Source organism: Kitasatospora sp. NBC_01246, from assembly GCF_036226505.1.
Classification (GTDB): Bacteria; Actinomycetota; Actinomycetes; order Streptomycetales; family Streptomycetaceae; genus Kitasatospora.
In genome coordinates, this window is sequence record NZ_CP108484.1 from 8669816 (window position 1) to 8727486 (window position 57671).

Annotated in this window: 49 protein-coding genes and 3 pseudogenes (1 of these 52 cut by a window edge); 20 read left to right on the forward strand and 32 right to left on the reverse strand. The window is 72.1% G+C overall.

Translation table 11 applies throughout. The features are described from left to right. Positions 1-51 precede the first annotated feature (51 nt). Together OG618_RS36450 and OG618_RS36455 are read left to right on the forward strand one after the other, a co-directional pair. Positions 52-354: a hypothetical protein gene (locus OG618_RS36450; RefSeq protein ID WP_329491907.1), complete on the forward strand. Its 303-nt coding sequence runs from the start codon at positions 52-54 to the stop codon at positions 352-354. Between the two features lie 98 nt (positions 355-452). After that, positions 453-737 carry a hypothetical protein gene (locus tag OG618_RS36455; protein WP_329491908.1) on the forward strand — a complete coding sequence of 95 codons (285 nt, stop codon included), beginning with the start codon at positions 453-455 and terminating at the stop codon, positions 735-737. On the opposite strand, the gene OG618_RS36460 is transcribed toward OG618_RS36455, so the two are convergent. After that, entirely contained in the window at positions 695-1084 is a 390-nt protein-coding gene (locus tag OG618_RS36460) for a nuclear transport factor 2 family protein (RefSeq protein ID WP_329491909.1), read from the reverse strand. The two genes, OG618_RS36455 and OG618_RS36460, sit on opposite strands and share 43 nt — an antisense overlap. A gap of 116 nt (positions 1085-1200) precedes the next feature. Continuing rightward, a complete protein-coding gene (locus tag OG618_RS36465) occupies positions 1201-2460 on the reverse strand; it encodes an MFS transporter (protein ID WP_329491910.1) in 1260 nt (419 codons plus the stop codon). A gap of 99 nt (positions 2461-2559) precedes the next feature. Here OG618_RS36465 and OG618_RS36470 point away from each other — a divergent pair, with 99 nt between their 5' ends. Further along, complete coding sequence (locus OG618_RS36470; RefSeq protein ID WP_329491912.1) at positions 2560-3147, forward strand: TetR family transcriptional regulator; 588 nt, start codon at positions 2560-2562, stop codon at positions 3145-3147. Positions 3148-3357: 210 nt separating this feature from the next. Here the strand turns inward: OG618_RS36470 and OG618_RS36475 are convergent, their stop codons facing one another. After that, on the reverse strand, positions 3358-4602 hold the full coding sequence (locus tag OG618_RS36475) for a serine/threonine-protein kinase (RefSeq protein WP_329491914.1): 1245 nt from the start codon (positions 4600-4602) through the stop codon (positions 3358-3360). 539 nt (positions 4603-5141) lie between these two features. Here OG618_RS36475 and OG618_RS36480 point away from each other — a divergent pair. Further along, entirely contained in the window at positions 5142-11318 is a 6177-nt protein-coding gene (locus OG618_RS36480; protein WP_329491915.1) for a DNRLRE domain-containing protein, read from the forward strand. Next, complete coding sequence (locus tag OG618_RS36485; protein WP_329491916.1) at positions 11315-11554, forward strand: hypothetical protein; 240 nt, start codon at positions 11315-11317, stop codon at positions 11552-11554. The genes OG618_RS36480 and OG618_RS36485 overlap by 4 nt, the downstream gene beginning before the upstream one ends. Before the next feature lie 136 nt (positions 11555-11690). On the opposite strand, the gene OG618_RS36490 is transcribed toward OG618_RS36485, so the two are convergent. Together OG618_RS36490 and map are read right to left on the reverse strand one after the other, a co-directional pair. Next, positions 11691-12005 carry a DUF3459 domain-containing protein gene (locus OG618_RS36490; protein ID WP_329491917.1) on the reverse strand — a complete coding sequence of 105 codons (315 nt, stop codon included), beginning with the start codon at positions 12003-12005 and terminating at the stop codon, positions 11691-11693. Positions 12006-12104: 99 nt separating this feature from the next. Continuing rightward, positions 12105-12887 (reverse strand): type I methionyl aminopeptidase, encoded by a 783-nt coding sequence (gene map, locus OG618_RS36495; RefSeq protein WP_329491918.1) that lies wholly within the window; start codon positions 12885-12887, stop codon positions 12105-12107. Positions 12888-12951: 64 nt separating this feature from the next. Here map and OG618_RS36500 point away from each other — a divergent pair, with 64 nt between their 5' ends. Beyond that, positions 12952-13257, forward strand: a complete 306-nt coding sequence (locus tag OG618_RS36500) for a helix-turn-helix domain-containing protein (protein WP_329491919.1) — start codon at positions 12952-12954, stop codon at positions 13255-13257. 228 nt (positions 13258-13485) lie between these two features. Here the strand turns inward: OG618_RS36500 and OG618_RS36505 are convergent, their stop codons facing one another. Further along, positions 13486-14181 carry a GntR family transcriptional regulator gene (locus OG618_RS36505; protein ID WP_329491920.1) on the reverse strand — a complete coding sequence of 232 codons (696 nt, stop codon included), beginning with the start codon at positions 14179-14181 and terminating at the stop codon, positions 13486-13488. 98 nt (positions 14182-14279) lie between these two features. Between OG618_RS36505 and OG618_RS36510 the strand changes: the two genes are divergently transcribed. Together OG618_RS36510 and OG618_RS36515 are read left to right on the forward strand one after the other, a co-directional pair. After that, positions 14280-14813, forward strand: a complete 534-nt coding sequence (locus OG618_RS36510; RefSeq protein ID WP_329491921.1) for a YbhB/YbcL family Raf kinase inhibitor-like protein — start codon at positions 14280-14282, stop codon at positions 14811-14813. A gap of 33 nt (positions 14814-14846) precedes the next feature. Continuing rightward, positions 14847-15728, forward strand: coding sequence for an SCO6745 family protein (locus OG618_RS36515; RefSeq protein ID WP_329491922.1), 882 nt, complete (start codon positions 14847-14849; stop codon positions 15726-15728). A 609-nt stretch (positions 15729-16337) separates the two neighbouring features. Here the strand turns inward: OG618_RS36515 and OG618_RS36520 are convergent. Then, positions 16338-16859: a hypothetical protein gene (locus OG618_RS36520; RefSeq protein ID WP_329491923.1), complete on the reverse strand. Its 522-nt coding sequence runs from the start codon at positions 16857-16859 to the stop codon at positions 16338-16340. Between the two features lie 444 nt (positions 16860-17303). On the opposite strand from OG618_RS36520, the gene OG618_RS36525 reads away from it, so the two are divergent. Next, on the forward strand, positions 17304-19844 hold the full coding sequence (locus tag OG618_RS36525; protein WP_329491924.1) for a DUF7617 domain-containing protein: 2541 nt from the start codon (positions 17304-17306) through the stop codon (positions 19842-19844). 1131 nt (positions 19845-20975) lie between these two features. Here the strand turns inward: OG618_RS36525 and OG618_RS36530 are convergent. Beyond that, positions 20976-21611 (reverse strand): TetR/AcrR family transcriptional regulator, encoded by a 636-nt coding sequence (locus OG618_RS36530; protein WP_329491925.1) that lies wholly within the window; start codon positions 21609-21611, stop codon positions 20976-20978. A gap of 98 nt (positions 21612-21709) precedes the next feature. On the opposite strand from OG618_RS36530, the gene OG618_RS36535 reads away from it, so the two are divergent. Then, on the forward strand, positions 21710-22684 hold the full coding sequence (locus OG618_RS36535; RefSeq protein WP_329491926.1) for a zinc-binding dehydrogenase: 975 nt from the start codon (positions 21710-21712) through the stop codon (positions 22682-22684). Between the two features lie 26 nt (positions 22685-22710). On the opposite strand, the gene OG618_RS36540 is transcribed toward OG618_RS36535, so the two are convergent. Next, a complete protein-coding gene (locus tag OG618_RS36540) occupies positions 22711-23019 on the reverse strand; it encodes a DUF7868 domain-containing protein (RefSeq protein WP_442906916.1) in 309 nt (102 codons plus the stop codon). A gap of 412 nt (positions 23020-23431) precedes the next feature. Then, entirely contained in the window at positions 23432-24238 is an 807-nt protein-coding gene (locus OG618_RS36545) for a class I SAM-dependent methyltransferase (protein WP_329491928.1), read from the reverse strand. A 269-nt stretch (positions 24239-24507) separates the two neighbouring features. Here OG618_RS36545 and OG618_RS36550 point away from each other — a divergent pair, with 269 nt between their 5' ends. From OG618_RS36550 to OG618_RS36560, 3 genes are all read left to right on the forward strand, one after another. Beyond that, a complete protein-coding gene (locus OG618_RS36550; RefSeq protein WP_329491929.1) occupies positions 24508-24942 on the forward strand; it encodes a hypothetical protein in 435 nt (144 codons plus the stop codon). Between the two features lie 855 nt (positions 24943-25797). Then, positions 25798-26133 (forward strand): hypothetical protein, encoded by a 336-nt coding sequence (locus OG618_RS36555; protein WP_329491930.1) that lies wholly within the window; start codon positions 25798-25800, stop codon positions 26131-26133. A 926-nt stretch (positions 26134-27059) separates the two neighbouring features. Beyond that, complete coding sequence (locus OG618_RS36560) at positions 27060-27200, forward strand: hypothetical protein (RefSeq protein ID WP_329491931.1); 141 nt, start codon at positions 27060-27062, stop codon at positions 27198-27200. Positions 27201-27256: 56 nt separating this feature from the next. On the opposite strand, the gene OG618_RS36565 is transcribed toward OG618_RS36560, so the two are convergent. Further along, on the reverse strand, positions 27257-28498 hold the full coding sequence (locus tag OG618_RS36565; RefSeq protein ID WP_329491932.1) for an NAD(P)/FAD-dependent oxidoreductase: 1242 nt from the start codon (positions 28496-28498) through the stop codon (positions 27257-27259). 825 nt (positions 28499-29323) lie between these two features. Here OG618_RS36565 and OG618_RS36570 point away from each other — a divergent pair. After that, the gene (locus OG618_RS36570) at positions 29324-29533 is read left to right on the forward strand and encodes a hypothetical protein (protein WP_329491933.1); all 210 of its coding nucleotides are present in this window, start codon (positions 29324-29326) and stop codon (positions 29531-29533) included. Between the two features lie 297 nt (positions 29534-29830). On the opposite strand, the gene OG618_RS36575 is transcribed toward OG618_RS36570, so the two are convergent. Then, positions 29831-31057, reverse strand: a complete 1227-nt coding sequence (locus OG618_RS36575) for an MFS transporter (RefSeq protein ID WP_329492406.1) — start codon at positions 31055-31057, stop codon at positions 29831-29833. A gap of 176 nt (positions 31058-31233) precedes the next feature. Here OG618_RS36575 and OG618_RS36580 point away from each other — a divergent pair, with 176 nt between their 5' ends. Both OG618_RS36580 and OG618_RS36585 read left to right on the forward strand, forming a co-directional pair. Then, positions 31234-31680, forward strand: coding sequence for a winged helix-turn-helix transcriptional regulator (locus tag OG618_RS36580; RefSeq protein WP_329491934.1), 447 nt, complete (start codon positions 31234-31236; stop codon positions 31678-31680). 576 nt (positions 31681-32256) lie between these two features. Continuing rightward, a pseudogene (locus OG618_RS36585) lies at positions 32257-33063 on the forward strand (IS481 family transposase); the annotation flags it as partial. 105 nt (positions 33064-33168) lie between these two features. On the opposite strand, the pseudogene OG618_RS36590 reads toward OG618_RS36585, so the two are convergent. The 12 genes and pseudogenes from OG618_RS36590 to OG618_RS36645 form a co-directional block, all read right to left on the reverse strand. Then, positions 33169-33489 (reverse strand): annotated as a pseudogene (locus tag OG618_RS36590) (transposase); the annotation flags it as partial. 42 nt (positions 33490-33531) lie between these two features. After that, on the reverse strand, positions 33532-35097 hold the full coding sequence (locus tag OG618_RS36595; RefSeq protein ID WP_329491935.1) for a carbamoyltransferase C-terminal domain-containing protein: 1566 nt from the start codon (positions 35095-35097) through the stop codon (positions 33532-33534). A 74-nt stretch (positions 35098-35171) separates the two neighbouring features. Continuing rightward, the gene (hisN, locus tag OG618_RS36600) at positions 35172-35999 is read right to left on the reverse strand and encodes a histidinol-phosphatase (protein ID WP_442906917.1); all 828 of its coding nucleotides are present in this window, start codon (positions 35997-35999) and stop codon (positions 35172-35174) included. A gap of 4 nt (positions 36000-36003) precedes the next feature. Next, positions 36004-36693, reverse strand: coding sequence for a methyltransferase (locus OG618_RS36605; RefSeq protein ID WP_329491937.1), 690 nt, complete (start codon positions 36691-36693; stop codon positions 36004-36006). A gap of 31 nt (positions 36694-36724) precedes the next feature. Beyond that, on the reverse strand, positions 36725-38014 hold the full coding sequence (locus OG618_RS36610; protein ID WP_329491938.1) for a DegT/DnrJ/EryC1/StrS aminotransferase family protein: 1290 nt from the start codon (positions 38012-38014) through the stop codon (positions 36725-36727). A gap of 29 nt (positions 38015-38043) precedes the next feature. Further along, the gene (locus OG618_RS36615; RefSeq protein WP_329491939.1) at positions 38044-39060 is read right to left on the reverse strand and encodes a Gfo/Idh/MocA family protein; all 1017 of its coding nucleotides are present in this window, start codon (positions 39058-39060) and stop codon (positions 38044-38046) included. Positions 39061-39157: 97 nt separating this feature from the next. Continuing rightward, entirely contained in the window at positions 39158-39628 is a 471-nt protein-coding gene (locus OG618_RS36620) for an NUDIX hydrolase (protein WP_329491940.1), read from the reverse strand. 515 nt (positions 39629-40143) lie between these two features. Then, positions 40144-40986 carry an SAM-dependent methyltransferase gene (locus tag OG618_RS36625; RefSeq protein ID WP_329491941.1) on the reverse strand — a complete coding sequence of 281 codons (843 nt, stop codon included), beginning with the start codon at positions 40984-40986 and terminating at the stop codon, positions 40144-40146. Between the two features lie 335 nt (positions 40987-41321). Beyond that, positions 41322-41748, reverse strand: a pseudogene (locus OG618_RS36630) (IS5 family transposase); the annotation flags it as partial. After that, positions 41679-41996, reverse strand: a complete 318-nt coding sequence (locus OG618_RS36635) for a hypothetical protein (protein ID WP_329491942.1) — start codon at positions 41994-41996, stop codon at positions 41679-41681. The pseudogene OG618_RS36630 and the gene OG618_RS36635, both read right to left, overlap by 70 nt. A gap of 458 nt (positions 41997-42454) precedes the next feature. Further along, a complete protein-coding gene (locus OG618_RS36640; protein WP_329491943.1) occupies positions 42455-43624 on the reverse strand; it encodes a methyltransferase domain-containing protein in 1170 nt (389 codons plus the stop codon). Between the two features lie 2 nt (positions 43625-43626). Then, complete coding sequence (locus tag OG618_RS36645) at positions 43627-43752, reverse strand: hypothetical protein (protein WP_329491944.1); 126 nt, start codon at positions 43750-43752, stop codon at positions 43627-43629. 416 nt (positions 43753-44168) lie between these two features. Between OG618_RS36645 and OG618_RS38150 the strand changes: the two genes are divergently transcribed. Beyond that, positions 44169-45238, forward strand: a protein-coding gene (locus tag OG618_RS38150) for an IS630 family transposase (protein ID WP_442906918.1) whose coding sequence is annotated in 2 segments (ribosomal slippage) — positions 44169-44615 and positions 44618-45238 — 1068 coding nt in all. Because the reading frame shifts where the segments join, the coding sequence is not laid out codon by codon here. Between the two features lie 675 nt (positions 45239-45913). On the opposite strand, the gene OG618_RS36660 is transcribed toward OG618_RS38150, so the two are convergent. The 4 genes from OG618_RS36660 to OG618_RS36675 are packed head-to-tail and all read right to left on the reverse strand — an operon-like array spanning position 45914 to position 49538. Next, entirely contained in the window at positions 45914-46918 is a 1005-nt protein-coding gene (locus OG618_RS36660) for an ATP-binding protein (RefSeq protein ID WP_442906919.1), read from the reverse strand. After that, positions 46915-48471, reverse strand: a complete 1557-nt coding sequence (locus OG618_RS36665) for a Mu transposase C-terminal domain-containing protein (RefSeq protein WP_329491947.1) — start codon at positions 48469-48471, stop codon at positions 46915-46917. The genes OG618_RS36660 and OG618_RS36665 overlap by 4 nt, the downstream gene beginning before the upstream one ends. A 54-nt stretch (positions 48472-48525) precedes the next feature. Continuing rightward, positions 48526-48789: a hypothetical protein gene (locus OG618_RS36670; RefSeq protein WP_329491948.1), complete on the reverse strand. Its 264-nt coding sequence runs from the start codon at positions 48787-48789 to the stop codon at positions 48526-48528. Further along, entirely contained in the window at positions 48786-49538 is a 753-nt protein-coding gene (locus OG618_RS36675) for a TnsA-like heteromeric transposase endonuclease subunit (RefSeq protein WP_329491949.1), read from the reverse strand. Before OG618_RS36675 ends, OG618_RS36670 begins: the two co-directional genes overlap by 4 nt. A 294-nt stretch (positions 49539-49832) precedes the next feature. On the opposite strand from OG618_RS36675, the gene OG618_RS36680 reads away from it, so the two are divergent. Further along, positions 49833-50306 (forward strand): hypothetical protein, encoded by a 474-nt coding sequence (locus tag OG618_RS36680; protein ID WP_329491951.1) that lies wholly within the window; start codon positions 49833-49835, stop codon positions 50304-50306. Positions 50307-50373: 67 nt separating this feature from the next. Here OG618_RS36680 and OG618_RS38155 read toward each other — a convergent pair whose 3' ends face one another. The 3 genes from OG618_RS38155 to OG618_RS36695 form a co-directional block, all read right to left on the reverse strand. After that, entirely contained in the window at positions 50374-50685 is a 312-nt protein-coding gene (locus tag OG618_RS38155; protein ID WP_442906920.1) for a Ku protein, read from the reverse strand. 393 nt (positions 50686-51078) lie between these two features. Continuing rightward, the gene (locus OG618_RS36690) at positions 51079-52038 is read right to left on the reverse strand and encodes a rhomboid family intramembrane serine protease (RefSeq protein ID WP_329491952.1); all 960 of its coding nucleotides are present in this window, start codon (positions 52036-52038) and stop codon (positions 51079-51081) included. Positions 52039-52578: 540 nt separating this feature from the next. Next, the gene (locus OG618_RS36695) at positions 52579-52734 is read right to left on the reverse strand and encodes a hypothetical protein (RefSeq protein WP_329491953.1); all 156 of its coding nucleotides are present in this window, start codon (positions 52732-52734) and stop codon (positions 52579-52581) included. 132 nt (positions 52735-52866) lie between these two features. Here OG618_RS36695 and OG618_RS36700 point away from each other — a divergent pair, with 132 nt between their 5' ends. Then, the gene (locus tag OG618_RS36700) at positions 52867-53358 is read left to right on the forward strand and encodes an alpha/beta hydrolase (protein ID WP_329491954.1); all 492 of its coding nucleotides are present in this window, start codon (positions 52867-52869) and stop codon (positions 53356-53358) included. 402 nt (positions 53359-53760) lie between these two features. Beyond that, positions 53761-54936, forward strand: a complete 1176-nt coding sequence (locus tag OG618_RS36705) for a serine hydrolase domain-containing protein (protein ID WP_329491955.1) — start codon at positions 53761-53763, stop codon at positions 54934-54936. Here the strand turns inward: OG618_RS36705 and OG618_RS36710 are convergent. After that, positions 54924-57671, reverse strand: partial view of an AfsR/SARP family transcriptional regulator gene (locus OG618_RS36710; protein WP_329492409.1) — the 3' portion only. It continues 648 nt past the right edge of the window; 2748 of the gene's 3396 nt are visible here — the last part of the coding sequence; its start codon lies off the right edge, out of view; it ends in the stop codon at positions 54924-54926. The genes OG618_RS36705 and OG618_RS36710 overlap by 13 nt on opposite strands.

Genomic DNA, 57671 nt, shown 5'->3' on the forward strand with positions numbered 1-57671 from the left:
CCGGGTACCGGACGACGAGGCCCGGCTGTTCGAACAGGTCGCCGAGGCGGGTTGGCGCACGCCCACCTGGAGGTGCTGCGGCCCGGGCTCCGCGCGATCCCGGCCCGTGGCGCGGCACGGTTCCACGGCGGCGAGGAGGCGCTGGTGGAGCGGCTCTACGACGCGGTCGAGAGCACCGGCTTCGAGTGCCGCATCGGGGTGGCCGACGGCCTGGTCGCCGCCCAGCTCGCCGCCCGGGTGCAGCTCGTGGTGCCCCCGGGTGGCAGCGCGGCGTTCCTGGCCCGGTTCCCCGTGGGCGAGGTCGCGCCGCCGCGGCTGGCTGACCCGCTGGTGCGGCTCGGTCTGGGAGCGTAGGGCGCTTCGCGGAGCTGCCCGCCGCCGCGGTCTCGGACCGGTTCGGCGCGGTGGGAGCGGCGGCGCACCGGCTCGCGCGCGGCCCCGAGGCGCGGCCGGTGGTCGCCCGTCCGGCCGGGGCCGGTCTGGTCGCCGAGGTCCGCTTCGAGAGCCCGCACACCGTGGCGCAACCGATGGTGTTCGCGGCGCTGGGGCTGGCCGAGCGGATGCACGCGGGCCAGGCCTCTGCCGGCCTGGGCTGCGAGCGGGTCGCGGTGGAGGTGGAGCGCGCCGACTCCGGACTTCCGGCGCGGGGCGGGGCCACGGTGCTCCCGGCCCGCGCCGGTCTGGCTCGCGGGGTTCAGCCGGCCAGCTGGGCCTGGAAGACGGCGCGGTTGAAGTAGGCCCTGGCGTCCCGGATGAGGCCGGCCTCGTCCAGTTCGTAGATGTTGATGCCGGACCAGTTGACCGGCCTGCCGTCCAGGGTGACGGCGGCCCCCCGCCAGGAGACCGCGACGTGGCTGCCGAGGGTGTGGGCCTCGGTGGGGGTCAGCCCGAGGAAGGGTCGGAAGGCGGGCAGGACGGAGGCGATGAAGTCGCGGATCGCGGCGCGTCCGATGATCGGCGGGGTGCCGACGGGGTCGTGGAAGACCCCGTCCTCGGCGAACGCCTTCGCCCAGGTGTCGGCATCGCCCTCCTGGGAGGCGCGGAAGAACTGCAGGATGGCCGGAGGCATGGCCGGGAACGTCATGATGGTCCTTCGCGTCGGATGCTTGACTCGTTGCGTCTGTGTCTGCTTCTGCTTCTGCTTCTGCGTGGCCGGGCGCGGCAGCGGTGGCGGTGCCCGCGCCGGGGTACGGCGGCCGTTCACCGCTGTGGGCCCGTGGGCGTGGCGACGGGCTCCGCGACGGGCGACTTCTCAAGCGGCCGGCGGCGCTCGGCGAGCCGGGCCGTGAGGGCGAGGGCCGCGGCGAGGGCGATGAGTGCGCACACCCCGGGCCAGTCCAGCAGGGCGTAGGCGCGGATGCCGAGCCAGGAGCCGGCGCAGCCGCCGAGGAACGAACACGTCATGTAGGCGGTGTTGAGCCGGCTGCGGGCCTCGGGGTGCAGCGAGAAGATGCGGGCCTGATTGGCGATCTGGCTGGTCTGCACGGCCACGTCGAGCAGCAGGAGCCCCAGGGCGACGGCCGCCAGCCCCGCCGCGCCGCCCGCGACACCGGCGGTCAGTGCCAGGGCGGCGGCGAGGACGCCGCCGGTGCACCAGGCGGTCACGCGGTCGGCTCCACGCCGGTCCACCCAGCGCCCGGCGGCCGGGGCGCAGGCCATGCCGGCCGCGCCGATCAGCGCCAGAAGGCCGACGGCCTGGGCGTCCATGCGGTAGTGCGGGCCGGTGAGCAGCAGGGCGAGTGCCGTCCAGGCGGCACTGAAGGCGCCGAAGAGGGCGGCCTGGTGGAGCGCGGAGCGGCGCAGGTGCGGCTCGGTGCGCAGCATCCGCACGGTTTCCGCCAGAAGAGCCGGATACCGGTCGCGGGTGGCGGGCGCGGTCGTGGGCAGGGCCAGGCCGAGAGCGAGGGCGAGCAGCCCGGTGAGCACGGCGGCGGCCAGGTACGGGGCGCGCCAGCCGAGGTGTTCGCCGATCACGCCGCCGAAGGTGCGCGCGAGCAGGATTCCGCCGATCAGGCCACCCTGGAGGGTGCCGATTACCGACCCGCGCCGGTCCGGGGCGACCAGGCCCGCGGCCATCGGCAGCAGGAGCTGCGGGACGACGGTGGTCAGGCCGACCGCGGCGCCGGCGACCATCAGCGGTGCGGCGGCCGGGGCGAGGCCCGCGGCCAGCAGCGCGCCGGCGGTCACCGCGAGCAGGACGGTGATCAGCGGGCGGCGCGGGAGCCGGTCGCCGAGCGGGACGAGCAGGAAGATCCCGGCGGCGTAGCCGAACTGCGTCACCGTGGCCACGCCGGCGGCGGCGGACGGCGTGATGCCCAGCCCGCCGGCGACGAGCGGGGTGAGGGCCTGCGGGAAGTAGACGTTCGCCACGCTGACACCGCAGGCCAGCGCCATGACCAGTGGCAGCCGCCGCCCCGGCCCCGCGGGAGCGGGCGGGACGGGCGCATTGGTTCGGGACATCGCGACTCCAACCGAACGAACTAGATGGTTCGAAACTGGAAATGAGACTCGCAGACCGGTGCCGGATCGTCAAACGAACTGGTTCGTTACTCTCGCTCCATGGCATACGACTCCACGGCGACCAAAGAGCGCATCCTCGCGGCAGCGACCGCCGAGTTCGCCGCCCATGGCGTCGCCGGCGCCCGCGTGGACCGCATCGCCGCCCAGGCCGAGGCCAACAAGCGGGCGATCTACGACTACTTCGGCGACAAGGGCAGGCTCTTCGCAGCCGTCCTCGAACGCCTCATGGCGGACCTCGCCGAGGCCGTCCCGCCCGGTGACGAGGAGCTGCCCGCCTACGCGGAGCGCCTCTTCGACTACCACCGCGCCCACCCCGAGGCTCTGCGTCTGCTGATGTGGGAAGCCCTCGAACTCGGGGACCAGCCCGTTCCCGGCGAACAGGACCGCACCAGGCACTACCAGGACAAGATCGACGCGGCCCGGGCCACGGACGGCGACGCCGATCCCCGCACCCGCCTGTTCTTCACCCTCGGCCTGGTCGGCTGGACCCTGGCCATGCCTCAGCTCCGTCGCATGATCCTCGGCGCGGACCACAGTCTTGACGACCTCCGCCCCGCCATCGCCCGTGCCATCCGGGGCCTGCCCACCGACGACGGCCTCGGCCGGCCGCATCCCGGCAGGCCGTAGAACCGGGAGGCGCCTCGGTCGAGGAGGCCGGGGAACCCCGGCGGTCGACGACGCGGGGAGGCCGTCCGTCCCGGGATCCGCGTTCGACGTCGGCAGCCACCTGGTCCGCCTTCTCTCCGGGCGAGGTGACGGTGTTCGCGCAGGCAGGTCCGGGTGCGGGGAGCGGGTGGTCGAGGTGCCGGCCCCTCCGGGCGCCGGCCGGGACGGTCGCTACTTGGGCTTCTTCCCGTGGGGACCGTCGTTCTTCCGGCCCTGCTGCTTCTGCTTGTCCTCGCTCCGGTGGCCGGCGGAGGACCGGGCGGGTGCGGCGGTGGGCGCGGGGGCGGCCGGCTGGGCGACGGGACCGACGGTCGGCGCGGAGGCGGGGGCCGGGGGCGGCGTGTTCGGGGCGACCTCGGTGGCTACGGGTGCCGGTGCGGGTGCGGGTGCGGTGGACGGGGGTGCCGAAGGCACCGCGGCGGGGGCCGGGAGCGCCCTCGGCGGGTCGTTGACGAAGGCCGTACTGCCTCCCGCACCCGCCAGCGCCAGCACGGAGGCCGCCAGCAGGAGGACGGGCCGGGGAGCGGCGACGTGCGGCCTCCTCGACGGTCGCGGTACGACCGCGGTCCCGGCCGCGACCGGTTCCGTCGCGGGCGGCGGTGCGGCGAGCAGCCGGGCGCAGGTCGCCGCCGACGGGCGGTGGTCGGGGTCCATGTCGGTCATCCGGCGCAGGACGGTTGCCAGGTCCGCGGGCAGGTGGGGCGGGACGGCGGGCGGGCGGTGGAGCCGGGCGGCGGCGGCTTCGATGGGGGCGCCGGTGTACTCGCGGTGCCCGGTCAGGCATTCGATCAGGAGCAGGCCCAGGGCGTATATGTCGGCGGACGCCAGGGCTCCCCGGCCGCGGATCTGCTCCGGTGCCAGGTAGGCCGGGGTCCCGACGATCAGCCCGGTGCAGGTGAGTGCCTCGTCGCCGGACGAGGCCTGCCGGTCGAGGAGCCGGGCGGCGCCGAGGTCCGCCAGCCGCGGGCGGCCGGCGGCGTCGACGAGCACGTTGGACGGTTTGACGTCCCGGTGGACCACCCCGTGGGCGTGGACGAAGGCGAGGGTCTGCGCCAGGTCCCGCCCCAGGTGTCGGACGTCGGCGGCCGGCAACGGGCCGGACCGCAGGACCGCTGCCAGGGTGGGACCTTCCACCAGCTCCAACGCCAGGTAGGGCTGCTCCGCCACGGAGCCGTAGTCGTACACCTCGATCAGCCCGGGGTGGCTCAGGCGGGCCAGCATCCGCGCTTCGGTGGTGAACCGCCGGACGGTGTCGGCCGTCGCGTCCGGGCGGGGGATCTTGAGGGCGACGGCCCGGTTGAGCCGTTCGTCCACGGCCCGCAGCACGTCCGCGCCGCCGCCGCGCCCCAGGACCGAGTCCACCCGGTACCGGCCCGCGAACAGTGCCCCGGTGCTCCTGCTGGCCGTCACGGTCATGTCGCTCTCCGATGCTGGATCCTCGCGCCTGCGGGACGCGCCCTTGGCCGCCTACCCGGGGATCCCGGGTGGACACGGGTCGGATCGACAGCGGTCGCCGGGCCGGGTGGGCGCGGCACGAGGCGGGGTGGCGAGCACGACTGCCCGGGGCGCCAGACCCTTGGCACGGTGCGAGTGGTTGCTCCGATCGCGGAAGGGCGCGCGTTCCTGGGCGGCATCGGCCTCCGCCCGGCGATGTCGTCCCCCCGGGAAACGCGCGGAGCGCGCTCTCCCGGGGGAGGGGGCTCCTGAACTCGGGTGGCAGCGGCTGAGAGAGGCAGGTCAAGCCATGATCACGGCTGCGTGAACCTTGGCCGAACAACGACCGGGCAGGGCGGACGACTGGTCGGTCTTTGATGATCCTTTGCCGTCGTTTGATGCATCTATGACATTTTGGATCACTCCTATGCTCCGGACGTCGCCGTCACACGACGGTGGGTCAAGGGGTGGAAATGAGCAGGTACGTACCTGTGCGCCGCAGACGGAACCCGGCTGCGGGAATGCGCGTGTTGAGCGGGTCCCTGGCGCTCGCGGTGGCCGTGTCGCTGCTGGCGGGGTCCGAGGTGGCGTTCGCCGCGCCGGCGGGCGGTCCGGCGGCGGGCAAGGGCACGAAGCCGGGAGCCACCTCCGCCGCCGACGTCCCGGCGGCGCGGATCGCCGCCCGGCTGTCGGGGCAGCGGGTGGAGGCGCTCTCCGAGCGCACGGAGACGTCGACGACCTGGGTGAACAAGGACGGCTCACTCACCTCCGAGCTCTTCGCGGGCCCGGTCCGCTACCAGCGCGACGGCCAGTGGGTGGACGTCGACCTGGCTCTGCAGGCGGCCGCGGACGGTTCGGTGGCGCCCAAGGCCCACCCGAACGGCCTGCGGCTCGCGGGCGCCGGCGGCACCCGGGTGAAGTCGCTGGTCCAGGCGCAGGCGGCGCCGGAGGAGGCGCGGCCGCTGGTGAGCCTCGGCGAGGGTGACCAGCAGGTCGAGCTCCAGTGGAAGGGCGGGCTGCCCAAGCCCGTCCTGGATGGGACGAAGGCCACCTACCGGGACGCGATCGCCGACGGCGCGGCCGACCTGGTGGTCGAGGCCACCCGGACCGGCTTCGAGCAGTACACGGTGCTCAAGCAGCGCCCGGCCGCCGCGGGCTTCTCGTACACGATGCCGTTGAAGGCCGAGGGGCTGCGGGCCGAGGCCCAGCCGGACGGCAGCGTGCTGTTCAGCGACCGGAAGAGCGGCGAGAAGCGGGCCGTGCTGCCCGCACCCGTGATGTGGGACGCCACGGCCGCCGCGCAGGGCTCCGGCGAGCACGCGCGGCAGGCGAAGGTCGGGCTGAAGGTCGTTCAGCACGGCGACGGCGTCGACCTGGTGTTCACCCCCGACGCCTCGTTCCTCGCGGATCCGAAGACGCAGTACCCGGTGACCGTCGACCCGTCCACCACCGCCCTCGGGAACGTCTTCGACACCCGGGTGCAGCAGGGCGAGACCGTCGACTGGTCCGCCGACACCGAGATCTACTGGGGCAACTCCGGCACCAAGAACGCGGACGGGTCCTCCCGGCAGGCGCGGTCGTTCATCAACTGGAACACCGCCCCGATCGCCGACGCGCTGATCACCAGCGCCAACCTGTCGCTGTACAACTTCCACTCCGGCAACAGCGACTGCCAGCCCTACGCGTGGGACGTCTGGGACACCGGTCTCGCCTCGACCTCCTCGCGGTGGACGGCGCAGCCCTCCTGGAACGCCAAGAAGGCCACCGGCACCGAGACCAAGGGCCGGGACGCCTGCGGCGGCGACGGCTGGATCACCGCCGACGTCACCAACCTGGTGCAGACCTGGACCTCGGCGAAGAACACCACCTCGGGCATGGGCCTGCGCGCTCCCGACGAGACCAACACCAAGTACTGGAAGGAGGTGAACTCCGCCAACGCGGCCACCAACGTGCCGAAGCTGACGGTGACGTACAACTACCGTCCGCGGACCGGCACCGACCAGCAGGCCGGCTCCCCGTTCTACAAGGACACCGCCGGTACCTGGTGGGTCAACTCCACCACCCCCACGCTGCGGGACACCTTCGTCGACCCGAACAACGACAAGGTCGACGGCACCTTCCAGATCTTCGACGCCGCCACCGACACCCAGGTCGGCAACGTCCTGGTCTCGCCGTTCGTGCCGAGCGGCCGGCCCGCGTCCGTCAAGGTCCCCGCCGGGGTGCTGACCAACGGCAGGACGTACAAGTTCCGCACCTCCCCGTACGACGGGCTGCACTACAACACGGGCTGGTCGGCGTGGGCCACCTTCACGGTCGACACCTCCGCCCCGTCCGCGCCCGGCGCGGTCTCCTCCGCCGACTACCCGGCGGGGCAGTGGGTCAAGGGCCCCGGCCAGGCCGGCTCCTTCACCGCGACCCCGCCGGCCGGTGACCAGAACGCCCTGGAGTGGACGCTCGACGGCACGAACTGGACCAAGGTCGCGACCAACGGCTCCACCGCGCCGGTGACCTTCACCGCCACCCCGGCCAGGGGCGGCACCCATACCCTCCAGGTGCGGGCGGTCGACCGGGCGGAGAACCGCTCCGAGGCCCTCTCCTACACCTTCCAGGTCGGCGCGGGCGGTGTCACGTCGCCGAACGACGGCACCCGTACGGCGGCCCGCGTCCCGCTCCTGGCCGAGGCCGACGCCGCCCGGTACGACCACGTGGCCTACTCCTGGCGGCGCTCCGACGCCGATGCATGGACCACGATCCCGGCGGGCGACGTCACCAGTGGCGGCGCCGCACTGGCGGCCTGGCCGGTCGCCCTCGGCGCCGGCCGGAGCCCGGCACTGACCTGGAACGCCACCTCCACGGTCACCCCCGACGGCACCGTCCAGCTCCGCGCGGACTTCACCGGGCCGGGCGCGGCCGCCGTCTCCTCCGAACCGGTCAAGGTGGTCGTCGACCGCAAGGCCGACGGCGCGGCGACCGAGAACGTCGGACCGGGCGCGCTGAACCTGCTCACGGGCGATCTGCGGGTCCCCGCCACCGACGTGTCGCTGTTCGGCATGACCATCGGCCGCACGCACTCCTCCCGCGACCCGAAGGCCGCCGCCGCGCAGGAGGGTCAGGCTGCCATCTTCGGCCCCAACTGGGTGTCGGGCGTGTCGTCGAGCCTCTCCGCCTCTGAGTACACGGAGATCCGCAGGACCTCCGCCACCTCGCTCAGCGTGATGGCGGCGGACGGCTCGGCCATCGCGTTCACCTCCGACGCGGCCGGCAGCGGCTGGGTGCCGGAGCCGGGCAGCGAGGACCTGGCCCTGAGCGGCGCCTTCGGCGGCGACTTCACCCTGTCCGGCACCGAGGGCACCGTCACGACCTTCTCCAAGGTCGCCCCGGCAGCCTCCACCTGGACCGTCACCTCCACCCTGCTGGGCGGCCTCGCCAACACCGCCACCAGCGTCGTGTCGGAGACGACCGTCGTCGGCGGCAGGACGCTGGCCCGGCCGAAGCTGATCATCGCGCCCACCTCCGCGGTCACCCCGGCGGCGTGCGCGGCGAACCCGGCCGCCAAGGGCTGCCGCGTACTGCAGTTCGTCTACGCCGCCGCCACCACCGCCACCGGGATCAACACCGGCGCCGAGTTCGGCGACTTCGCCGGCCAGGTCAGCGCCGTCCGGCTCTGGAGCACCGCACCCGGGGCCACCGCGGCCACCGCCACCGACGTCGCCGCCTACCGCTACGACTCCGCCGGGCGGCTGCGCCAGGCCTGGGACCCGCGGCTGGGCCAGGGCAGTCAGAGCCAGTACACCTACTACACCCAGGGCGCCGACGACGGCCTGCTCTCCTCCGTCCAGCTGGGCGGCACCCGTGCCACCTCGCTGGCCTACGGCACCGTCGGCTCCAACCCGGCCGCGGGGCCGGGCATGCTGACCAAGGTCTGGCACGACACCCTCGCCCCCGGCACCACCGGCACGGTGAACGGCACCGCCACCAGCACCGTCGTCTACGGCGTCCCGCTCTCCGGGCCGAAGGCACCGGAGGACCTCTCGGTGACGGCGGCCGCGGCCTGGGGCCAGACGGACCTGCCGACCGACGCCACCGCGGTGTTCCCGCCGGACCGGGTCCCCGCCTCCAACGACGCCGCCGACCTGACCGCGGCCGACTACACCCGGGCCACCGTCGACTACCTCAACGCCTCCGGCCGCCAGGTCAACCAGGCGACCCCGGGCCACCACCTCACCACCACGGAGTACGACAACCGCGGCCACCAGGTCCGCAGCCTGACCGCGGCCAACCGTGAGCTCGCCCTCGGCGCCACCGACCCGGCCAGGGCCCAGCTCGCCGACCTCGGCATCGACACGCTGCCCTCCGCTGACCGTGCCCAGCTCCTGTCGAGCACCAGCGTCTACAGCGCGGACGGGCAGCAGGAGACCGACGTCCTGGACCCGCTGCACCGGGTGACCCTGGCCGCCGACGCCACCGCCGGCGCCACCGTCCTGGCCCGGGCCGGAAGCCAGCTGCCCGCCCGTCAGCACACCGTGAAGACGTACGACGAAGGCCGACCGACCGACGGCACCGCCAAGATCAAGAACCAGATCACCCTCACCACCACCGGCGCCCGGCTCCGCGCCTGGCCCGACCAACTGCTGGACACCCGGCAGGACCGGACCGGCTTCGACTGGACGATCGGCGTGCCGACCACGCAGGTCAAGGACAGCGGCGGCCTGGCCCTGACCACCACCACCGCCTACGACGGCCAGGGCCGCGTCGTCTCGACCCGGCTGCCGGGCTCCACCGGCTCCGACGCGGCGGCGACCTGGACGTCCTACTACACCGCGGACGGCGCCGGCACCTGCGGCAACCGCCCCGAGTGGGCCGACCTCGTGTGCCAGAGCGGTCCTGCCGGCGGCATCACCGGCGGCGGCTCCAACCCGGCCCAGCTGCCGACCAGGACCACCCAGTACGGGCGGTTCGGCGAGGTCACCCGGACGACCGAGACCGCCAACGGCGTCACCCGTACCACTGACACCGCCACCGACGCCGCCGGCCGCCCCACCACCGTCACGGTCACCGACGGCCTCGGGACCCCGGCACCCGCCGCCACCACCACCTACCACCCGGGCACCGGCGCCGTCACCCAGCAGACCTCCGCCACCGGTGGCACGATCACCAAGGGCTACGACGAGCTGGGCCGCCTGATCTCCTACACGGACGCCGACGGCGCCGTCACCACCACCGAGTACGACGCCCTCAACCGGCCCACCAAGGTCACCGACAGCTCCCCGTCCACCACCACCTACACCTACGACACCGCCGTCGACCCGCGCGGCCAGGCGACCTCGGTGACGGACTCCGTCGCCGGCACCTTCACCGCCCGCTACGACGCGGACGGCGCGGCTCTCACCCAGGGCCTGCCCGGCGGCTACACCCTGACCGACGTCAAGGACCCGACCGGTACCACCACCGGCCGCACCTACACCCGGGACAGCGACGGCCTGGTGCTGGTCTCCGACGGCATCGGCCAGACCGTCCACGGCCAGCGGGCCACCCACACCGGGACCCCCGGCGTCACCGCCGCCCAGACCTACGGCTACGACCGGGCCGGCCGCCTCCTCCAGGTCCAGGACACCTCCACCGACGCGGTCTGCACCACCCGCACCTACACCTTCGACAACCACACCGACCGCACCGCGTCGGCCACCGCCGTGGCCGCCCGCGGCCAGGCCTGCACCACCAACGGGGGCACCAGCCAGACCAGCGCCTACGACAGCGCCGACCGCCTGGTGAACCCCGGGTACGCCTACGACGCGTTCGGCCGCACCACCGCCCTGCCCGGCAGCACCCTGGCCTACTACAACACCGACATGGTCCAGCAGCAGACCACCGGAGCCGCCCGACAGAGCTGGACCCTCGACTCGGCCCAGCGCCTGCGAGGCTGGACCACCGAGACCAACGCCGCCGGCACCTGGACCCGGACCGGGGCCAGGACCAACCACTACGGGTCCGACACCGACAGCCCGCGCTGGATCACCGAGGACACCGCGGGCAGCGTCACCCGCAACGTCACCGGCGCCGCCGGGGGCCTCGCCGCCACCACCACCAGGACGGGCGGCGCGGTCCTGCAACTCGCCAACCTGCACGGGGACATCACCGTGCAGCTCCCGCTCGACCCGGCCGTCGCGCCGACCGTCCTCGACTACGACGAGTACGGCCAGCCGCGCGCCGGCCAGAGCGGCGCCCGCTACGCCTGGCTCGGCGACAAGCAGCGCTCGGACGAGACCCCGAGCGCCCTCACCCTGATGGGGGTGCGCCTCTACAACCCGGCCACCGGCCGCTTCCTCTCCCCGGACCCCGTCCAGGGGGCGAGCGCCAACGCCTACGACTACTGCAACGCCGACCCGGTCAACTGCACCGACCTCAACGGCCGGATGCCCGGCTGGCTCAAGGCGGCGCTCAAGGCCGCCGTGGCCCGCGGCGTCCAACTGGCCGTCACCGCGGCCGTGGCCGCCTGGGTGCCCTTCCTCGCGCCGTGGGCCCTGCACATCGGCAACTGCGCGGGCGGTGCCTGCGCCGGCGTCCTGTTCGGCAGCGGCGGCTGGAAGCAGCGCATCGTCTGGGCCGTGGCAGGATGCCTCGCGGGCTTCGTCTTCGACCGCGGGGTCTCCCAGCGCATCATCGACAAGGTGATCGGCGTCGTCAGGAGGTTCATTTGACCGCGACGGAGGAACCGGGCCGGCGCCGGCGCGGTCCGCTGCGCCTCGCCGTCACCAACGGGGCCTGGCTGGCCCCGTCCTTCCTCCTCGCCCATCTGCTCGCCGGCCGCCTCACCGCCGATGCCACCACCCGCACCTGGAGCACCCTGCTGCTCGCACCGGTGATCGGCCTCGCCCTGGGCGGCGCGGCGGCGGGCGTGCGCCGCCTCCGGCGCTCGCGTCCGACGCGTCGCTGACCCGGCACCCACCCGGCCGGGCACCCGCTCGGCCCCGTACGGGCCGGTCCACCGCACCAGCGGTGGGCCGGCCCGTACGTCGTCCACCTCCGAGTGCCCTCCCGGTGGAGGCCCCGCCCGCCCCGCCCGCCCCCGGTCAGTCGGCCAGCCACCAGTCGGTGCTGTCGGCTGCCAGCAGCACCTCGCCGGGGTGCTCGGTGACCGGTGGTTCGGCCGAGGAGAGCAGGAGGGCGCCGAGTCCGCCGTCGGTGACGCGGACGGGCGCGCCGGTGGTGTTGACGGCGCAGACCACGGCGCCCTGGTCGCTGTCGCGCCGGAACGCGAGCACCCCGGGTGCCAGGTCCAGCCATTGGACGGACCGGCCGGCGCCGAGCGCGGGATGGGTCCGGCGCAGGCGCGGCGCGCTGCGGTACAGCTCCAGGACAGTACTCCCCGAGACCGCCGACCCCATGCCTGAACAGCGGAAACGCAGCACTCAGGGCCGGAAGGACAACAGCCACTTACCCCAGCATCCCGACGCGGAGATCCTGCTGTCCTTCCCGGCGCCCTCTTATGATCGAGCCTGCGTGGGCAGGGTGAGAACTTCGGCTCCGTTGTCGGTGATGGCGATGGTGTGCTCGCTGTGCGCGGTCCGACAGCCTGTCGCGCTGCGCAGCGTCCAACCGTCGGCGTCTGTGACGAGCGTGGCAGTGTCGGCCATGACCCAGGGCTCCAGGGCGAGCAGCAGTCCGGGGCGCAGCTTGTATCCGCGGCCGGGCCGTCCGGTGTTCGCGACGTGTGGGTCCTGGTGCATGGTCGAGCCGATGCCGTGGCCGCCGAACTCGGTGTTGATCGGGTAGCCCGCCTTGCTGAGGACCGTGCCGATGGCGTGGGAGAGGTCGCCGATGCGCGCCCCAGGCTTGGCGGCGGCGATGCCGGCGGCGAGTGCACGTTCGGTCGTCTCGATCATGGCAACGCTCTCCGCCGGCCTGGCCTTGCCCACCAGGAAGCTGATCGCGGCGTCCGCGGCCACCCCGCCCCTGGCCACTGCGAGGTCGAGAGTCAGCAGATCCCCGTCTGCCAGCGTGTAGTTGTGAGGCCGCCCGTGGAGCACCCCGTCGTTGACGGCCGTGCAGATGTAGTGCCCGAACGGGCCGCGCCCGAAGGAAGGCGCGTAGTCGACGTAGCAGGACTGCGCTCCTGCCTCGGTGATCATCTCCTTGGCCCACTGGTCGATGTCCAGCAGGTTCGTCCCGACCGTGCTGCGCTGCTTCAGCGTGTGCAGGATGTTTCCGACCAGGGCGCCGGTGTCTCTCGCCCGCTCGAGCTGCGCGGAGTTCAGGATCTGGATCATGGGGGCCTCTCATGGACGTCCAATAACTATACCGGTCTAACTGTACCGGTATTAGAATGGGGCCATGGTCCGGTTGCCGCTCGCCCCCGCCGAGGTAGAACGCGGACAGCGCCTTGGTACCCTGCTCCGCCGAGCCCGGGGCCGCCGCTCAATGCTGGACGTGGCGCTCGCTTCGCATCTCTCGCCGGAAACTCTGCGGAAGATCGAATCCGGCCGTGTGGCCACCCCCGCCTTCCCGACCGTCGCAGCGATCGCCGACACCCTCGGCCTGTCTCTTGACGCCGTCTGGGCCGAGATCAACCAGACGGAGCGAACCGTCGAGGATCAGTCGGTCCTGCCTGTCACACGGCATCCATCGCTGGTTTCGTAACACCCACTCCACATCAAGTACGCATTGGCCGGCGAACTTGTCGTGGACTCGTCAAGATCACCGGCGCAGGGCTACCGGCGAACGGCGATGTGCACGAGACCGGCCAGTGCGATCGCCACTGTGGCGCGGGGCCCAGGCCCTCGAAGCAGCTCCGACCCACGTGAACCCCTACGGCCGGTTCGAGCTGGACTTGAATTCCCACCTCGACCTCGCTGTCGTGGCGTAAGCCTAGGTTGCCTGGCCTGAACCGTCGGTCAGAGCAGCCGCGGTCAAAGTGAGGTGCTGGACCAGGACCGCGGCTGCGGTGTCGGCGTCACGGGCCAGCACCGCCTCCTCCAGCCGGCGGTGTTCCTTGGCGCCGTCCCGGTCGGGATTGCGGTGCGCCGACCAACGGCGGGCCAGCTCACTCTGGGTCCACAGCCGGTCGAAGGTCTCCAACAGCGCGCGGTTGCCACACCCCTCCAGCAATGTGCGGTGGAAGGCTCTGTGGGCTTCGGCCCAAGCGCCGGTGTAGTACTCGCTCTCCTCCGGCGCGAATGCCGGAGTGCGCACCAGGCGATGGTGGGCGGCCCGCACGCGGGCCTCCCAGTCGACGTCGCCGCGCTCGATGGACATGCGCAGTACGACCGGTTCGACGGTCCGACGGGCTTCCGCGATCTCCTGCCAGCGGCGGTCGGAGAAGGACGGGACGGCGAAACCGCGGTTGGGCAGCCGGTCGGCGAGCCCCTCGCCGACCACCCGCACGAGCGCCTCGCGCACCACGGCCAGGCTCACGCCCTGCTCCTTGGCAAGATCCTGCGGCTTGAGAGGGGCGCCAGGGGAGTGGTCCCCACGCATGATCGCGTCCCGCAGGTGTGCGTAGACCTGCTCGGAAAGCATCTGTTTCCCCGGCGGCGGGGTCGAGGAGTGCGCCGTCTGATTCATGAGCCCATCCTAGACGATCCCTTAGATAATCGATTATTTGTGTTATGGTCGATTCAGTAGCCGATGAGGACGCCCTCGTCCGGAAAGGAACGACCGCTGTGTCTGCCAACGACCCCTTCGCCCGCCTCCCTGAGGCGGCCTCGTTCACCGTCACCAGCACCACCGTCACCGACGGCGCCGCGTGGCCGCCCGCGCAGTACTCCTCCGGCCTGCCGGGCGGGAAGGACATGTCCCCGCAGCTGTCCTGGAGTGGCGCCCCGGACGGCACCAAGAGCTATGCCGTCACCGTCTACGACCCCGACGCCCCCACGGGGTCCGGGTTCTGGCACTGGGCGGTCGCCGACATCCCTGCCACCGTCACCGAGCTGCCCGAGGGCGCCGGTGGCGACACCGGCTCACAGATGCCCGAGGGCGCCTACCAGTTGCCCAACGACACCCGCGTGGCCCGCTACATCGGTGCCGCCCCGCCGGCCGGACACGGCCCGCACCGTTACTTCGTCGTCGTGCACGCCCTCGACATCCCCTCGACAGGCGTCCCGGCCGATGCCACACCGGCCGTCCTCGGCTTCACCATGGCCGGTCACACCCTTGGACGCGCGGTGTTGACCGCCACCGCTGAAACACGCGCCTGACAGCGCCACCCGACTCCTGGAGACACCACCGCCATGCACCTCGATGCCCTTCCCGACTCCGCCCGTACCGGCGACGGCCCGATGGACCTGAACGCCGTCCGTGATGTCAGCCGCGCCATCAGCGCCGCTCACCTGTTCATATATCTCGTCCCCGAGACCGCCGAGGAGGCGGCCGAGCTCGGCGTGACCGACCGCGGACCGACGTATCTGGCCTTCCGGTCGGCCGCGATGGGCGCAGTTCCGTGGCAGGTCACGCTCGCGGCCTTCTACAACTTCAGCCCGCGGGCAGCGCGGGCCATGGCGGGCGTATGGGACGCCGCGCCGCCCGAGCGGTGGCAGGCCGCCCGCTTCCTGGCCGCCGGCCGGGCGATGCTGCGCGTCGGCGTACATCTCATCGACGACCACCTTGCCGAGGCGCGCTCGCTGATCGACCCGGTCGTCGCCGGTGCCGATTACGCCGGTAAAGTGCTGGCCGCCGCGAACGCCTCGGTCGTGCTTCCTCCCGATCCTCTCGTCGCACTCTGGCAGCAGATCACGGTGGCGCGCGAGTGGCGCGGCGACGCCCATCTCGTCGTACTCGCCGACAACGGCCTCGGGCCGTGCGACTGTCTCGTTCTGCACACCGCGACCGGCCGCCTCCCGACGGCTCTGGCGCGAGCGACCCGCCGGTGGGACGACGAGGAGTGGAGCGCGGCGACGGCACGCCTCGTCGCGCGCGGCTGGCTCGACTCCCACGGCGTGGTCACCGACGCCGGCAGTGCGGCGCGCGAGCGCATCGAAGTGGAGACGGACCGGCACTGCGCCGCGCTATGGGCACCGATCGGCAACGCAGGCGCCCGCCGCTTCGCCTCGCTCATCTCGCCGATCACCCAGGCATTTACCGCAGCAGGGACGTTTCAGGCCGTGCGCGGATAGTCTGATCTCGCATAAACGGTCCTGTCCCAGAGCAAGATCAAACAAAGTCGTACGGAGACCGTAGTGACGAGTTTGACGAAGAACGATGCTTGACGGGAGACGTTCCGTACGAGGCGGTGTTCGACGAGCCGGGGGAGCAGCGTCCGGCCGACGACGTGGTCTGGGAGCGGGTGCGCTGGTGCGTGGCGACGCGCGAGGCGGCGCTCCTGGAGGAGATGCACGTCGACGATTCCTCCCGCTGGCACCGGCTCGGTGACGACACGTTCGATGCGCTGCGCGCCGGGTTGGCCCCGCGGGCCCGGCTGGCGCTCTGGCCGGACCTCTCCACCGATGTCCCCGCAGTTGTGGCCGGCCTCCCGGACGGGGCCTGGTCGAATTCGTCTGGGAGGACCGGGACGGCCGGATCGCCAGCACGGTCGCCGACGAGACCCGGTTCACGGCACTGGCCGCCCAGCTCTGCGGTGCCCGTGCCTGCCGTCCTGCCGATGGCCGTCGATGGGCGTCGATGGGCGCGGTCCCCTGTTCACGGCTGTGCTGCCCGACGGGGACGGCGTCCTGCGCGCCCGGTGGCGCCCGGTGGCGACCCCGAGCGACCGGGACTGGGGTGTTCTAGCTTGCCGGCTGCAGGGTCCAGTGGTGCGGCTCGATGGGGGCCGGCCTCACCACGAGCCGGCCGGTCACGCCGGGATCGTCGACCAGCTTCCCCCACGAGGCGGACCGGTCGCCGGGGGTGTGCTCGATGTCGGCCCACACCGTGCTGCCGGGGCCGGCGGAGCCGTAGAAGACGGTCCATTCGGCGTACCGGTCGCAGGTGTCGCTGATCCCCACCTTGTGGTCGTCCGTCAACCTCAGGCAGCCGCGCGGGGCCGAGTTCGGCACGGAGACGTTCATCGTTCCGTTGGGCCGTTGCTGTACCTGCCAGTTCGCCGAGGTGTACGTGCTGTCCGTGCAGTCGCCCAGTGACACTGTGCCGACAGGTCCGTGCAGCTTGGGCCAGACCAGGCACTTGCCGTCCGTGAGGGCCGCGAACCGGTAGACCCCGTCGATGAGGGGTGCGGCGTGGGCGGGCTGCGTGAGCGCCGAAGTGGCCGCGATGGCGGCGGCCATGAGGGCGATGACTCGTGAACGCATGGGAGGAACTCCTCGAACAGCCGTGGTCGGACCGATCGCACGGCACTGGCACGGTTTGCACACAATCCGCCGGAGACGGCGACGGCACCGATCATGGAACACCGGCCTGCCCGGGGCGCAGTCGGCGGTCGTCTCCGTCACTCGCCTGGCTGAGTCACGTCACCCGACGGTGTGGCGGCTCGGGCTGCGGGTGTCGTACGCCAGCGGCCCAAGGGCGGGCGGGCATCGAAGTGATGTTCGGGGACGATCGGCCCTCGGAGGTCGTGCGGACGATCGAGGGGAAAGATGTCGAGTCATATTCGTTCACTATGTGACCAATATGAAAAGTAGCTCCGGTCCATACTTACCGAACCTTTACCCTGATCGACGGACCGGACTGACGACCTGTCAGTCCGACTGCCGATCAGAGGTGGAGAACCAGTGCTGAGAAGCCCGCGTCCGCCCATGCCGATCACCGCCCGAAGCCGTCGCACCGGCCGCCGTCCGCTCGGCGCCGCCACGGCCGTCGCCGTCACCTCCGCGCTCCTGCTGCTGGGCCTGGGGGGCGTCGCCCCCGGGGCCGGCGCCAGCCCGGCCGACACCGCCGTCGGGGCGTCCGCGCTGGTGAAGACCGTGCAGAACGCCACCCACCCGGGCGCCGCCACCGCCGAGCACGGCGACACCCTGAACTGGGCCGTCACCTACCGCGGCGGCACCTCCGGCGGCGCCGCCGCCCCCGCCGTCGTCACCGACCCGATCGCGGGCGCGGGCGACTCCCAGACGTACGTACCCGGTTCGCTGAAGGTCCCGCCCGGGTGGACGCCGTCCTGGTCGACCGACGGAAGCACGTTCGGCGCCACCGACACCGGCCCCGCGACCACCGCCGTCCGGGCCGAGAACCCGGTGCTGCGCGGCGTCGGCACCGGCGTCTCCCCGCTGCTGCTCGCCCCCGTCCAGCCGACCGCGCAGTCCACCGGCGGCGACGGGTTCACCCCGATCCTGCACCGGACGGCGTCCGGCGAGATCCAGTCCTGGAACATCTACCACCACGCCGCGCGTAGCGCCCCGCAGGTGGTCTGCCTCAGCCTGACGGCCGGTCAGCCCTGCACCGGCGGCCCCTGGCCGCGGCCGCTGAACACCACCGTCGGCCCGCTCGGCAGCGGCGCCACCGGTGACATCGGCAGCCCGCTCACCCCGCAGTACGTGTTCGACCCCGCGCACCCGAACCAGGTGCTGTACCCCGCCGTCACCGCCGCCGCGGTCGGCGTCGGCTGCCTGGACCTCGACGCGCAGGCGAACTGCGGCTTCACCGCCCTCACGCCCACCGGCGGCTCGCCCAGCAGCGTCAACAACCTCGCGGGCCTGGTGCGTTCCGGCGACAACCTGTACGGCGTCGCCAGCAACGGCCGGGTGCTCTGCCTGGCGCTCGCCACCCGCACCCCGTGCGCCGGCCAACCGTACGCGCCCGTCGCCCCCGGCAACCGTGACCTGCCGAGCACGCCCACCGCGCTCTACTTCGGCGCGCTCACGGCGATCGGCGACAAGGTCTTCGTCTCCAGCTCGCCGCAGGCCGGCACCTCCACCGTCCCCGGGCCGCCCGCGCTCGGCTGCTTCGACACCGCCGCCCTCACCGCCTGTGCGGGCTGGGACACCCAGCACCCGGCCGGGCCGAACGCCAACTACTACACCTACAACGCCTACACCGCGTACGACACCGCCGGGCACCCCGACGGCGTCTGCACCAGCACCGTCGGCGGCGCGAACGTCCTGACCACCTGCTACGGCCTGGACGGCTCCGTGCACGCCGCGCCGAGCAGTCTCGGCGCGCTGGCCGGCAACGTGCTGACCTTCAACCCCGAGACCGTCACCACCGGTACCGGCACCCGCAGCTACTTCCCGATCTGGGGCGGCGGGGTGGCCGGCGCGACCGTCTGCCACGACTGGGCCACCGGCGGCCCCTGTGCGGGCTTCCCGCTCCCGGCCGGGCACCCGAGCGCCCACGGCGGCGACACCCGCGACTACGGCTACAGCTACGACTCCACGACCCGTTGCCTGATCGGCCTCGGCGACGCCGGCGTGCTGTTCTCGCTCGACCCGACGACCGGCGCCAGCCCCTGTGTGCACAGCGGCGCCTCGGTCACCCTCGAACCCGGCGACTTCTACTGCGACGGCGCGAGCGGCCACGTCCAGGGCTACGACAAGGTCCGGCTGACCGACATCGACCTCTCGCACATCACCCTGTCGGCGTCCCGGGTCCTGGTCACCGACCCCGACGGCACGCCCGTCGCGACCCCGGCGCTCGGCGCGGACGGCACGGTCGACCTGTCCGGCATCTCCGTCACCGCGCACCCGGCCCTCACCGTCACCGCGCAGCTGGTGCTGACCACCTCCGCGGACTTCACCAACGGCAACCACCCCTCCCTGGTCGTCGAGTACCGGGGTGACGGGCCGCAGGTCTGCTTCCGCACCACCGTCGCGGCCGCCTGCACCGCCACCGCCGTCACCAACACCGCGAACGGTAGCGACGCGAACGGCGCCCTCACCTCCAACACCGTCACCACCGCGGTCGCGCCCGGCACCGGCTGCCAGCCCCGGGTCACCGTGGAGAAGGAGATCTGCGGCTCCGCCAACTCCCACGACTGTCTGCCCGGCGGCCCCGGGCCCTGGGCCAAGACCAGTCCCGTGGGCCTGCTGGGCCTGTTCGGCACCGCGCACTGGCGGATCACCGTCAGCAACGCCGGACCGGTCGACGCCGCGTCCGTCACCGTCAACGACGCCAGCACGCCCGCCTGCCGGCAGGCCGCCGGCACCTTCGCCCTCGCGGCCGGCGCCAGCCGCGCCGTCTACTGCGACTCTTTGCTGCTGGCGCTCCCGCTGAAGAACACCGCCTCCGCGAGCTTCGTCGCCGCGAACGCGCCGGCCGGCACCACCCCCACCACCACCGCCCCGTCCGCGGCGGTGGCCTGCTCCCTGCTCTGCATCCTGGCGGTGCCCGGCAAGGACTGACCCGCCCCCGATCGGTACGCCCGACGCCCCGCCCCCGACCAGGTGGATTCAACAACTCGTCGCAACACGGCAGGGGTTGGGATTGTCTTCAGGTAGCTCGAAGAAGCGCTTGGCTGGGGTGTCCCAGCCAAGCGTCTTCCTGAGCCTGGGGTTGAGTAGACGCTAGGGGGCGGTATGTCCACTTCTGGATGATCTGGTGCCGCCCGTTCGTGGGCGCGGAGTCGTTCGGGCTGACGTGCACGTCGTGTGCATGATGGGGGCGGGGGAAACGGACGCCGTACTCAACGGATTCGTCCGACGGGCGGTGGGCCTTGGCCGAGCCGCTGCCCACGGCCTGGAAGCAGGAGCGGGTGTCGCGCTCGGCGACCCGGGAGCCGACCGACGCCGATCGCGCCCTGGCCGCCGCCGTCGACCCGCGCATGACGACGCCCGCGAGGGCTCCCGAGCCGGCCGCGAGAGCGGTCTTCCTCTTCGCCGACGTGCCGATCTACTCACAGCTGGCAGCCTCATGGTGGGTGAGTGGCCGGCCCGTGCCACTGCACTGCCTCGGGCAGGGCCTGGCGGATCGCCTCGCCGTAGGAGCGGGAGCCGTCGCGGCGGACGTATTCGGCCCCGGGGTGCTCGCGCAGCCACGCGACCTTCGCCTGCCTCGATCACCGTGCCGCGCCGTGCGTCGACCCGGACCATGAGCAATCTCGGCGTACTTCTACCAGCCCCGTCACCCGCGACCATCCGGTCCCGCCCCGCCCGCACTGGTATGACGCTTCCTCGGTCGAGCCGACGGTGGGCACCAAGCCCCGCCCGGCTCCCGGTGCCCACTCTCGGGTTGGGCTGCATGCCTGCTCGCTCGCTCGGCCCTGCGCGGAGCCGGCATCGCCCTCGGTCGCTCGGTCGGGTCCCGGTGCGCAGGCCGTGCTCACCGCTCTTCCCCGCCGCAGTAGTCCGACCGGTCCAGTAGCAGCCGCCGCTCTCGCGTCCCTTCGTCAGGTCCCCGGGGGAGGGTGACTCCGACGGGAGAACTCTGCCCTGGGTCCCGGTTGCCAGCACTTCTGGCTCCCTAACGGGACGTTTCGGCCAACTCCCGACGGGGCGGTGGCTGCACCGGCGCGGCGCTGGTGTCATGGCGGCTCTTCACGATCGAGGTCGGGGTCGCGGTCCGGAGCTTCCCGTTCGCGCGGCGCTACTGGCGCGGGTGCCTGGCTCGGCGTCGGCGACGCGGAGGCCGTCGATCATGAAAGCCGCGAGACGTCGTGCCGCTGCGTCGCGCGTGGAGGCGGGCGCGGCGGTCAGTCCGCGGCCGGCGAGGAGAATGACGACGAAGTCATCGAGCACGAAGTCCAAACGCAGCCGGCCCGCAGCTTGCGCGCGGCGGATGAGGGTCGAGACGGCGCGGCCCAACTCCTCGCGGTGTGACTCGAAGTCGACGATATCGGGGTGTGCCGACATGAACGCGTCCGTGAAGCCCTGGTTGCGCGCGTTGAGGAGCAGGGCGCGCTCGATGACGTCGCAGAGCCCGCGCCACGGATCCGGGTCGGCGGTGCCGTCGTAGACGATCGAGCTGCACTCGGCGAGCTCCTCCTCGAACGCCTCAAGCACCAGGTCCTGCTTCGTCGGGAACCGGCGGTAGAGGGTCGCGGGCCCCACGTCCGCACGCCGGGCGATCTGTCGCATCGTCACCCCCAGCCCGGACTCCGCGAAGAGCGACCGGGCCGCGGCGAGGACACGATCGCGGTTCTCCCTCGCGTCAACACGCAGCAGGTGAGTCATCTTTCAGGCGATCTCTCTCACAACAGCAAGTGGACGCATCCGTCCGTTACGTTCGATCGTACGGGAGTCAACCGGCCCGAACCAGTCAGGAGCGATGCATGCGAGCATTCTCGATCCGTACTTTCGGCGGCCCGGACGGCATGGAGGTCGTCGATGTCCCCGTCCCCAGCCCGAGCGCAGGTGAGGTCGTCATCCGGACCGCGGCGATCGGGGTCGGCGGAGTCGACGCGGTGATCCGGCGCGGCACGCTGGGCGCGCTCGGCCCGGCCATGCCTCGCGACGGTCTGGTGCCGGGAAGTGAGGTGGCCGGGACGGTCGCGGCCGTGGGAGCGGGTGTCGAGGCGTCGTGGCTCAACCGACGCGTCTGGGCGTTCACCGGCCTCTCCGGCGGCTACGCCGAGTACGCGGTCGCGCGGATCGCGAACGTCACGCCGCTGCCCGCCGGGCTGACGCCCGTCGATGCGGTGACACTGGGCAGCGCCGCCCCGGTGGCGCACTTCGCCCTGCAGCAGGCGCACTTCGCCGAGGGCGAGACCGTGCTGGTACGTGGCGCGGCCGGCAGCATCGGCATCGCAGCCGTCGAGATCGCGGCCCGGGCCGGTGCGCGGGCAGTCGCGGTGACCACGTCCTCATCCGAGCGGGGCGAGCGGTTGATGGAGTACGGCGCGACACACGTGCTCGACCGTGACGGGAACAGTACGCGTGGTCCCGAGCCGGCCGGCTTCGATGTGATCGTCGACATCGCCTCCGGGCCGGCGCTGCCCTCGTTCCTCGCGCGGCTCGCACCCCGTGGCCGGCTCGTGCTGGTCGGCCTCGTCGCCGGGCCGCCTCCGGCGGACTTCGGGTCGGCGCTGCTGAGCCGGTTCCGGCAGTCGCTGTCGGTCGCGACCTTCAGTCTGGACACGGTGCCGCGAGCTGACCTGGCCCGGATACGCGCCGACCAGTTGGAGGCCGCGGTGCGAGGTGACCTCAGCGCCGTCGTCCATGCCGTCCTCCCACTCGAAGCTGCGGCAGACGCCCACCGGCTGATGGATGCCGGCGAGGTCTTCGGGCGGGTCGTCCTGACACCGTGACGCACCGCCGCCCGGTGACGTGGGTTCTACTGGTGCACCAACCGGCACGATCGAGACCGTGAGCGGACCGTCCGCAGCAGCCCCTGGTCCTGGAGCCGCTGGACCTGCTCGGTGACGTCGAAGTGGATGTCGCGGCCGCCGCCGTGCTCGGGCCCGCTGTCGACCTCGGCCGCCCCGAAGAAGGAGATCCAGCCGACGAAGTAGGGGCCCTCCGGATCGAAGTCGCTGCTCGGGCCGTTGAGTAAGACGTGGAACGGCGTCCCCGGCGGCACGTCGGTGCGCACGTCGTGCACGGTGAGGACGAGGCGACGCCGGGAGCGAGGCAGGGCCAGCACGGCGGCCCTCGACTTCAGCCACGCGCGCGGCCGCGCCCACGGCGCCAGCCCCCGATGGGCGATTGGCGGCGAGCGGTGGCACGGGGATGGTCATCGCTGCTCCGGAGGGATGGGGTGGACGGCCGAGCGGATCGCCATGTCGACGCCCGACTCGGAGGTCAGGCCCTGGAGGTGGCTGGCCGCCTCCGAATCGGCGCAGCACGTCTGCGACCTCCGCAGCCCCGGAGCCTCTCAGGGTGCGCAGCCAGTTCAGGGTGGCCTGTTGCGGGGGCCGCTGGTTATGGGCCTCGTCCCAGGAGCACGGAGCGGTGGCCGCCTCCGTCAGCAGCTGAAGGTCGCCGGCGCGGCCCGCCGCCCGGGCGATACATCGACGCCGACTCACGCCCGTCCTCGGGCCGGGCGCGTCCTGTGTTCAGGCCGCGGCGCGGAAGACGTACGCCGTCATCGGGGCGGTGACTGGCCCCGGTCCCAAGCGGGCAGTCATCTCCTCGATGACAGCCGCCCGGACAACTGGTCCGTCGCCGCGCTCCTCAACGGCCGCACGCACTGGTGTCCCGGTGAGGTACCCGGTGGCAAGGTCGGCGGTCGATGCGGCCCGGCCCTGAAGCGTCAGCTCCAGCTCCTCCTCGACGGTGAACCCTGCAGCCGCCAGATCAGCGACCACGACAGCGGGGTCAGCGTAGCCATGCGGAACCGTACGGAAGAATCGCGGTGGGTCGACCGGAAGAGCCCGCTCCAGCCCTGCCTGCAGCGCGAATTCGAAGGCGTGCGTCCCGAGTGGGCCCCAGGTATTGAACAGGAACCGGCCGCCCGAGGCCAGCACCCGCCGGACCTCCGTGAAGGCCGCGACCCGGTCGGGAAAGAACATCACGCCGAACTGGCAGACTACTAGGTCAAAGCCTCCGTCTGGGAACGGCAGCCGCTGCGCGTCGGCCTGCCGCCACGCCGCGCCCGGCGCCCGGGCCGACCCGAAGGCGACCATGGCCTCGTTCAGGTCGGTAGCTGTCACTTCGGCTGACGGTGCTGTCGCGAGCAAGCTCGATGTCAACACGCCTGTCCCCGCCGCCAGTTCCAGGATCCGTCGAGGGCGGAGTGCCACCGCCCTCGCGGTCAGCTCTTCGGCGAAAGGCCGGAAGACCACCGGCACGAGGTACTGCTCATAGGCCGCCGGCATCGACTCGGACCACCGCTGGTCGGCATTGATTCCCGTCACCCTCATAACGGTAGTGCCGTGCCCGGAGAGTACGGCCCCGCCGCGCCACCATGCATCCTGGAGATAGCTCTGCCTGGCAACGCGGCAGGGCAAACGTTCTCTGGCGCGGCACTACGCCATGTCGTCAAACTGGTGCGATGCCCCAATGAGGTGCAGGACTGGCGGCGCGAAGTGCAGCAGCAGCCGCTCGCTGGCGGACCTGAGTTCAGGCGCTGAGGCGCCTGCGCGATGATCTACCCATGTTGAACGTCACAGATGCGAGTGGTGCCCGAAGCGTGGATCTCTTGCTGACCACGATGGACCGACTGCACAAGCAGCTGGACGACTTCACCACACAGCTCTACATCGCCTTCGCCTTTGGGGATGGGTCCGGGCTGGTGCCCTCCATTCGGATCGAGCAGCGCCCCGCTGGGCCGGAGTTGCTTCTCCACCACTGCATCGCCTTCTGCGCGGAGGGCGATCCGGATATCAGCGAGCTGCGGTTCTCCGCAGGTGTGGCGGTCACATCGGCAGGCTGGGTGGTGGAAGCCCTGGTGGACGTCGACCTCGATCAACCCCGAGGCGAGTTCGGTGCCGGCCTCCACACTCTCCACCTAGAGCGGAGCGATCAGTTCTCCCTCGAAGATGCCCTGGGCCGCTTGACGGAGCAGGTCGCGGCGATGTGCACGATGTGTGATATTCCGAGGCGCCTGGGCTTCGAGGTGCATTGACCACGGACATCAGCTGCGCGACCTCGCTCGGGGCGATGTGGTCAAAGGCTCACGCCCAAATGAGGAGTGAACCGCCCCGGGTTCGGTGGAGACCCGATTTTGGGTAAGGATTCGGGTCATGGCACGTCCTTCCTCCTACCCGGCTGAGCTGCGCCGTCGTGCGGTGCGCATGGCCGCCGAGGTCCTTGGTGACTACCCGAATGAGTCGGCTGAGCTGCGGGCCGCCGCGGAGAAGCCGGGCATCGGCTCCGGCCGAGACGCTGCGCAACTGGGTCCGGCGGGACCAGCTCGACTCCGGGCGGCGGCCCGGGACGACGACGGAGGAGTGCACGCGGATCCAGGCGATGAAGAAAGAGATCGCCGAGCTGAAGCGGGCGAACGAGATCCTCAAGGCCGCGGCGAGCTTCTTCGCGGTCGAGCCCGACCGGCCACACCTGCGCTCGTAGCGTTCATCGACGAGCACCGGGGCCGCTTCGGCGGTGTCGAGCCGATCTGCCGCGTGCTCTCCGAGCACGGCTGCGGCATCGCCCCATCCATCTGCTACACGTTCAACAACCTTTCGGCGTCTGCCCGTTCGCTCCGTGACACAGAACTGAGAGAACTGATCGGCAAGACCTACGAGGACAACTTCCGGGTCTGCGGCGCCCGCAAGATCTGGCGCGAGCTGAACCACCTGGGTCGTGGTGGCCCCGTGCACCGTCGAGCGGCTGATGCGCGACCTGGGCATCAGCGGAGCCGTCCGCGGCAAGCGCGTCGTCACCACGGTCTCCGACCAGTGGCGCGGGCACCCGATCTGGTCGACCGGGACTTCGTCACCTCCGCGCCGAACCGGTGCTGCGTCATGGATTTCACCACGTGGCCACGTTCGCCGGCGTGGTCTACATCGCGTTCGTCGTGAACACCTTCTCCCGCCGCATCGTCGGCTGGTCCGCCGCGACCACGAAGGAGACCCGCCTCGTGCCCGATGCCCTGGAGACGGCCCTGCGGCAGCGCGACCGTGACGGACGCCGCCCCTGCCAAACGAGTTGGTACCCCACAGCGGTGCAGGAAGTCAGGGGGGATTCAACCAGTACACGTCATTCCGCCTGGCTGAGCACCTCGACGCCGGCGGCATCGCGGCGTCGATCGGATTCGTCAGCAACCCCTGTGCCGACGCCTGCCGGCGAGCGCATGGGAGGGCCGGGTGTGTGATGCCTGACCGGGAGCGCCGCCGCGGTCGTGGACGGGGCGGGGCGTGGAGCGGCGGATGTCACTGGCGAGGTGTCTCGTCCCATGCGCGGGGCGCCGCGCCGTGATGTGGTGGTCGGCGCACGCTACGGTGGGTCACCCGAGGATCTGCCGCGTCCTCGCGGACTTCTCGGCTCCGGGCACGGCATCGGGAACGAGCGGGGAGAGGACCGGACGCTCCTGCGGCATACCGTCACCGTCGAGCAGTCACCTGTGGGCGGGCCTCCTGACCTGCCTGGGCCGGAGGATGCCTGCCTTCCGAGAGGGAACAGGAAATCTTGCGGCCATGGAGCCGCATAATGGCTTTTCATCACCCTGGCTGTGCCGAAGAATTTCCTGTTCCCGTCCTGCGGTGTGGATGGCGGCGCTGGTGGTTCGGTCGGGGCGACACGGTGCGCTGGGGACGTCGCCCGTCGTCTGCGAACGCGCCCCGGGATGATTGCCCCTCGGCTGTTGTGCGGCGCGGCCCGGCCTCCGCGATCGGTCGCCCGACGCCACGGGCTGCCCCCGGTCGTCGAGTGTCCGTGCCGGTACCGCCGCGGCGGCAGAGGTCTACTGCCACCGCCGCGGGCCCCGGTCCCGGGCGGGCGGCCCAGAGCTGCCGAACGCCCGTGCCCGCACTCCCCGGCAAGCAGTACCTGCGCGCTGTGGTGGTTCCCGGCCCGCAGCCCGGGTGTTGCCGGGTGCTGGCGGACGTGTCTCCTCCGGGGTGCTCGACGGCCGCCGCCCCGTTGCCGGGCGCCCGTCCCGGATGGGACCTGAACAGGCCGGCCGGGCCGGGACGCAATCGGGGTGCCGCGGGCCCGCTTCCGGCGGTCCGTGGTGCCGGACGGTGGAACACGGGAGGATTCGAGCGGCCGCTGGACGCGTCCGGTACGTCGTACAGGCGGATGGCGGGCCTGGAAGTTCTGGACAGCGACCTGTTCATGCCGCCGGCCGAGGAGCTGGACAAGGCCATCCGGGCGCTGCGCAAGGTCTACGTCCCCACCCGCGAGGAGGCGGACCCTCGGCGGTGTGCCGTGCGTCGCTGACGTGGGGGCGTATCGGATGGTGACCGCCTGGCCGTCTGTCACACGGGTCGACAGTCTCAGCGGCCCAGGTCCTGGAGGACCTCACGCGCCGCCCTCGTCCCGGAGGCCATCGCCCCCTGAAGCGAGCCGGTCGCCCGGTGGTCCCCGCACACGTAGCGCCCCGCGCCGAACCGGCTCGGGCGGATCAGTGGCCACGGCGCCGGCATCGCCGGCAGCGCCTCCCGCACGGTGTACGAGGCGAGGTGCTCCCAGCCCGAGGTGTCCGTCCCGTACAGCCCGGCCAGCGTGGACCGCACCTCGGCCTCCCGGTGGTCCGCCGCCCCCAGTACCGAGGTGGCGACCAGTGCCCGGCCGTCCGTCGCGTACCCCGGCGCGACCTCGCTGAGCACCACCGTGTTCAGCACGCGCCGCGCGGAGTCCACCAGCAGGGTCGGCTCGGCCAGCGGGGGCACCGGCGCCGCGTGGTACAGCGTGGTCACCGTACGGGTGGCCGGCACCGCCAGCCCCGGCAGCAGCGCCGCGGCCGCGCCCGGACCGGTGGCCACCACCACGGCCCGGGCCGGGAGTTCGGTCCCGTCGGTGAGCGCCGCCCCGGCCGCCGTCAGCTCCCGCACCGGCGTGCCGAGCCGCAGCACCCCGGCCGGCAGGCCCGCCGCGAGCTGCGCGGGCACCGCGCCGATGCCGGCGTCCGGCAGGCAGAGGGTGCCGCGCAGCATGCTGCGCCAGACCAGGTGGAAGTAGCGCGCGGAGGTCTCCAGCTCCTCCTCCAGGAAGACGCCGGACAGGAACGGCCGGAGGAAGTCCTCCACCAACGCGGGCGAGATCCCCGACGCGGCGAGCGCCGACCGGGTGGAGGTGTCCCGGCCCCGGCGGAGCAGGGCGGGCGGCAGCAGGGCGTCCCGGGCGCCGAGCAGGCCGAGCGCGGCGATGTCCCGGGCGGACCCGAGCCGGCCGGGCAGCAGGTCCGCGGCGTCCCGGGGGCGCCGGGTGGGATCGGTGAACCTGAGCCGGCCGCGCGGGGTCTGCACCAGCACACCCGGGGTGAACGGACGCAGCCGCAGGTCCGCCAGTCGCAGCCGCCGCTTCACCTGCGGGTAGGAGGTGTTGAACACCTGGAAGCCGTGGTCCAGCAGGAAGCCGGCACGCCGGTCGGTGCGCACCCGCCCCCCGACCGCCTCGGCCTGCTCCACCAGGAGCACGTCGAGGCCGGCCCCGCGCAGGTCGAGGGCGCAGGCGAGGCCGGACACCCCCGCGCCGATCACCAGGACGTCGTGTTCTCGGGTGGGCTCTGCCGGCATCTCGCGCCGCCTCTCGGGTGACCTGCTGTCAGGGGTCCGGCACCGACCCTAGATCCTGACGGCCCGCCGGGCCGGGATCAGCGCGCTGGGCCGGGTCGCTCCAGTTCGCCGACCGCCTGGCTGAGCCTGTGCGGCCCAGCGATCCGGGGCGGCGGGTCACGGCCGCTCCGGAAGTACGCGTTCTTCGGTCGAGACTCGAACCCGCATCCGCCGCGGGGCCGCCCAGGTTCCCGGGGCTGCTCGTCGAGCCGTCCCGGCCGGGACGGACCGCGCATCGGCGCGGCGCCGCCAGCCCGAACGGCTCGACCAACGCGCTGCGCGCCGACGTCCTCGGCGCGCTCGGCGTCCCCACGGTCGCCACCGCTGCCAGCTCCAGCGGTTGCCGCACCCGGGTGCGGTTTCGACAAAGCGGTGCGGCAGGCGTTCGGCGACCTCGCGCCGCACGGGCTGATCGGCTCAAGTGGTCCACGAGCGTCCGGGCTTCTGCCAAGTGCTGGGGCGGGTCGTGAGGGTGGGTCGCTCGGATATCGGAGTGGTTGTCATCGTGGTGCTGTCCTGGTGGATGTGTGGGGTGTTCGCGCGCCTGCGTGCCAGGTCCCCGGCGCTGAGCGCACGTGACGGTCGGTGTCGTCGAGGTCTTGGAAGGAACGGACGATCACGACGGTCTCCTCGGTCGGGTGCGGGTGCGGGTGCGGGTGCGGGTGCGGGTGCGGGTGTGCGCCGCAGCCGTGAGGCGACGTGTGTCGTGGGCGGGACGGCGCTGGGGCGTCGCCGTCAGCCTTGCCGCAAACCCCCAGCCGCGTCCGCTTCACCACTGCCGATCGGGTGACGGTGAAGGTCCACCACGGCTCGCTCGGTGGGGTGTGGTGGCGCCACGGCCGCGAGGGCCTGCGCCCCCTGACCGACGCGCTCGACAGCCCGGGGGACCGCGCTGTGGACGTGCGGCGGCGGGCGGAGGGTCGGGCAGAGGGGGAACGCGAGCACCCGGGGGCGATGGATCTGCTGGCGTGCGTGGACTGCGGTGCCGTCCCGTAGCAGGAGCGTGTGGGCCCACGAGGGCGGCACCTACTCGGGGCGATCAACGCGCTCACGTCGGGGTCTCCACGACGGCCCGCGTCGTGCCCACGGCGGAGGTCCACGGCATCGACTCCGGCGTGATGCGCGCCGCCGAGGGGTGAGTCCGTCGGACCGTCGCGCTGGGCCACGGCGCGGACGGGGTGAGTCGCCTGGCCGAGGCGCTCGGCCGGCGCTGATCGCCCGGCGGGGCGGACGGCGGCGCGCATCACGTCGTCCGGCCCGCCGTCCGCTTCCGAGCCGGCGCCGGACTCGTCGTCACCGCCGCTCGGCGGCAGGATCCCGGCCGGCGAGGCCGCCGCGAACCCCCGGCGCACCGTCCCCGGGCGTGCCGGGTGCTGGGATGTCGGAACGGGTGAGCGCCCAGAGCGCGAACGCGAGGCAGCTGAACGTGGCGCCCAGCGTGCAGACGGCACCCCAGCCGGCGACCGCGTAGAGGGAGGTCGCGGCGATCGCCCCGGTGGCGCTGCCGATCGAGTAGAAGACCATGTACCCGCCGATCAACCGGCTGCCCGCGTCCGGGCGCAGCGCGTAGATCAGGGTCTGGTTGGTGACGTGGACCGCCTGCACCGCGAGGTCGAGGAGGACGACACCGACCACCAGGGCCCAGAGTGAGCTTCGGGTGAAGGCCAACGGCAGCCAGGAGGCGGCGAGCAGCGCCAGGGCTATCCCGGTGGTCCGTCGGGCGAGTCCGCGGTCGTTCAGCCGGCCCGCCGCGGTCGCCGCGAGCGCGCCGACGGCTCCGACCAGTCCGAGCGCCCCGATCGCGGTGTGGGAGAGGGAGAACGGCGGGTCGCTGAGCGGCAGTGCGACGCTGCTCCACAGGGTGCTGAAGGCGGCGAAGATCAGCAGGCCGAGCAGGGCCCGGACCCGCAGGACGCGTTCCCGCGCGAACAGGGTGACCGTGGAGCGCAGCAGCTGTCCGTACCGCAGGGAGGTCGGCGGGAAGGCGCTGCGGCGCGGCAGCACCAGGTGCAGGACCAGCGCGAGCAGGGCGGTCAGCCCCGCCGAGGCGAGGTAGACGGAGCGCCAGCCGGCGAGGTCGGCGACGAGGCCGGCGGCGGTGCGGGAGAGCAGGATCCCGATGACCACGCCGCTGGTCACGAGACCGACGACCCCTCCCCGGCGGTCGGGTGGCGCCAGGGACGCCGCGAAGGCCACCAGGGTCTGGGTGACGACGGCGAGAAGCCCCATCGCGGCCGTCCCCGCGAGCAGGAGCGTCGCGGTGGGGGCGAGCGCGACCGCTGCCAGCGCCACCACTAGGAGGAGCAGTTGGGCGACGATGAGCCGTCTGCGGTCGACGACGTCACCCAGCGGTACGAGGAGGAGAAGGCCCACCCCGTAGCCGACCTGGGTGAGCGTGACGACGCCGCCGACCAGTGCCGGACTCATGGCGAGGTCGTGGCCGATGGTCGCGAGGAGCGGTTGGGCGAAGTAGACGTTGGCCACCGCCGTCCCGCAGGCCACGGCGAACAGGACGATCATCCCACGGGCCAGGGCGGGCGCGGGCCCCCCGTCGTCGCGGGCCGCGGCTTGCAGCGTCCCGGCCTCACAGTCGACGAGCATTCGACACCCTCTTCCCATCTGGTTTCAACTTGCTACCGATCGGGACCGTATCCAACGTTGGTATCATGTTGCAACCGACATGATGGGAGGACGGCATGGTGGCAAGGACACGCTTCGACGACAGCGACTGCCCCGTCGCGCGATCGGTGGACGCGATCGGCGACTGGTGGTCCCTCCTGATCGTGCGGGACGCCTTCGACGGGAGCCGTCGCTTCGGGGAGTTCCAGCGCAGCCTCGGCGTGGCGAAGAACATCCTGACCGCCCGCCTGCGGGCCCTCGTCGCCGGCGGCATCCTCGACACCGTGCCCGCCTCGGACGGAAGCGCCTACCGCGAGTACGTCCTGACCCCGAAGGGCAACGCCCTCTTCCCCGTCATCGTGGCGCTGCGGCAATGGGGCGAACAGAACTTCTTCGCCCCGGAGGAGCCGCACTCGCGGCTGGTCGACCGCCGGCACGGACAGGCCCTGCGCGCGCTCGAAGTCCGATCGGCGGACGGCCGCCGCCTGAACCCCGACGACACCACCGTCCACAAAGTGTCCTGACCGGACGGTGCGCCCAGGGCGGCAGGCCATCGACCCGGGGCGGGCTTGTCAGCGCGGTGCGGCAGGACCGCTCGCATGACCGACGGAACCGGATGGCCCGCGGAGGCTACAAGCAGCCTCCTTCGGACCGACCCGCCCCGAGTCCTCGGTGGTGGCGGCGGTCTGGCCCCATAGGTTTCGGCGGCGGGCCAGACGGCAGCGTGAGCTGCCGCTCCCGCACGCACAGCCGCGTGACGTGGGGGGCGAGGGCGGTGTCGGCCCCACGAGCCCCTGCGTCCAGCCGGCCCAGGGCGGACGCAATTTCGCGCTTCGCGGCGCGGGCCAGCGCCGTGGCACCAGGCGGTGCCACGTTTTGGCGGCTTCGACTGGTCGAGCCCGGCCTGTGGCCTGACCGGCGACAGCGGGCCAAGTCCAGGCTGCCCCGGGGGTGGGTTGGGCAGGGCCGTCCCGGTTCGCCGCGGCGCCGCGTTCGGCGGGCGAGTTCGACGGTGATGGGCTCGTCGGGGCAGGTAGTGGCGAGGTGGGTCAGGACGGTCTTCTCGTGGGGGTCGGTGGTGAGGGACCAGCGGGGTTGCGCTCGGTGAGGCCGGCATGACCGACCGCTCCAGCCGCCCGCACTGCAGCCCGCACTGCAGCCCCCGCCGGACCCCGACCCGCACCGAACGGCGGATCGTCAAGGTCCGCGTCCTGCGCCGCTGGGGACCGGCCCGCATCGCCTACCTGCTGCGGCTCAACCCGGCCACCGTGCACCGGGTCCTGACCCGCTACCGGCTCGCCCGACTCGCGCACCTCGACCGCGCCACCGCCCGCCCGGTGCGGCGCTACGAACGCGCCGCACCGGGCGAGCTGGTCCACGTCGACATCAAGAAGCTCGGCGACATCCCCGACGGCGGCGGCCACAGGTCCCTGGGCCGCCAGGCCGGCCGCAGGACCCGCTCCGGGGCCGGATACAGCTACCTGCACAACGCCGTCGACGACCACTCCCGCCTCGCCTACAGCGAGATCCTCCACGACGAACGCAAGGAGACCGCCGCCGCATTCTGGGCCCGGGCGAACGAATTCTTCGCCCGGGCCGGGATCACCGTCCAGCGGGTGCTGACCGACAACGGCGCCTGCTACAAGTCACACGCCTGGCGTGATGCCCTCGCCGCCGAGGGCATCACGCACAAACGCACCCGGCCCTACCGGCCGCAGACCAACGGCAAGGTCGAACGCTTCAACCGCACCCTGCTCGACGAATGGGCCTACGCCCGGCCCTACCGCACCGAACAGGAACGCGGCGACGCCTACCCCGACTGGCTCCACACCTACAATCACCACCGCGGACACACCGCACTCGCAGGCAAGCCACCCGCCAGCCGCATCCCCAACCTCACGGGACAGATCAGGCCGCCCCGAGAGCGTCCGAGGCCGTGGTCGTCCGGCTCGGTGTCGATACCGCCCGGCGGCTCGCGCTGCAGATCCCTTTTTGCGCGCGCCGGCCGCGTGCTGATGGGCACGGCAGATGGTCGAGTCCACGCTGACATCCCAAGTGATCAGGCCTTTCGCGTCGGCCTGGACCTGCAGTTGCTCGAGGATCCGCTTCCAAGTGCCGTCGCGCTGCCACCGGCGGAACAGGTCGTAGACCCGGTCCCAGGGACCGTACCGCTCGGGGACGTCTCGCCAGGGCGTGCCAGCCCGGGTCCGCCACCGCATCCCGTCGATCAGCTGCCGACGCGTCCACGTTCGCGGCCTCCCCGGCTTCTTCCCCGTCGGCAGCAACGGCTCCAGCCGAGCCCACTGCAGGTCCGTCAGATCCCCTCGCGCCACATCATGATCATCGCAAGTCAAGATCCACTTTCGCAACAGGCCCTAGCGTCGCGGTGTGACGAAGACGTCGTTCACGACGTACCCGTCCAGTCCGTGCAGCTCGCCGTAGGCGATCAGGTCGCTGCTCCGGTTGATGAACCCGCGTCCCGAATAGTTGAGCGAAGTGTTGCAGAGGACGCTGAATCCGGTGAGTTCGCCGAAGGCGGTCAGCAGTGCACCCATGGCCGGGTTCGCGGTCGGGTCGACGGTCTGGGTGCGGGCCGTTCCGTCGACGTGGGTCACCGCGCGCAGGTCGGCGGATTCGACCCGGCTGAAGTACAGCATGTAGGGGTCGGGGAGACCACCGCCGAACCAGCGGCCCGCTTCCTGCTCCAGGCAGATCGGGGCGATGGGGCGGTAGCTTTCGCGCTGTTTGATCCTGTTGAGCCTGACCGTGGTCTCCTCGGTGAAGGGAGCGGCCAGGATCGACCGGTTCCCGAGGGCGCGGGGGCCGATCTCCCAGCGGCCCCGCGCCCAGCCGATGATCTTCCCGTCGCGGAGGTGGCGGGCGACCTCGCCGTGGTCCAGCGGGCGGATCTCGTAGCGCTGCGGGTCGAACTCGATGTCCTCCACGAATTCGCCGCCCGCGTAGACGTCCCACTCCAGGTCGGCCGACCCGGTGTAGAAGTGCTGGGCGTCGATGGCGGTGCCGATCGCGGAGCCGCTGTCGTTGGGACACGGCGGAACGAAGACCGCGGGGAAGAGCCCGCACTCGCGCCAGCGCCGGTTCCACTCGCAGTTGAGCCCGCAGCCCCCGGAGATGAGCAGCGGGAATCCCTCGGTCAGGTACTCCCGGGCGTACGCGTGGAAGCGGTCGAAGATGGCGTCCGAGAGCCGGGCCGCCAGGTTCTTGTACGCGCTCGATTCCACACCGACGTTGTGGAAGGGGGAATCGGTCATCCGGTCCTTCAGGCTTCCGGTGATGACCTCCTTCTGGCCGAGGACGAAGTCGATGACGTCCTGTTCCGCCCGGGTCGCCGGCCGGTTCTCGGCGAATCCGGCCAGGGCCATCTGCTTCCCCGCGTCCTGGAACCGGACGAACTCCTGGTGCGGACTGAACTTCGGGTCGGCGAGCGCGAAGCCGTAGGAGTACTTGTTGCCCGGGTAGTTGAGCACCTCCTTGAGATGGGTCACCTTCCCGTGCTGGTCGATCCGGTAGAACGAGCCGATGTTCCCCTCCCAGACCAGGCTGTAGAAGGGCTGGTCCCGGCGGAGTGCCGACATGCCGTAGGACGTCATGATGTGGGAGCGCTCATGGGTGGACGAGAAGACGCGCACGGCCTTGCCGAAGAACCGGCCGGCCTCGTCCGTGATCGCGGCTGCGCCCACACCGAAGTACCCTGCGCGCGAAGCCTGGTCGGTGCACTGGGTTCCCTTGATCCAGCCGCTCACGGCGACGACGTCGGGCTGCCTGTCCAGCCGGTCCGCCGCCGTCGCGAACAGTTCGGCCGTCGGATTGCTGTAGCGGAGGAACGAGTCCTTCTCCGCCTCCAGGGAGAAGAGCAGCCTGCCGTCGTCGACGGCCGCGATCGCCCCGTCATGGCCTTCCTTGAGGGAAAGAATCAGCATGATGGTCCGTTTCTCGGTGGGTTCCGCGTCCGACGGTTCGGGGCGGTTTCAGGGGCCGACGGTTCGGGGCGGGCTCAGGGTCCTGGCGGCCCGGATGCTGCGCGCGGCGCCGAGAGAGCCTTCAGGGCGAGCCGGTGCAACCGCGGGTTGGCGGACAGGGCGCCGGTGCCGTTCCGGGGCGAGGCGCCCAGGAGGTCGGTGCAGAGGCCGCCGGCCTCCTCCACCAGAACCTGTACCGCGGCGATGTCCCAGGGGTTGACGACCGGTTCGGCCGCGATGTCGAGCGTTCCTTCGGCGACCATGCAGTGCTGGAGGAAGTCGCCGAAGGCACGGTCCTCCCAGCAGGCTTCGGCCAGGCGCAGATAGGCCGCACGTGAGTGGAAGACGTCCCAGGTCCGGGTGCTGGTGGTGGAGAGGTACGCCTGGTCGAGGCGGGTGCGGCCGGAGACCCCCAGGTGCACGGGGGTGGTGCCGGCCGGTCCCCGGCGCAGCCAGGCGCCCCGGTCCGCCGCTGCCCACCAGCGGCTGTGCAGGGCGGGGGCGCTGATCACGCCGACGGTGGGGCGACCGTCCTCCAGCAGGGCGATCAAGGTGGCCCAGACCGGTACGCCGCGCAGGAAGTTCTTGGTGCCGTCGATGGGGTCGACCAGCCAGGTGCGCCCGGCGGAGACGGAGCCGCCGGTCTCCTCCCCGGCGAACGCGTCGTCGGGGCGGGCGGACCGCAGTTCCTCGCGGACGGCCGTCTCGACGGCGGTGTCCGCGTCGGTCACGGGTGTACGGTCCGGCTTCTCCCGGACCCGCAGGTCGAGGGCGTGGAAGCGGCGGACGGTGAGCCCGTCGGCGAGGTCGCCCAGACGGAGGGCCAGTTCGAGATCGTCCTCCGGTGGCACGGGCGGCGTCACCGGATCACCTCGTCCGCAGTTCGAGCAGGTGGTACTCCATGACGCCCACTTCCTCGATCCGGCGGACCTTGCGCAGCATGTCGATCCGCAGGCCGACCGCACCGGCGAGCACGTCGAGCCGTTCACGGTCCCCGAGGTGGGCTGTGCCCAGCAGCAGCCGGCCGCCGTCGGTCAGGTACTCGTGCGCTCCGGCGAGGTAGCGGGCCTGACCCCGGTAGCCCGGGTCGAAGACGGCGGAGTGGATGTCGCTGGAGAGGGCGAAGCCGTCCTCCACATAGGTCCAGGGCACGTTCCAGAAGATCGTGTCGAAGCGGCTCAGGGGATCGAGCGCCGCGTACATGTCGCTGTGGAGGACGCGGACCCGGTCGCCCACACCGTGCCGCTCGGCGTTGGCGACGGTATTGGCCACGGCCTTCTCGTTGATGTCCAGCGCGGTGACGGAGGCACAGCCGCTGAGTGCGGCGGTGACGGCGATGACGCCCGTACCGCAGCCGACCTCCAGGAACGAGCCGTCCCGGGGATAGGGCACCACCGAGGCCATCACCTCGGTGGCCGCGCTCAGCGTGCTGGGCCAGACACCCCGGTGCAGGCTCCATTCCCGTCCCAGCAGGGTGAAGGTGTCCGGCAGGTCGTCACCGGCGAGAGCGTGCTGCAGGGCCCTCGCGACGTCCTCCGGCGACTCTTCGACAGTCATGCCCACTCCCTCTTCGGTGGTGCGGTTCCGGTCATCGGGGCAGCTCGGCGGCGTACCGGACCAGCGCTTCGCGGTGACGGCCGATCTTGCGGAACGCCTCGGCGTACTGGTCGATGAGCGCCTTGTCGTCGGGCCAGGCGGTGAAGGTCGGCAGGGAGAGCGCGTGCTGCTCGACGTGCTCGGCCTGCGAGTCGGCCCCCGGCGTGGTGGCCTTCTTCGGGACTCCGGGGAAGAGGGGGTTCTCGGGGCGGGCGTAGAGCGGCAGGGTGGACAGCCGGGGGCCGGAGGGGGCGCCGACCTCCATGCCCTCGGCGCGCAGCGCCCGGATGAGCACCGAGCGCGGTACGCCACCCAGTGCCTGGGGCCGGTAGAGCGGCTTGTAGCCGTACCAGGCGCCCATGTCGACGTGGTCGGCGACATGGACCCGCTGCAGGTACTCCACGTCGGAGAGTTGCTCGCCGAGGTGCCGCAGGCACCGGTGCCGGGCCTCCTTGCGGGCGGGGAAGGCGGCGAGGGCATGCCGGGCGACGATGGCGTTGAACGGTGACATGCGCAGCTTGAGTCCGAAGCCCGTGACCCAGTGGGCCCGCAGGTCCTCGTCGAGGACGGAGTCCCGGGAGCGGTCCCGGTAGTGCCCGAGGAGGGTGGCGCGGTCCTGGATCCCGGGGTCGCTGGTGACGAGGATGCCGCCTTCTCCGGCGTAGACGGCCTTGTTGGCCTGGAGGGAGAAGACGGCGGCGTCGCCGAAGGTGCCGACCGGCCGGCCCTTGTAGCGGCTGCCGTGGGCGTGGGAGCAGTCCTCCAGGACACGCAGCCCGTGCCGTTCGGCGATCGACAGGATCGCGTCCATGTCGCAGGGGTGGCCCCACTGGTGGACGACGGTGACGACCTTGGTGTGTTCGGTCAGCGCGGCCTGGAGTGCCTTGGGGTCCAGGCCCCGGGTGTCGGGGTCGATGTCGGCGAGGACCACGTCACCGCGCAGCGCGAAGACGGGGCTCAGCGCGGCGTGGTAGGTGAGCGCCGGTCCCACGACGTCCACCCCCTCGCGTACGCCGAGGGCGAAGTAGGCGGCGAGGAGCGCGCTGGTGCCGGAGTTGAAGGTGACCGCGTAGCGGGCGCCGCCGTTCAGGAAGGCGAGGAAGTCGGCTTCGAGCCGGCCGATGGGGCCGCTGTTGCCCTTGATGGAGATGTCGGTGTTCCGCTGCGCGGCCAGCTCGGACAGCTCCGCCTCGTCCGCGGGGGGCGGCCACACCTCGTGGGGCAGCGGCCGCGAGATGGCGGGTGCGCCCCCGAGAAGGGCGAGCCGTTCGTCGGTGCTCATGTGCTCTCTTCCTGTCCGTGCGGGGTGGGTCAGGCGCATCGGTCGGTGAGTCCGCTCGTCCCGCCCGACCGGGCCCGGTAGATTCCGTCGATCGTGCGGACGGTGGCGAGTTGACGCAGGAGGTGGTCCCGGCGGTAGTCGCGGTCCTCCAGGCGGTCCAGATAGTGGCTGAACATGGAGCGCGTGATGTCGGTCCTGGATCCTTCCGGGGCGTAGCGTTCCAACTGGGCCCCTCCGACGGCGTGCAGGGTGGCCGCCCCGGGGGCGACGTTCAACGCGCCTTCCGAACCGAGCACGCAGAGCTGTTCGGTCTTCGCGAGGCTGTGGCGCGAGATGCGCAGCGAGCCCGCCAGCCCCCTCGACGGGTAGCTGCACAGGAGGGCGACCAGGTCCTCCAGTCGGCGGTCCCGGGTCTCCTGGTACTGGTGCACGAAGGCTGAGTGCACCCGGGGGGTTTCGGGGAACATCCCGTTGAGCACGTCGACGAGGTGGTAGCCCATGTCGAGGAGCACACCGCCCCTTGCCTGCTCGCGGGACGCGCGCCAACCCGTGGTCGGACGGGCCAGGTTGAAGTGGTAGTCGTAGGAGAACCAGTAGGGCCTCCCGATCCGCGGGAGGTTGTCCCGGGCGAACCGGAACACCGGGTCGAAGTTCCGTTGCAGCAGGGTGAAGATGCTGCGGTCGGCCTGCTGCGCGAGTTGTATCAGCTGGCGCGCTTCGGGTTCGGTGACCGCGAACGGCTTCTCCTTGATGACGTGCCTGCCGTGCGCCAGCAGCCGCGTACAGACCGGGAAATGCTCGCCGTGCGGCACGGTGACCACTGCGGCGTCGAAGTCGACGGCTTTCAGTGCGTCGTCGAGGCTCCCGTAGTACGGGAATCCCCATTCGTCGGCGAGTGGCACGGCGGGCGGGGCGGAGTCGACGCCGCCGACGATATCGGCAATCTCCTGTACGATCGGCAGGTACTCCCTTCCTTGGTGCCCGGCAAATCCGATCACCAGCACTCGTGGTCGCGGACGGATGCCCTTCAGCCTGTCGCCGGGCATGCAGAATATTCCCCTCGCAGAACACCGCTCGACGATGACGTGGGAAGTCGGGAAAGGGTTGTGCAGCCCGGATCGGATTTACGTGTCCGCAGACGGTTCAGAGAGCCGTGCGGCTCCCCGGAGGGTCGGCGCGCCAAGCGTGTGCCGCGGTCACGACGTCCTTGATGAAGGTGCTGCCGCTGCGCAGTGTGTTCTCGTCGAGCAGCGTGACGTCCTCGGCGGCCAGCCAGGCGAACTCGGTGTGCTTGTTCCGTTCGAGTGCGGGCGAGGAGAGGTCCCCGTCCACCTCGACGAGGTAGTCCGACTCGATGTGCCGTATGCCGTCCCCCGTCCACTCCGTGTGTGCCACCCGGGCGAGAACGCGGCGCAACCGCCACCCCGTCTCTTCCAATATCTCCCTGCGGAGCGCGTCCAGGAGGGACTCCCCTGGTTCCACGGCTCCACCGACCACGTCCCAGCAGCCGGGGAAGAGGGAGCGGTCGGCCGAGCGGCGTTGGACGAAGATCCGGCCGGCCGGATCACGGATCAGTGCGCCCACCACCGGTCGGGGCTGGGCTGCCCCGGTCATGAGGGTCCCCCGTCGCGCTCGGACGGGAACGGGTTTTCGGAATCAGTATTCCCGTACGAACGGTCGAACGGGCGGGGGGTCGAGCAGTCCGAATGGCGGGGTCGGGGCGGGATGAAGCGGTCTGGATTCGAACTGGAGAATGAACGACCTGAAGCTTGCATCTCCACTACGCGAGGTTAGCCGAATCTCGGAGAACAGGTGCGAGGACGAACTTCTTCGGGGCGCCTTGAGTTCCACTTGACACGGCGAACGGTCGCGTGCTGAGGGATTGCCTCCCGGTGTGTGCCGCGGCCCCGCCCCGGCGGAATCGCTGGGGCGGGGCCTTGTCCGCGCACGGACCGGTATCGGCCCGGTCCGCCCGTTCCATGGCGACGGGGCGCCGGCAGCGGATTCTTGAGCGATTCTTTCCTGCCACCGCTGACGGATCGTGAGGGAACCTTATTGGCCGGATCGGCCGCCCTTCGGGTCTCGGCGGTGCCGTCCTCCGGCCCCGCCGACCCGGCCGGCGCCTCCGTTCACCGGCGGCGCGCGACCACGAAGGCGTAGCCGATCTCCGCGAGGGCACCGAACCGGGGAAGGGAACGGGCGAAGTCGAAGAACTCGTAGTGCGGGTCGTCCACGGAGGGGGTGACATTCGCGAAGGCATCGGCGAACGCCTGGTAGGTGCGCCGGACGTGCTCGCCGATGTCCTGGAACTCCAGAACCTCCAGACCGGCGCGGTCGAGGGCCGTGCGGAGCTCCGCCGGCTCGGGGAGCGCAGGGGACCCGAACGCCCGGCAGGTCCGGCGGACCGTCTCCGCGGCCTCACCGGTCACCGGCGACCGGAGCAGCACGTCGGTGACGACCAGCGTGCTGCCGGGCCGCAGGGTTCGGGCGATCTCGGTGAGGGCGGCGGTCCGGTCGGGAATGTGCATCATGGACTCGATGGCCCAGGCACCGTCGAAGGACGCGGACTCGAAAGGCAGTGCGCAGGCGTCCGCGTACCGGAAGTCCACCCGGTCGGCGAGCCCGGCGGCATCCGCCCGGGTCCGTGCGAGGGCGATGTCCTCGGCGCTGACCGAGATTCCTGACACCTGGCCACCGGTGGCCCGGGCGATGCGCAGCGCGGGCCGTCCCGTTCCGCAGCCGACATCCAGCAGACTGCGGCCGGGTGCGGCGGCCAGCCGCCCCGCCACGAGGTCGGTGAGCCGGTCGGTGGCCTGGTCGAGCGACCGTCCGTCCGCCGGGCCGTCCCAGTAGCCGACATGAATGTTCCCGTCGACGGCCGCGCCGTCCACGATCTCGGGGTGCTCGTCACGGAGCGGGTCAGGGTTGAGTGAGGACGGGACGCCGTGCTGCGCGGACGGGTTGTCGGTCATCGCGATCTCCCGGGTGCGAGGGGTGAGTCGGCGGGTGACGAGGGTCGGCGGCGTTCGCCGGGAGCGGGCAAAGGTGTTCCCGGACGAACGCGACGCAGTTCCGCTCTTCCTGAAGGACTTCCCGTGCGACCGGTGGTGGGAACCGCTTCTCCGGGACTGGTTACCGCAGACGGTGATGGCGGTGGCGAGGTGGCCGTCGTGGACGTGCCAGTGGCCGTCCAGGGTGGGGAGCGGGGAGGGGACGAGGAGGACGGCGGTGAAGGTGCCGTCCGGGCGGAGGGTGAGGTCGGCCTCGGAGATGTCGAGGAAGGTATGGGTGAGCGGGAACCAGGTGTTCCGCCCGTGAGGACGAAGCCGAGCGGGCGGCCGCGTTCTTCGCAGGCCGGGTGGAGCTTGGTGCTCAGTCCTCCACGGGATCGGCCGAGGGCGTGATCACCCGTTCGTCCCGGTCGAGTGCCCCCTTTTGCCGCCGGTGGCGTGCTGGTGGGCCCGCACGATCGTGGAGTCGACCGACACCAGCCAGTCGATGTCCCCGGCCGCATCCCTCTCCGCCTGGATCGCCCGCAGCATCCGCGAGAACGTGCCGTCCAGCGCCCACCTGCGAAACCGCGTGTACAGGGTCTGCCACGAGCCGTACCGCTCCGGCACATCGCGCCAGGCCGAGCCGGTCCGCAGCTTCCACACGATCCCGTTCAGCACCACCCGGTCGTCACAGCGCGGCCGACGTGCAGATCCTGACCTCGGCAGGAACCGCGACAGCACATCCCACTCGGCTTCTCCGAGATGAGGACGTACAGCACGGCGGGGGTCGGCCCGTACCACGTCGGCGTGCCGGTGACGATGGTGTGCCGCAACGCCTTGCCGGGTCGGCCGATGTCGAGGCGGCCGCCAGCGAGTCGCACCTTCCAGCCCATCCGGGCGGCCCCGCGCAGCTGGGCAGGGGTGTGCCGGGCCGGCGTGCCGTGGGCGATCTGGGTGAAGCCCTCCAGGCCGCCGAGGAGGTACGGCACAGAACTCTGGCCTGCGAACTCGCCGCCGACGATCTCGTCGTGGAAGGCGGAGTAGAGGAGGAGCGCCGGTCGGCCCAGGCCGAGCGCGGGGCCGGTGAAGGTCTCCAGCGTGTGGAACGGCAGGTCATCGGGGAGCTGCCTGGAGTCGTTGGTGAAGGCGTAGTTGGCAGCACCGGCTTGCGTCGAGTCATGTACGCGGAGCGTAGTGCGCCAACTATACGGCCGGGGTGGCTTGTTCAGGATCGATGCGGTCCCGCCGCGCCCAGTCGTCCAGCCGAGCGCCGAGCCGCCGACGCCGCGCCCGCACCAATGCCTGCCCCAACGTCGGCGGCTCGACCTCGGCCAACCGCTCCGCCGGCACCCGCCGGGGACTACGTGACCCGGCCGACCGCACCGGCACCCGCAGATCAAGACCACGGCCCAGACCACCACCAGTACGGACGCTGCTCACACCGTGCTCAACGAGCGGAACCGTCGGCCGCTACTGCCCCGTGGACGGCCCACCGCGGGCCGCCCACCGGATCGCGCAACCACACGAACTGGCGGTCCGGGCCTACCGTGATCCCGTACTCGCACGGCTCCGGCCGGCCCAGACCATCCCACACCGCCCAGGCGATCATCAGCTCGTCGCCGATGCGCCGCTCGCCGCCCTGGTGCAGCACCGTGGTGCCGTCACCCACCGCGCCGAACGCCGCCCACGAGCCGACTCCGTCGTGGACCCAGGCGTTCACCCCGTCCTCGTCCCGCCCAGTGGTGATCACCGCGTCCGGCACCGCCACCCGCAGCGCGAACGTGAGGTCCCAGTTCCCCTCAAGGGCGCCCAGGTCCCGCTCCACCACCCGGTCGGTCTCGGCCGGGCCGCCGCCGCGTACCGCCGCGTACCCGGTGAACCCCGCCACCGGCGGCGCCGCCCCGGCCCGGTCCGCCATGAACTGCCCCAGGCCCTGCACCCAGCCCGTCGCGCTGCGGCCATCCTCGGCGACCGTGAGGGCGACGTGGCCCAGCCGCCCCCACGGGTAGACGATTCGCCCGCCCGGGCGGGTCGCCTCCACCCACGCCGGGGGTACCCGTTCGACGGCGTAGGTGGCGATCACCCGGTCGAACCGTTCACCACCCGGCGCCGTGCCGGTGGCGTCGGCAACCAGCACCTCGACGTCCAGGCCGGCGGCCGCCAACCGGGCCCGCGCGAACTCGGCCAGCCCCGGGTCGATCTCGGTGGACACCACCAGGCCCGGGCCGGCCCGCCGCGCGGCGAGCGCGGCGTTCCAACCCTGCCCACCGCCGATGTCCCACACCCGGTGCCCGGGCTCCAGCAGCAGCGAGTCCAGCATGTCCACCACCACGCCCTGCGCGGACAGGCTGGACGACGGCAGCCCGCCGCTCACCTGGGTGATCGCGGCCGCGGACTGGTCGCCGTACAGCTCCCCGGCCCAACCCTGCGGATCGGCCCACCGTTCCACCGCCACGTACGCGTCCCCGTCCCACCGCCACAGCCGCTCCGGCGCGAACCAGTCCCGGGGCAACGCGGACACGGCCTCGCGCAGCCACGGAGCCCGCTCGGGCCAGGCCCCACGCGCCTCCATCGCCTCATCAAGGCCGGCCCGCCACTTCACGAGGTCGAGGTCCACGCTCAGTCCTGCTTCGGCTTCCGGTGCTTCCCATCACTACCCGGATCCGGCTTGTCGACCTTCCCGTCCGCGTTCCCGGGCGGCGCCTTGCCCTTCTCCAGCGGCTGGTCCTTCTCCCGATTGCCCACCAGGGATCCCCCTTCGCACGCAGAACGACAACCCGGCCATCCTGACCGCTACGCCTCGCAGACGGTAGGGGGCGCAGCAGCGCACAAGGGGCGCCGGATGCCGTGCGCGCGCCCCCGGGAAAGCAGCGGCCCCGGCAGTGCCCTGCCGGGGCCGATCAGGCCTTCTCGGGACCACCGCACAACCTACTGGTGGGCACTGACCGTCGTCGGGGGGAGCAGCGCCGACAACCTCTACATCGCCAACCGGCACCTCACCGAACACGAGCACGGAGATGTTCTGCAGGACATCGCGGCCCAGCCGCGGGTGCCACGGTGGTTCGGCGTCGGGCCACGGCTGCTGGCCAGAACCTCCTACTGAGGATTTCGGGTTGTCGTCGGGTAGTGACGGTTCATGATCCCTGCGGTATGCCGTTGGTGTGAGGTATCCGGAGGGTGGGGGCCTGACCGCTGAGCGTCGGGCGTTTCGTGAGGGGATCCGGTTCCAGGCCGGGATGCGGTTCGCGGTGGGTGAGAAGACCACGGTGATCGCAAAGGATCTGCGGGTGAGCGTGCGGTCGGTGGAACGCTGGCGTCGTGCCTGGCGCGAGGGCGGGATGGAGGCACTGCGCTCAGCAGGGCCGGCCAACTCCCCGACTGTCACCGACGCCCAGTTCGCCGTGCTTGAGGAGGAACTCGGCAAGGGGCCGACCGCGCATGGTTTCGCGGATGAGCGGTGGACGCTGGCCCGGGTGCAGAGCGTGATCCACCGTCGGCTGCAGCTCAGTCTTTCGGTCCCGACGGTGTGGCGGCTGCTGAAACGGCACGGCTGGTCCTGGCAGGCACCCGCCCGCAGGGCCCTCGAACGCGACGAGAACGCCGTGGAGCTGTGGAAGAAGGAGGTGTGGCCGCGGGTAAAAGCATCGGGGCGGCGTGTGGCGGCTGGATCGTCTTCGAGGACGAAGCCGGATTCTCCATGACGCCGCCCCGCGCCCGCACCTGGGGCCGACGCGGAGACACGCCCGTCGTCCGGGTCCGTGGCAGATCCCGCCGCCGGACCTCGATCGCCGCCCTGTGCTGCTATCGCCCGGGCGAGAGCCGGCTGATCTACCGGCCCCGCAACCACCTCCTCCTCAAGGGAGCCCGCAAGAGCTTCTCCTGGAAGGACTACCGTGATCTGCTCGTCCGGGCCCACATCCAACTCGGCGGACCGATCGTGGTCGTCTGGGAGAATCTCAACACCCACCTGTCAGCGGGGCTGAAACGGTACGAGGCCGAACACGACTGGCTCACCACCGTCCGTCTCCCGCCCTATGCACCCGACCTGAACCCCGTCGAGGCCGTCTGGTCACTCGTGCGCAGAGCGATGGCGAACACCGCCTTCGGGACGCCCGACGACCTTGACCGCACACTCCGCCGCGAGTTGCGCCGAATCCAACTCCGACCCCACCTGATCGACGGATGCCTGACCGCCACCGGCCTGACTCTCAGACCACCGACCCCACCCTGAAAACCTCAGTAGTCGGGTGCGAGTCGTTGACCTGCGCGGACTTGATTGCTTGAGACGGAAGCCCGCTGACGCGTGTGTCGTGGCCCTCGGTTTTGGACGTAGAGCCTGATGGTGCCGTAGGCGATGGACGTGTCGTGCTCGTCCGTGAGGGCGGTCCAGATTTCCATGGGGGTGCGGCCAGTTTCGATCATGGCGTCGACGAGTTCTTGGACAGGATCAATGGCGGTCGGGCGACGGGGCAGTGGCTTGCGTGGTGGCGGTTGCGGGTCGTCCAGTGCTGCGCGGACAGTGCGCCAGCCGACCTGATGCCGCTTGACCAGCGCTCTCATCGACAGGCCCAAGGTTCTGGCGTCGTGCCGGATGTGATGGTAGAGCTCAAGCTTGCTGGGTCGTCGCGGCGTTTCGGCCGGACCGTTCTTGCTTTGTCGAGGCGGGGCGGGTCTGGCATCGGCAAGGGCGCGTTCGAGGACCTCTGATGTGCGTCCGGTCAGAGCGGCGAGCCGTTCGAGTTTGGGCTTCCCGAACCAGCTCGGGGGGCCGGCGAGGACACCCTGCAGGTAGCTGGGCTTGAGGTGGTTAGCCGGGCCAGGCGGCGGAGGTAGGAGTCGGTGCTCTCGCCGTTCTGCGGGCGGACCTGGACGGGAAGCCGGGCCAGCAGCGGCTTCGGGGCCTCGGTCACCCGCGAGCCGCCTTCCTCCGTGGAGGAGCGGCGGTCTCTGCGGCGTGATCCAGGGGGATCGCGTCGATCGCGGCGCCCCGGATGGCGTGGGACAACGCTCCGATCATGCCGTCGGCCCGGTTGTGGAGGTAGCGGTCCAGCTTGACCAGGCTGCCCGGCGGGTGGTCGTGCAGGAGAAGGGTCTGTTCCATGGTCGCGATCAGGCCCTTCCACTCGTCGCCGTAGGGGAACGGGCGGGTGGGGACGAGAGTGAAGCGGCCCGCGATCTGGGCGCCCCGGGTGCCAGCGAGGAGTTCGCTGGTCTCCAGGCCGATTCCCGCATAGACGAACGTCGCGGGGATGCGCTCGGAGAAGTACTTCAGGGTGTCGGAGACCTCGCCCCCGGCCCGCGTGACCTGCGAGACGTTGTGGATTTCGTCGACCAGCACCAGACCGGTGCGGGTGTCCGTGCAGACGCCGACCACGGCCTCGATGATGTCCGTCATGTTCGACCGGGAACGGACTGGAAGGCCCAGAAAGCGCGCGAACTCGGCAGCGACCATGCGGGCGGTCGCGGCAGGCGGGACCGTGATGTAGAGCACCGGGATGCGGTCGGTGACGTTCGGGTGGCGAGCCCGGTCGAGGAGCTCGTGGGCGAGCCCGAGCTGAGTGATGGCGCTGGTCTTGCCCGTGCCCGGCAAGCCGGAGACCATCAAGCCTCGGCGAGCGCTGATCGCGTGTCGATTGAGCAGGACCAATCGACGGCCGCAGACCACCGTCTTCTCGACGAACGAGGTGGCCACCACGAGCATCCGGGCGTGATGGTCGAGCCGGTCCTCGTCATAGAGGGCCCGCTCTGCCGGGGACAGCCTCCGCAGTTCGTCGGAAGACAACAGGACCGGGGGCTCGGGCGGGCCGGCGGCGAACGTCCGCCATCCGTCCAGGGTGGTGAGCTGACGGTTGGCCGCAGCATCGGCCTCGTGCAGGGCGGTTCGTCGACCCGCCGCTTCGGAGATGGTCACGGACGCCTCCAGGGGTTGGCGAGCGGGTCGAACAGACCCAGCGGGATGACCTTGGCCAGCTCGGTGTCCGGCTCCTCGTCCGGCGCGGGCTCGACGGCAGGCGGGTCCGGGATCGGCGGCTCGGGGGTGGTGGCCCGGGTCCGGGCGGCGACGCGGCGAGAACGCTTGGCCGCAGGACCCTTCTCCAGGGCAGGGCCGGCGTGGGCCCGCCGCAGCAGGGCAGCGGCGGCATCAGCGATCTGCTCCTCGGTGCCGCCGGGGACCTGCTCGCAGGCGTGGTCCCAGGCCAGCTCGCCGAACGGGACGCCGACGCGGCGAAGGTGCTTCCAGAACACGGTGATCCACCGATCGCCCTGGCGGTCGCGTACCCAGATCCGGGAGATGTCGTAGGGGTCGTAGTGGATCTCCCACAGACCCTTCTTCTCCACCACTCCGGAGTGCTGGCGCCGAAGTGGGCCCAACTCGACGTCGTCGTAGGTGCGGTGCTTGATCCGGATGCCGTAGGCGTTGATCGCCTGCCAGCGCTCGGGCAGCAGCTCGATGTAGTCCGCGCCGTTCAGCGGGACCGGGACGTAACCGCAGGACTCCACCAGCGTGGCGTACTTCTCGTTCGGTGAGAACGCCCGCTTCGGTGCCTGCGGGTCACGCAGCCCGTCATGCGGCCTGGTTTGCCAGACCGCGACAATCCACTCATCAAGAAGACTCTGCAACTCGGATAGCGACCACAGCCGCCCGTCCTCCAGCTTCCGGCCTCGCCGGTCCGCGGTCGAACCGGTGTAGCCCGCGACGAACTGAGCGAACAGTGTGGCCACTGAGCCCAGGGTCTTCTCGATCGTGCCCTTGTCCGTCGGGGTCGCTTTGTGGGCCGGTTGCAGGTTGATGCCCAAATAGCGGCAGGACGCCCGGAAGTTGTTCGAGATGAACACCTTGCCGTGGTCGCAGACGATCGTCTCCGGAACGATCACCGGCCGTGCCGCCGCCTGCTCCAGGCGCTCGTCCAAGGTCAGCAACCGTCGGTGCGGCAGCACCGAACGGGACATCAGCAAGGCTTCTGACCAGCCCGGTCGCATCGCCTCCGGGGTGACGCTGCGGGCCAGCAGCGCGGAGGCGTCGGCTGCTTTCGTCGTCGGCCGCAGCACCGCCGCGGTGATCGACCTGGTCGCGATGTCGACCATCGCGGTCAGCTCGACCTTCTCCGCGATGCCGTCGTCCAGCCGCACCAGCACGTCCAGCGGGGTCGAGTCGATCTGCATGAGCTCGCCCGGCGCACTGGCCGGCACTTCCCCGAACGGGCCGGGCGGCCGTGCGTTGACCGACCGGCGTGTGCGGGCCGAGCCCGTCGCATGAGTGCCGGTCGCCAGCTTGCTGTAGAGCCGGTAGAGGGTGGCCCGGGAAGGAACCTCGACATGGGCGGCATCTTTCCGGCCGGACAGGATCTCCTTGGCCCGCCAGACGATGAACCCGATCGTCTTCGACGAGTCCTCGGCCGTCTCGCCGATCGCCTGCCGCATCGCCTCCACCACCGCCGCATCGACCATGCCGAAGGCCGGCATCTGTTTGGCCGACCGGCCGTCGGCCAGTCCGATCAGTCCGTCACGCTGATAGCGCTAGCGCCGCTGCTTGATCCCGCTGGCCGTCACCGGGTGCCCGGCCGCCGTCAGCTCGGCCGCCTTGACTCGCTCACGCTCAGCCAGCGAGTTCCGTCTCGGATCGAACTCCGGCCGCGGCACCGCTCCTTCGGAACCGTCCAGCGGCAGGCCGTGCAGCACTTCGAGAATGTGCCCCTCCCACCAACGGGCCTGTTCGGCCGCTGTCTCGGGAAACTCCGCGATCCGGGCCGTGGGGGGAACCTTCCGCTCCGTCCCGCTCATTGGGCACCCCTGCCGGCCAAGCTCACGACCGTGCGCGGTCCCATCAGCTCGATCGACAGCCCCTTGAAGACCAGTTCCTGGAGCCAGAGCAGATGAAACAGGGTGGGCAGCGTCGCGAGCCGGTCACCCACCACGTCGGCCCCCGGAAACATCGGACCCGGCTCCGCGAAGACCTCCCGCAGCCGATCGGCAACCGGGCGGTGCAGGCACCGTGGGTGCCGGTAGCGCGACAGCCACCGCACATTCGCCAGCAGCACCGCCTCCGGCGTCCCGACCCGCTCGAACCCCCACCCAGCCTGAGCGCAGGCCAGCCGCGTCACCTCGAACGCTTCCGCGTCCTTCGGCTCGATCCGCTCATCCGCGCGGACGTCGATGACCACCGCCGAGCCATCCACGTGGCGGGCGAAGTAGTCCGGGGCGTGCCGACGCTCTCGTTCGCCGTCGTGCCAGTACAGCCAGAACGGCTGCGAGGCGATCCCTGCCACCTTCGGGTCGAAGTCCATGAGCAGAAGCCGATCCCGCTCCAACCAGGACTCGAAGCCGACGTGCTGCCCAGTCGTCGCCGCCCAGTACCAGCCCGCGAAGTGACGCTCACCGCGAGACCACCGAAAGGGCCGCACCGGTGCCCCGTCCTCGAAACGGGTCGTCACGCAGTCCAGCAGCGGACGCCGTTGTCGCTCGCGAACGACATCCACGTACGACAGCTCGACGTACGGGCATGCAAGATCCACCCCAGCCGGTACAGCCACCCAGCACCCCCAGCACGATCACCTACACGACTAGGTTCACTGAGACGGAAGGCCAAACGACTGGGTTCGCTGAGTAAACGACTCGATTGAGTGAGAGCGGTCAGCGAAGGTGGCCTTGTTCGCGAGTTTCCGGCAGCAGATGTTCACCAGTTTCGGCAGCGCCCCTGGATCCCGCAGATTCGAACAGCCCGGGCTCATTGACTCAGGCATGCCTGGTCGGGGACGGCTCGATCGGCCGATACGAGAGGATGTGCACGCTGATGCGCAAGGACGTTTCGTAGGGGGATAGTTGGTATGGCGGGGGAACTGTGGGTATCGACGTTCTCGCTCGCGGGTGTCGTGCGCGGTGGTGCGCTGACGGCGTTCACTCAGCGTGCCGCCCAGCGGTCGGCGGATCGGGCCGAGGAGAGGCGACGGTCGGCGGCGACCGCCGAGACGCGCCGGACCGAGCAGGTGCAGGCGATCCAGGAGTTCCTTGCCTGTGCCCAACTCGCCGAGCGGGCCGCCTACGCCCGCCCGGAACCGTGGGGTGCCGACGAGGACGGCTGGATGACCGGGGCGCAAGCCACCATGACCAAGCTCTGGACGGCTGACCGCGGGGTTGCCCTGCTCTGCGACCCGGCTCTGGAGGCCCCCGCCCGCGCTTACGGACGCGCGCTCAACCAGGCGGTCTGGCGCGAGCTCGGTGACGTGGACGTCAACGAGCACCTGGAAGAGCACAAGAATGCCTTCATGATCGCTGCCCGGGCGAGCCTGGCCCGCACATGACCGATCGCCCGGGCCGGTCATCCATTGAAGCTCCAGTGGTACGAGTCGACCACCCTCAGCCCCGGTGCTACAGGCTCCTCTCGGACCGGGAGCTTGCCAGGACCTCCAACGGCACAGTCGAACACCGCCCGCTGGTTGGGTGCTGCCGAAACTGGTGAGCATCTGCTGCCGGAACTCGCGATCGAAGCCACGTCACGATCTCCCCGAAGTCCACCTGGGTGCCGGTGCGCTCGTTGACCCGTTTGCTGCGGACACGGTCCGGGGTACCGCGCTGCAGCTGGTGGAAGCGCACGTCGTGGGCCTGCGTCGCCGTGTACGGCGCGACGGGCACCGTCACCAGGCCGAAGGTCAGCACTCCGGTCCACACAGGTCGGGCCACGACCGCCTCCGTTCCCGGACGACTCCGGCGCGCCGCCGCTCGCGCGGCACGGGCTCACCGCCAGCGTCGCCGCCGGGCGGTCGGCGCGCACGCGGGAGTGGGCCGACAGACACCGCGGCGACACCCCGCACCGCCGGGCGGCGCACCGCGGCCGCCCACGACGACTCCGTGGTGGGCCAGGGCTGTGACGACCGGTTCGAGTTCGAGTTGGCGCTGGACCTGCTGGACGGCTTCGAGCGGCCCCGGCAGCAGGGCTGGACCTCGACCGCCGCCGGCGGACCGGACGCCCGCCCGGCCCGGCACGGCGCAAGGCCCGCGGGCGCGGGGCCGGACGTCACTTCCGGTCCTCGGCGCCCGCGGGCCCGCGGGCCCGCGGGCTCACCACCTCGCCGGTCAGCCCCAGAGGCTGCGCCCGGCGAGATCGGCGGTCTGCACGACCACCAGGGCCGTCAGCAGCCCCAGGACGGCCAGTACCCCCGCCGCCTGGATCAGAGCCCGGCCCTTGCGCGGCGCGAACACCAGCACCGAGCCGACCGCGAAGCCCGCCAGCAGCCCGCCGAGGTGGCCCTGCCAGAAGGTGAAGCCCGCCGAGGCGACCAGCCAGATGATCGCCCCCACCAGCTGCCGCCCGCCGCCGAGCGGGTCGTGGTGCATCTTCCTGGTCATCAGGAAGTACGTGGCGACCAGGCCGAAGATCGCGCCGGACGCGCCGACCGCCGCCTCCTGCGGGGCGATCAGGTACCCCAGGACCGACCCGCCGAGCAGACCCGTCAGGTAGAGCGCCAGCATGCGGACCCGGCCCAGTTGCTGCTCCACCACCCGCCCGAAGAGCCACAGCGAGTACATGTTCATCAGGATGTGCAGGATGCCGAACTGCCCGTGTGTGGCGGGCAGATGCAGGAACCCCGAGGTGACCAGCCGGTACCACTCGCCGTGCGCGATCCCGACCTCCTGGAAGCCCGGCGGCAGCAGACCGTCCTCGACGACGTACCGCAGGCCGTCCGGCCCGGTCACCCCCTGGCCGAGACTGTCGAACCGGTCGACGACGCCCGGACGGATCAGTTCGAGCACGTACACCAGCACGTTCACGGCGATCAGCAGGTACGTCAGGTAGGGCGTGCCGATCAGCCTCCCGCCGAACACCGTGCGGGCCTGACGGATGCTCCGGTGGCCCTCCTTCACGCACTCCGGGCACTGGTGGCCGACCGGCGCGTCCAGCATGCAGTCCGGGCAGATGTAGCGCTCGCAGCGGGTGCACCTGATGAACGACTCCCTGGCCGGATGCCGGTAGCAGGTGGTGGCGGGCTGCACCTCTGGGCTGGGCGCCCCGGGGGTGACGTGTGTGGCGTCCATGGAAGGGCTGGTCTCCGTACGGTTTCGGCTGGGCCCGGCGGCTGATCCGCGGCCGGTGCAGCGAACAAGCTAGCGAACGTGCGGGCTGCTGGAAACGGAGGGGTGGGGTCCGCATCGGTCGCGGTGCGCCGGCCCGTCAGGGAGGCGCGGGCCGGCGGCCGGACGGTCGCGGAGCGGGTCGTGGGAACGCCCCCGGCGGCCGGCGGCCGATGGGCCGGCCGGGTTGCCGCGGAGAACCTCGCCGACGGGTGTCGATCCGGGCGCCGGCCGTTCGTGTGGAGAGTGGAAGGCCGGCACGCTGCCGTCGCGGCCACCCACGTCGCGCTCGGCCGGGACGCCTCCCTGCTGCCCTACGGCCGCTTCACGGATCGGCAGGTGCAGAGGCTGTACTCGGTACTGCCGGCCACCGGATCCGGTACTTGGGCCGCTCCGCGTCCTCGGGCGTCCTGGACTTCAACGGGTCGCTGGCCATCCACGACCGCCGCGGGTTCGTCGCCGCCTGCGCCATCCACGTCCGCACCTGCGCCTGCTCGGCCGGGGTCAGGCCCTTGAAGACGCCGCTCGCAGCGGGGTCGGCGCGACGGTGTTCGGCACCGGCGGCTTGGCCGCGGCCACAGCGTCGGTGGCGCCGGCCAGAACGACATCGGTACCCGCGGCGGTGACGACGGCCACTGCGCCGACGCGGACGATGCTCACGGCGGCTGCCTCGGCGTGGACGGCGATTGCGCATGTAGGGCGGGCGCATTCAGCGCATTAGCCTGCGCGTTTCATCTGGGGTCGCGTCCGAATCATGATCGAAAAAGCGAAAGTGCCTTCTGAGCTGCAACGATGAGGAGGTGCGCCGCGTGGGCGTTCGCCGCACCGGTACGAACGCGCTCGGCGTGGGAACACCGCCGGCCTCTCCAGGACGGCCGCCCCCGCAGCCGGGGGCTTGCGCTGCCCCCGCGCGCGGCTCGCGATGCACCGGCGGGCAAGGGCCTGCCGCCCGTCCTGCTCTTCCAGGCCACCGAGGACGCCGCCACCCCGTACGAGGGCGGGGTCGCGATGCGCGACGCGCTGCCCGGCTTGAAGCTGGTCGTCCAGAGCGGCGGCAGCTTCCACGAGATCCTCTTCCACGGCAACGCCTGCCTGGACGACACCTTCACCGCGTACCTCCGGGACGGCAGCCTGCCCAAGGGCAACGATCGGATCGCCAAGACCTGCGCTCCCGAGCCCGATCCCGACCCCGTCTACGTGACCCCGCCGCCGGCCGCGGCCGCCCCGGCCGCCGGCCCGCTCGCGCGGACCGACCCGGAGACCGTCCGCGGCCTCCTCCGCTAGCCGACCGGCCCCCTGCCCCGGTGGTGGTGCGTGGTGGGGGTCGCCTGCCAGCGCGCTGTGCGCGGGTTGCCAGCGGAGGGGCGGAGGCTGGAGGCGTCCAGGTCGGCACCGATCAGAGGAGTGCTCCCATGCCCCATCAGGTTTCTTCACCGGCTCGTGCGGTACGGTCACGCCGCCGGCTGCGGCTGACGGCTGTCGTGGCCGCTTCGTGTCTGGCGACGGGGACGGTGGGCTCCGCGGTCGCGGCATCCGCCCCCTCCGCCGTACGGTCCGGACCGCACGGTCGCGGCATCCGCCCCCTCCGCCGTACGGTCCGGACCGCACACGGCCGAGGGCGACGGCGCACTGCGGGCCCGGCTCTCGCAGCTGGCGCGGACCCTGGTGGCGGCCGGGGCGCCGGGCGTGATCGTGCGGGTGGACGACGGCCGCGGCCGGCCGGTCGAGATCGTCGAGCAGGCCTGGTGGGCGGCGCGGGACCACCGGATCGCGGCCGGGGACGAGTTCCGGATGGGCTCCAACACCAAGACCATGATGGCCACGCTGGTACTCCAACTGGCCGCCGAGGGCAGGCTCACCCTGGACGACCCGGTGCAACGGTGGCTGCCGGGCCGGGTGCCGGACGGCGGGGCGATCACGCTGCGGATGCTGCTGAACCACACCAGCGGCCTGTTCGACTACACCGAGGACGGCGCGCTCCTGCCGTCGATCCTGGGCAGGGACCCGCGGCGGTGGACCTCGGCGGACCTGCTCGCCGTCGGGGTGCGGCACGAGCCGCTGTTCGCGCCCGGCGCGCGGTGGTCGTACAGCAACACCGGCTACGCCGCTGTCGGCGCTGTGCTTGAACAGGTCACCGGGCAGAGCCCGGCCGACCTGGTCCGGGGCCGGATCGCCCGGCCGCTGGGCCTACGTCACACCTATCTCGCCACCGGCCCGGCCTGGCTCGGCCGGCACGCCCACGGCTACGAACCGGACCCCGCCCACATGCCGCCGGGCGTGCCGGCCGCGTTCAGGGACGTCGCCGGACCGCGCCACGACGGTCACGTGGACGTCTCCGCCCATGACCCGAGCTGGGGCGGGGCGGCCGGGGCGGTGGTCTCCACCGCGCAGGACTGGGCCCGCTTCCACAGCGCGCTGATGTCCGGCCGGCTGCTGCCCCCGGCCCAACTCGCCGAGATGCGCACCACCGTTCCGATGGACCCGGAGAACCCGGTGGACGGGCCCGGCTCCGGCCTCGGCATCGAGACCGGCGCCACCCCCTGCGGCACCGTCTGGGCGCACGACGGCGGGATCACCGGCTACTCCAGCAGCACCATCACGGACGGCACCGGCAGCCGCACCGCCACCGTGCTCGTGCCGACGGAGCTGCTCTACGAGTTCGAGGCCGACCGGGGGCTCGTCGAGGCCGATCGGGCCCTGCACCTCGCGGTGGTCTGTGCCATGTTCGGCACGCCCGTGCCGGCCGGCACGGCCCCGGTCGCCGGAGGCCCGGCCGGCGGGATCGTCGCCGGCCTGGGTGCGGCCGGCGGGCGGCCGGCCGAAGGGGCCACGTCGTTGCCCGTCCCGGCTCAGGCCGGCTGACCGGGGCGGCCCGGTGCGGAGCCGGGCGCGGTGACGAGGGCGGAGACCAGGCCCCGGGCCCGGCACCGCGACATCGCCGCGCCCTCGGCGTGCGCCGCGGCGAATCCGGCGGCCCCCAGGGCGGCGGCAGCCCGCCGGGCGATCCTGCGCACGTCCTCGTCACCGGGCTCGTCCGTGCCGCGCAGGGCTGTGGCCGCGCCGAGCAGCCGGGCGGCGCCGGCCGGCCGGGCGCGGGCGAGTTCGATGTCGGCGGCCACCACGGCGAGTCCCGCCGCGACCGGGGTGTCCCAGCTCAGCACCAGGTGCACCGCCGGGTGGTCGAGCCGGCGCACCGCCTCGTCGGGGAGTCCGTCGGCCGCGTCCGCCTGGGCGAGTACGGCCCGCAGCAGGGCGGTCAGGTGCGTCGGGGGTGCCTGCTCGCAGGCCGGTCCGGCCGGTGCGGCCCGTGCGTGCGCCCGGGCCCGCCCGGGCCGTCCGGCCTGCCACTCCAGGCGGGCCAGGCCCAGGTGCACCAGGGCCCACAGTTCCGCCGACCCGGTGGGTGCCACCTGGTCGCGCAGGCTCTCCAACTGCCGCCGCCCGCCCGCGACGTCCCCGGCCCGGGCGCGGGTCAGGGCGGCCTCCACGTCGTTCTCGACGGTGTACTCCCGCATGCCGAGCTCCCGGAAGTACCGGGTGGCCCGTGCGTTCAGCGCCAGCGCGGTGGCCGTGTCGCCGGACCGTCGCCGGAGCGAGCCGAGGGCGCTCAGCGTGCTCGCCAGGCCCCAGCGCTCGCCGAGCTCCTCGAAGCCGGCCAGCGCGCGGGTGAGCAGCGCGGTCGCGCGGGGGGTGTCCCCGGCGTGCAGGGCACGCCTGCCGCGGACCGTCAGGGCGAAGGACCGGCTCCAGGGATCCCGCCCCCCGCCGTCCGGTCCGGTCGTGCTGTCCGGGGTGTCCGGCGTGTCCGCGCCGCCGGTGTCCGTGCGGGCCCCGGGCGCGGTCACGGCGGTGGCCAGCCGGGCCAGCTCCAGCAGGGGGTGGGCGCCGGGGCCGACGCCCTCGACGGCCTGCCGGATCCGCCCGAGGGCGGCCTCGGCCTCGTGCGGTGCACCGACCTCCGCGACACCGAGCGCGTGGGCCACGCGTACCAGCCTGCGGGCCGCCGGATCAACCGGCCCGGGCACCTCCAGCACCCGGCCGAGCAGGTCCAGCGACTCCGGGGGGTTGCCCCGCAGGGACCAGAACCAGCCGAGCGCGGCCCCGAAGCGGACGGCCGTGGCGGCGTCCCCGGCGTCGATCGCCCAGCGTATCGCGGCTAGCAGATTGTCGCGTTCGGCGGACAGCCTGGCCAGCCAGCGCAGTTGGTCGCGGGTGCGCAGCCGGGGCTCCGCGGACTCGGCCAGGTCGAGCAGGAAGGCGAGGTAGCGCCGGCGGGCGGCGTCGGCCTCCGCGCGGTGGGCGAGTTGCTCCACGCCGTACTCCCTGACGGTCTCCAGCATCCCGTAGCGCGGCTCGCCCGGCTCGGCGGTCCGGACGGGATGTAGCAGGGACTTGTCGACCAGGGCCGAGAGCAACTCCCGGACGTCGTCGGTCCGGTCGGCGGTGTCGGCGAGGTCGTCGCCGTGGGTGCCAGGGTCGCCGTCGTCCTGGCGGCCGAGCCCGCCGACCGCCTGCGCCGCGTCCTCCGTGAAGCTGCCGGGTACCACCGCCAGCCGATCGAGGAGCGCCCGCTCGTCGGCGTCCAGTAGGTCCCAGCTCCAGGCCACCACGGCCCGCAGGGTCCGGTGGCGGGGCAGCGCGGTGCGGCTGCCTCCGGTGAGCAGCCGGAACCTGTCGTCCAGCCGGGCCGTCACCACCTCGATCGGCAGCGTGCGCAGGCGTGCCGCGGCCAGTTCGATCGCCAGCGGCAGGCCGTCCAGGCGTCGGCAGATCCCGACCGCCGCGGCCAGGGAGCGGGCGTCCGGGGTGAAGCCGGGCAGGACCGCGGCGGCCCGGTCCCGGAACAGCCGGACCGCGGCGCAGGTGCCGGCCTGTCCGGCCGGCGCGCCCGGCGGGGGCAGTTCGAGCGGGAGGACGGGGTGCAGGGTCTCGCCGCCGATCCGCAGGGACTCCCGGCCGGTGGCGAGGATCCGCAGCCGTGGGCACCGGCCGAGCAGGGCCTCGGCGAGCCTCGCTGCGGCCTCCAGCACGTGCTCGCAGTTGTCCAGCAGCAGCACCGTCTCTTCGTCCGCCAGCACTTCGACCAGGTGGTCGAGGATCTGCCCGGCGTCGTCGGAGCTGGGGGCCGGGGCCGGGCGGTCCGCCGCCGGGGGGCGCCGGAGCGGACCGGCCTGGCGCAGCCGCAGGACGTCGAGGACCGCCTGGGCCACGTCCTGCGCCCCGACCGGGGCCAGGGCGACCAGCCAGACGCCGCCCGCCGGGGTGAGCTGCCGCCCGGCGGTGACGGCGAGCCGGGTCTTGCCGGACCCGCCGGGCCCGACCAGGGTGACCAGCCGGGCCCGGTCGAGCAGTCCGACCACCCGGCGGACGTCCTCCCGGCGGCCGACGAAGCTGGTCAGCGGCGCGTCCAGGTTGCCCCGCGCCGGCGCCTGGTCGGTCCCCGGGCGGTCGGTCCGCGTCGAGTCGGTCCCTGGGCGGTCGGTCCGCGCCAGGTCGGTCCGGGTCGGGTCGGTGCGTGCCCGGTCGGGCCGCGAGCGGCCCACCTCGCCCCGCAGTACGGCGAGGTAGGCGGCCTCCACGTCCGGTCCGGGGTCGCT

What these genes read in the sequence shown, in the direction of transcription:
- OG618_RS36460 (WP_329491909.1), bottom strand. Translation starts at nt 1,084, where the DNA reads ATGACGTTCCCGGCCATGCCTCCGGCCATCCTGCAGTTCTTCCGCGCC.
- OG618_RS36465 (WP_329491910.1), bottom strand. Translation starts at nt 2,460, where the DNA reads ATGTCCCGAACCAATGCGCCCGTCCCGCCCGCTCCCGCGGGGCCGGGG.
- OG618_RS36470 (WP_329491912.1), top strand. Translation starts at nt 2,560, where the DNA reads ATGGCATACGACTCCACGGCGACCAAAGAGCGCATCCTCGCGGCAGCG.
- OG618_RS36475 (WP_329491914.1), bottom strand. Translation starts at nt 4,602, where the DNA reads ATGACCGTGACGGCCAGCAGGAGCACCGGGGCACTGTTCGCGGGCCGG.
- OG618_RS36480 (WP_329491915.1), top strand. Translation starts at nt 5,142, where the DNA reads ATGCGCGTGTTGAGCGGGTCCCTGGCGCTCGCGGTGGCCGTGTCGCTG.
- OG618_RS36490 (WP_329491917.1), bottom strand. Translation starts at nt 12,005, where the DNA reads ATGGGGTCGGCGGTCTCGGGGAGTACTGTCCTGGAGCTGTACCGCAGC.
- map (WP_329491918.1), bottom strand. Translation starts at nt 12,887, where the DNA reads ATGATCCAGATCCTGAACTCCGCGCAGCTCGAGCGGGCGAGAGACACC.
- OG618_RS36500 (WP_329491919.1), top strand. Translation starts at nt 12,952, where the DNA reads ATGGTCCGGTTGCCGCTCGCCCCCGCCGAGGTAGAACGCGGACAGCGC.
- OG618_RS36505 (WP_329491920.1), bottom strand. Translation starts at nt 14,181, where the DNA reads ATGAATCAGACGGCGCACTCCTCGACCCCGCCGCCGGGGAAACAGATG.
- OG618_RS36515 (WP_329491922.1), top strand. Translation starts at nt 14,847, where the DNA reads ATGCACCTCGATGCCCTTCCCGACTCCGCCCGTACCGGCGACGGCCCG.
- OG618_RS36520 (WP_329491923.1), bottom strand. Translation starts at nt 16,859, where the DNA reads ATGCGTTCACGAGTCATCGCCCTCATGGCCGCCGCCATCGCGGCCACT.
- OG618_RS36525 (WP_329491924.1), top strand. Translation starts at nt 17,304, where the DNA reads ATGCCGATCACCGCCCGAAGCCGTCGCACCGGCCGCCGTCCGCTCGGC.
- OG618_RS36530 (WP_329491925.1), bottom strand. Translation starts at nt 21,611, where the DNA reads ATGACTCACCTGCTGCGTGTTGACGCGAGGGAGAACCGCGATCGTGTC.
- OG618_RS36535 (WP_329491926.1), top strand. Translation starts at nt 21,710, where the DNA reads ATGCGAGCATTCTCGATCCGTACTTTCGGCGGCCCGGACGGCATGGAG.
- OG618_RS36545 (WP_329491928.1), bottom strand. Translation starts at nt 24,238, where the DNA reads ATGAGGGTGACGGGAATCAATGCCGACCAGCGGTGGTCCGAGTCGATG.
- OG618_RS36560 (WP_329491931.1), top strand. Translation starts at nt 27,060, where the DNA reads ATGGCGGGCCTGGAAGTTCTGGACAGCGACCTGTTCATGCCGCCGGCC.
- OG618_RS36565 (WP_329491932.1), bottom strand. Translation starts at nt 28,498, where the DNA reads ATGCCGGCAGAGCCCACCCGAGAACACGACGTCCTGGTGATCGGCGCG.
- OG618_RS36575 (WP_329492406.1), bottom strand. Translation starts at nt 31,057, where the DNA reads ATGATCGTCCTGTTCGCCGTGGCCTGCGGGACGGCGGTGGCCAACGTC.
- OG618_RS36580 (WP_329491934.1), top strand. Translation starts at nt 31,234, where the DNA reads ATGGTGGCAAGGACACGCTTCGACGACAGCGACTGCCCCGTCGCGCGA.
- OG618_RS36595 (WP_329491935.1), bottom strand. Translation starts at nt 35,097, where the DNA reads ATGCTGATTCTTTCCCTCAAGGAAGGCCATGACGGGGCGATCGCGGCC.
- OG618_RS36605 (WP_329491937.1), bottom strand. Translation starts at nt 36,693, where the DNA reads ATGACTGTCGAAGAGTCGCCGGAGGACGTCGCGAGGGCCCTGCAGCAC.
- OG618_RS36610 (WP_329491938.1), bottom strand. Translation starts at nt 38,014, where the DNA reads ATGAGCACCGACGAACGGCTCGCCCTTCTCGGGGGCGCACCCGCCATC.
- OG618_RS36615 (WP_329491939.1), bottom strand. Translation starts at nt 39,060, where the DNA reads ATGCCCGGCGACAGGCTGAAGGGCATCCGTCCGCGACCACGAGTGCTG.
- OG618_RS36620 (WP_329491940.1), bottom strand. Translation starts at nt 39,628, where the DNA reads ATGACCGGGGCAGCCCAGCCCCGACCGGTGGTGGGCGCACTGATCCGT.
- OG618_RS36625 (WP_329491941.1), bottom strand. Translation starts at nt 40,986, where the DNA reads ATGACCGACAACCCGTCCGCGCAGCACGGCGTCCCGTCCTCACTCAAC.
- OG618_RS36665 (WP_329491947.1), bottom strand. Translation starts at nt 48,471, where the DNA reads ATGCCGGCCTTCGGCATGGTCGATGCGGCGGTGGTGGAGGCGATGCGG.
- OG618_RS36670 (WP_329491948.1), bottom strand. Translation starts at nt 48,789, where the DNA reads ATGAGCGGGACGGAGCGGAAGGTTCCCCCCACGGCCCGGATCGCGGAG.
- OG618_RS36680 (WP_329491951.1), top strand. Translation starts at nt 49,833, where the DNA reads ATGGCGGGGGAACTGTGGGTATCGACGTTCTCGCTCGCGGGTGTCGTG.
- OG618_RS36690 (WP_329491952.1), bottom strand. Translation starts at nt 52,038, where the DNA reads ATGGACGCCACACACGTCACCCCCGGGGCGCCCAGCCCAGAGGTGCAG.
- OG618_RS36700 (WP_329491954.1), top strand. Translation starts at nt 52,867, where the DNA reads ATGAGGAGGTGCGCCGCGTGGGCGTTCGCCGCACCGGTACGAACGCGC.